Raw genomic sequence first — 54,550 nt, 5'->3', positions numbered from 1 at the left:
CGGGCGATCTGGTCCTGACCCGCGATCACGGTCCGCAGCCGCTGGTCTGGACCGGACGAACCGCCATCGATGCCGATCGGCTCGACCGTAACCCGAACCTGCGCCCGATCCGCATTGCTGCCGGCGCGCTTGGCGAGCGGCTGCCGCGGCGCGACCTCTGCGTCTCGCCCCAGCACCGCATTCTGGTCCACGATGCCGATGGGACCGAATATCTGGCGGCGGCACTGCACCTGTGGCGGGCGGGCCTGCCCGGCGTCACGCCGCTGACCGACGGCGTGCCCTTCGACCTCGTCCATATCGCCTGTGCCCGCCACGAGGTCATCCGGGCCGAAGGTGCCGCGACAGAAAGCTTCTTCACCGGCCCGATGGCGATCCGCGCGTTGAGCGCCGAGGACAGGTCCGACCTGACCCGCGCCTTCCCGTCCCTTGCAACGGGCGAGAACCCGATGACCCCTGCCCGCCCCTTCCTCAAGCGGAAAGAGGTTGCGGCCCTGGTGGAAGGGGCACAGGGCGTCACGGCCTGAGCCGCAAGGCCGTCACGCGGCGGGCGGCACACCCCAGGAGGCATCCTGCATCTCGCGCAGCCGGCTGGCGGTGCGTTCGAATTCGAAACTGCCCTCGCCCTCGTTATAAAGCTGTTCCGGCTCGTCGGCGGCGCTGGCGATCAGCCGGACCTTGGCCTCGTAGACCGTGTCGATCAGCGTGACGAAGCGCTTGGCCTCGTTGTAATTCGACAGGCCAAGCCGGGGAATGGCGTCGATCATCAGCACATCGACCGCGCGCACCAGTTCCAAATAATCCGCCGGCCCCAGCGGCTTGCCGCAAAGCTCCCAGAAGCCCGCGCGCCCCACGCCCTCTGCAAAGGCCGGCAGAACCAGCTTGCGGCCGCGCAGCTCGATCTCCAGCGGCGCGGGTGCGGCACCGCCGGTCAGCTCCGTCCAGATCGCGTCCATCGCCGCATGGGCCGCGGCGTCGGCGGGGACGAACCAGACCTGGCCACCAACCGTCCGCCCCTGCCGGTAATCGGTCGGGCTGACCAGTTCCACCACCTGCATCCGCTCGTGAATGAGCTTGATGAAGGGCAGGAACAACTGCCGGTTCAGCCCGTGCTTGTAGAGGTCATCGGGCGCGCGGTTCGAGGTGGTGACGATGACCACGCCCTCTTCGAACAGCGTCTGGAACAACCGGCCCACGATCATCGCATCGGCGATGTCGGTGATCTGCATCTCGTCGAAGCACAGCAGCCGCACGTCGCTGGCGATCTTGCGGGCGACGGGGCGCACCGTGTCCTGGTCGCCGCGCTTCCGCGCCGCCTCCAGCCCCGCCTGCACCTCCTGCATGAATTCGTGGAAATGCACCCGGCGCTTGGCAGTGATCGGCGCCGCCTCGATGCAGAGATCCAGCAGCATCGACTTGCCACGCCCGACCCCGCCCCAGAGATAGAGCCCGGCCTGCCCCGCCGGCGCCGACGCGCTGGCCTGCCCGCCCCCGAACAGCCGCCGCCAACCGCCGTTCGATTTCACCGGCGCAGCCTCCGCCAGACCCGCCACCAACTCGTCCAGCAGCGGCAGAACCCGCTGCTGCGCCGGATCGGCGGTCAGCTTTCCGCTGGAGACCCGCTGGTCATAGAGCTCGCTGACGCTGCTCATGCGGGAAGCGCTTTCACCATGACCACCCTGCCACCTCTCACCACCGTCCCTCGGCCCTGTTCCGCGCTGCCGGTTCCGGCAGGTTCAACACGGGACTAGCACAGGAGCCGCCGGATGGAACAGTCGCCGCGGTCGATCGGGATGCGGGGGGGTTGTGATCATCACCGCAGCACGCTCCGTCACCAGCCTTATGGCCTCGGTCTTGAACTCACGGCTGAACTTCCGTCTCGTCATATCCACTCTCCGGTTCCTTGGTCACGATCTTATCTTCGTGTCCACCAAACCGGCAGCAGCTCAGGGTCCTTGGGCTCATCTGTCAAGCGCTCTGTCCAGTATTGCTCGTTTCGCCACACACCCTTCTTTCAATGCTATTTTCCGAGGAAGAGTAAGGCGACGGAACGATCGTCGGCAGCTTAGCCACGGACTCGGGTAGCTGGCACCAAGTTCTCAGAGAACTGGCTGAGCCTGTTGGCCTAGGCGAACCAGTCTTGGCGACGTCGCCTTGATCTTCGGTACGGGCTCGCTTGATCCGGGTGCCGCGGCCTGCAGGCTAATGACGGGGCCTGCCCTATGGGGGTTCAAGCTTCTAGCCACATTTGGCGGTCGCACAGGAAGGTCCTGCCGCCCGGAGAGATACCGGACGACGATCTCTCGCGCTCCCGCTAGACGATAGGCCCGCCAGATCCGAAGCCCCGTCCCCTACAGCCTCCCTGAACGGGAAGCCGCAAGGCCAAGATGTCGCGATCCGGCCTATGGCGGCCCGAGCAGCAGGTTGGGCAGGCCGGTCACGAAGCCCGGCACCAGGATCAGCAGGATCAACACCGCGACCAGCGGGATCAGAAAGGGAATGGTCGCGCGGATCAGGGTCTCGAGGCGGATACCCGAGACACCGGAGACGACGAACAGACCGACCCCCATCGGTGGCGTCATCAGCCCGATCATCAGGTTGAAGATGAAGACCACGCCGAAATGGACCGGGTCGATCCCGGCAGAGATCAGCGTCGGCGCCAGCACGGGGACGATCAGGATCATGATCGCCAGACCCTCGATGAAGAAGCCCGCGACCAGAACCGCGATATTGATGATGATCAGCAGCATCAGCGGGTCGTCGGTCAGGGTCAGCAGCCAGCTTGCCAGCCGCATCGGTGCCTGATGCGCGGCAAGGATCCACGCGAAGATGCTGGCGGTCGCCACGATCAGGCAGACCATCGCGGACATGCGGATGGTGTCGAGGATCACCTTCCACAGGTCACGCAGGCTCATCTCGCGATAGATGCAGAAGGACAGGACCAGCGCGTAGAGCGAGGCGACGACGGCGGCTTCGGTCGGCGAGAACAGGCCGAAGGCGATGCCCGCGATGATGATGCCCGGCGTGGCAATGGGCAGGGCCGCGCGCAGGAAGGCGATGCGCACGTCGCCGAGACTTGGCACCGGGTCGCGCGGATAGTCGCGGCGGCGGGCGAACCAGGCGATCATGATCATCAGCGCGCCGGCCGTCAGCAGGCCCGGCACGACGCCGCCCAGAAACAGCCGCCCGATCGACACGTCGGCCAGCACGCCATAAAGCACCATCGGGATCGAGGGCGGGATCATCGGACCGATGATGCAGGAGGCGACGGTCACCGCCCCGGCGAAACCGGCATCATAGCCGGCCTTGCGCATGGCCCGGATCTCCATGTTGCCAAGTCCCCCGGCATCGGCCAGCGCCGATCCCGACATGCCCGAGAAGACCACCGAGGCGACGACATTCACATGGCCGAGGCCGCCGCGCATGTGGCCGACCATCACCCGGGCGAGGCCGAAGATGCGCTCGGTGATGCCGCCGGTATTCATCAGGTTGCCGGCGAAGATGAAGAAGGGCACCGCCAGCAGCGGAAAGGAATCCGAGATCGATTTTGTCATCCGCTGCGCGATCACCACCAGCGGCGTGCCGTCCATCCAGAGCTGGGCCAGCGACGATACGCCCAGGGTCAGGGCGACGCTCATCCCCAGGGCAAGCAGGACGAGCCAGAGTGTCAGCATGAAAGCCATCGTCTTCCTCTCAGATCATCGTTTCGACGCCGCGGCGCGGCAGTCCGTCGCGCCAGATGCTGCGGATGGCGGCAAGCGAGCGGACCAGCATCAGCGCCGAGGCGGCGGGCACGGCGGCGTATTCCCACGTCGAGGACACCCCCATGGCGATGGTCGGCAGGTTGGCGACCTTCATGGCGACGGTGGTGCCCGTCCAGGCCACGACCGCGAAGAACACGGCCCCGGACAGATGCATGGCGATGGCGATGGCGGCACGCGGCCGGTCGGGCAGCGCATCGACCAGCATGGTCACCGCGATCAGTCCCCCCGTGCGCATGGCATAGGCCGCGCCGAAGAACACGATCCAGGTAAATGTCAGCCGCGCCAGCTCCTCGGTCCAGGGAAACTGGACCGGAAGCAGATAGCGGCTGAGAAGCTGCGCCGTCAGCGCAGACAGCGCGAGCGTAAACAGCGCGATCAGGAACACCCCTTCAAGCCTGTTGAAGATCCGCATGGCAGTCACCCCTTGCCGAGAATTGCGATCTGGCCGACCGGTCGCGCAACACCTGCTTTCTCCGGTCGGCCTGCCCTGGTCGGCGCTATTCGACCTCGGCCAGCGCCTCGTAGGTGCCCGCCCCCCAGACATCCTCGAACTGGGCGTAGATCGGCTTGACCGCCTCGGCGAAAGCGGCGCGGTCGGGATGGGTGACCTTCATGCCGGACCCTTCCAGCTTGGCGATCAGCCCTTCCTCGAGTTCGGCGATCTGCTTGTTGTAGACATCGCCCGTCGCCTGCAGCACCTCCAGCACCACGGCACGATCCGCCTCGGAGGCCGCGTTCCAGGCGGTTTCCGACACCAGCGGCGATACGGTCTGGACCAGGTGACCGGTCAGCGCCAAATGGTCCTGCACCTCGTAGAACTTGCCGGCCTCGATGGTGGGCAGCGGGTTTTCCTGACCATCGACCACGCCGGTCTGCAGGCCCAGATACAGCTCGGGGAAGGCCATCGGAGTCGGACGGCCGCCAAGCGACTTGATGAATTCAAGGCTCAGCTCGATCTCGGGCACGCGGATCTTCAGATCCTTGACATCCGCCGGGGTTTCGATCGGCCGGACATTGTTGGTCATGTGCCGGGTGCCGTAATACCAGACATCCAGCATGCGGATGCCGTGGTCGGTGCGCAGCTTTTCAAGAAGCTCTTGCCCCTTCTCGCTGGCGTAGAGCCGTTCCAGATGGGCAAAGTCCTTGGCCAGATAGGGCGCCTCGAGCACGCCAAGCTCCTTGGTCCACTGGCTGAGGATGCCGGCGCCGTCGAAGGCCATCTGATGCGTGCCGAGCGTCATCCCGGTCAGGATCTCCTTGGCGCCGCCGACCTGGCCCGCCGGGAACACCTTGATGTCGATGCGGCCCTCGGTCCGCTTGGCGATTTCGGTCGCGGCCTGTTCCAGCGCGCGGTTGCCCGGATGATCCGGCGGCAGGATGTGACCCAGCCGCCATTCTTCGGCCATCGCCCCGGAGGCAGCCAAGCCGATTGCGATGGCGGCCAAGGCCGCCTTTTTCAAGTTGTTGATTTTCATGTGATCCTCTCCCTTTTCTCCCACGCGGACCGTCAGTCCGCGATCACGATCTGGCGCTGTGCGCCAAGTCCTCCGATGCCCAGTTCAACCACGTCGCCGGGTTTCAGGTAGCGCGGCGGTTTCTGCCCCAGCCCCACGCCCGGCGGCGTGCCGGTCGAGATCACGTCGCCCGGATGCAGCGACATGAACTGGCTGAGGTAATGGATCAGGAAGGCCACGCCATAGACCATGGTCGAGGTCGAGCCGTCCTGCATAGTCTCGCCATTCACCGTCAGCCACATGCCCAGCTGCTGCGGATCGGCGATCTCGTCGGGCGTGACCAGCCAGGGGCCGATCTGTCCGAAATTGTCGCAGCTCTTGCCCTTGGTCCATTGGCCCTGACGCTCGGTCTGGAAGGCGCGTTCGGACACGTCATTGGTGACGCAGAAGCCCGCGACATGATCCATCGCCTCGGCCTCGCTGACATATTTGGCGGTCTTGCCGATCACCACGGCCAACTCGACCTCCCAATCGGTCTTGGTCGAGCCGCGCGGGATGACGATGGGATCGTTCGGCCCGCAGATGGCGCTGGTGGCCTTCATGAAGATGACCGGCTCGGGCGGAACGGCAAGGCCGGATTCCGCCGCGTGGTCGGCATAGTTCAACCCGATGCAGATGAACTTGCCGGTGCCGGCGACCGGCGGTCCAAGCCGGGGCGATCCCCCGACCACCGGCAGCGCCTGCAAGTCCAGATCGTGCAGATCGCCCAGCTTGCCCAAGGCCTCGCCCTGCAGGTCGCCGGTCAGGACGCCGGTCAGGACGCCGGAGAGGTCGCGGATGGTGCCATCATCGTCCAGCAGCCCGGGCTTTTCCTGCCCCACTTCGCCATAACGCAGAAATTTCATCGAGATGTCCCTTGTTCAGATTGTCCAGCCGCCATCGACGGCGAGGCATTGTCCCGTGGTGAAGGCGCTTTCGTCGCTGGCCAGGTAGGTGGCCAGCGCGGCGATTTCCTCGGGCCTGCCGATCCGGCCCATGGCCTGCCGCGCCACGAAATCGCGCATCGCCTTGTCGTAATCCCCGGTCGCCCGCAGCCGGTCATGCAGCGAGGGGCTGTCGACCGTGCCGGGGCAGATGGCGTTGCAGCGGATGCCCCGGGTGACGAAATCGGCGGCGACCGCCTTGGTCAGCCCGATGACCGCCGCCTTGGAGGCGCAATAGGCAAAGCGGTTCGGCACGCCCTTCACCGACGAGGCCACCGAGGACATGTTGAGGATCGACCCGCCGCCGCGGCTCAACATGCCGGGCAGCACCGTCTGGATCATCCGGTATTGCGCCTTGGCGTTCAGGTCGAAGGCGAAGTCCCAATCCGCGTCGGTGCAGTCGAGGATCGATCCGGCATGGACCACCCCGGCGCAGTTGAACAGAACGTCCAGCCCGTCGATCTCGGCCACCAGCGCCTCGATCGCCGTCTTGTCGGTCACGTCCAGCCGGCGCGCGATGGCGCCCTCTATGCTGCCGACCGCATCCGCATTCAGATCGGTCGCCCAGACCGTCGCGCCCTCGCGCAGCCAGGCCTCGGCGGTTGCGCGGCCGATGCCCTGACCGGCGGCGGTCACAAGGCAGGTCTTTCCAGTCAGTCGTCCCATGGTCATTCCTCAAACAGGCAGGCAAGCCGGGCCGATGGGCTCGAAGCTTTTGTAGGTCAGGATGAATTCGGCATGGCCGAGCGATTCCGAGGCGGTCTGGCGACCGTTCGCGACCTCGAGGGTCAGATCGAAGATCTCGTCACCCACCTCGGCCAGCGGCGTGCCCGACAAGACCCGGCCTGCGTTCACGTCCATGTCCTCGGTCAGACGGGCATAGGTCTCGGGATTGGCGCAGATCTTGATTACCGGCGCCAAGGCCGAGCCGACGACCGAGCCGCGCGCGGTTACGAACAGCGTCAGATGCGCGCCCGAGGCCATCATCTCGACGATCTCGGCATTGTCGCTGATGTTCGGGAAGCCAAAGCGCACCTCGCCATCGGGCACCACGTCCATCAGGTAGAGCCCGCCCTTGGGCGGGATGTCGCCGGGCTTGATCAGACCGCTGATCGGCGACTTGCCGGACTTGGCATAGGCCCCCATCGACTTTTCCTCGATCGAGGACAGTCCGCCCTCGGCATTGCCGGCGGCAAAGCTGCCGTAACCGAGCGTGGCATAGTAGGCCGCCGCCTTCTCGACCGAGGCGGTCAGTTCGCGTCCCAGCTCGGGCGTGGCGGCGCGGGCGGACATGATGCCCTCGCAGCCGATCAACTCGCCGGTTTCCTCGAAAATGCAGGTCGCGCCCGCCTCGACCAGCCGGTCGAAGGCCAGACCCACCGCCGGGTTGCCGGTGATGCCGCTGGTCCCGTCCGAGCCGCCGCAGACCGTGCCCACGACCAGTTCCGACAGCGCCATCGGCACCCTGGGTGCCGCCGCCAGTTCCGGCAGCCGAGCTGCCACCCAGTCGCGGCCCGCCTCGATGGTCGCGCGCGTGCCCCCTGCCCGCTGGATGACCAGTGTCTCCACCGGGCGTCCGGTCGCGGCGATGGTCTTTTCCAGCTGGAAGCGGTTGAAACTTTCGCAGCCGAGGCTGATCAGCAGTACCGCACCGACATTCGGATGGGTGCAAAGCCGCTCCATCATGGTCTGGGCATAGGCATTGGGATAGCAGCCGGGAAAGCCGATGACCTGCGCGCCCGCGTCCCGATAGGGCTGGACGATCTCGCGCGCAACGTGATGGGCGCATTCGACCAGATAGGCGACGGCGAGGGTGTTGCGGATGCCCTTGCGCCCGTCGCTGCGCAGAATGCCCTCAAGCATCGCGGCCTCCTGTCGCGGTTTCATTGAGCACATGGGTAGGCGTGTAATCGCTTTGCATGTTGTGGACATGGACATGCTGGCCGGCAGCAATGTCCTCGGTCGCCGAGCCGATGGACACGCCGTATTTCAGGATCTTCTCGCCCTTGGCGATGGGCCGCGCGGCGACCTTGTGGCCAAGCGTCACCGCCTCGCGCAGATGCATCTCACCACCGCCATTGATCGCGGTGGCGCCCGGAACCAGCGGGCCGGTGGCCACCAGCACATTGTCCTCCACCGCAAGGCGCAGCAGCCCGGCGGTGATCGGTTGGTCTGTCATCGGTGGCATCACAGCGCCTCCATGGTCGCGTTCTCGATCAGGTCCCAGTCCAGTTCGGCGCCAAGCCCCGGCGCATCGGGCAAATGCGCGACCCCGTCACGGATCGGCAGTTCGCCCTTGAGGCCGAAGGCAAAGTCCCGGACCGGGGCCAGCAATTCCAGATAGCTGCAGTTGCGCACCGCGGCGCAGAGATGCAGGTTCATCATCTCGAGCGGATGGAAGATGGCGGTGTGGATCTCGCAATTCATGCCGAAGGCCTCGGCCAGGCGCGCCGATTTCAACACCCCGGTCACACCGCCAGTCCAGCTGACATCGGCGCGGATCACGTCGACCACTTGGCGCGCGACGATATCGGCAAGGCTGTAGGGATGGCCGGCCAGCGTCTCGGTGCCGACCACCGGAATGTCCAGCTGCCGCGTCAATTCGCGCAGCGCCGGGATGTTCTCGTCTGCCATCGGCTCCTCGAACCAGGCAAAGCCCAGATCCTCCAGCCCGCGGCCATAGCGCAGCGCATCGGGCAGGCTGAGATTGGCGACCGGGTCGCTCATCAGCGGGAAGCCCTCGCCCACCGCCTGCCGCACGGCGGCATGGATCTGCAGGTCCTCCTCGACCGAGCGGCCCGGCGGGTGCAGCTTGTAGGCGGCAAATCCCTCGGCCTGCGCCGACCGGGCCTCGGCCACGTAATCCTCGGCCTGCTCCAGAAACATCGAGCTGAGATAGACCGGAACGCTGTCACGCGCCGCGCCGATATAGCGGTACAACGGCAGGTCCGCCGCCTCGGCCGCCAGCAGCCAGAGGCAGCAATCGATCGGCCCCCAGACATAGATGGGGAAATGCCCCCACATGCGGTTGCGCAGGCGGAAATCATGCCACAGCGCCTCGCGGTCATGGACATTGCGGCCGGTCAGAAAGGCGTCCAGCGATTTCGCCAGCCGGGCCGAGCCACCGGCATCCGCACCGGCAAAGCCGAACATCGAGGCCGAGCGGCCGCATTCCGTCCGCAGCGTATAGACCAGAAAGTCCTGCCGCCTTCCGCCAGCCGCACCGCGCAGCATCTCGCTGTCGGGCGCGGCGCTGGCGCTGCAGGCGCGAATATCGAGCCCGGAGATGCGCATCAGAACTTGCCGTATTTGAGGTAGGCTTCCTGCGGGTCCGTCCCGGCAAGGATCGCATTGCGCACCTTGCTTTCGGTCTGCATCGCCTCGACCGATTTCTCGGTGACCTCCGCCACGATGGCGCGCGGCACCCGGACCATGCCGTCACGATCCCCCATCAGATAGTCGCCCTGGGCGATGGCCACACCGCCGATATGGATCACGCCCCCCGTCTGCGTCGGCAGCCAGCGACCGACGATGTCATTCGGGGTATGGCCGCGCCGCCAGGTCTGGAAGCCGATCTCGATCAGGAAATTCGTGTCGCGCGCCAGCCCGTCCAGCACGCAGCCGAGCACGCCCTTGTTCTTCAGCGTCTCGGCCGACAATTCCCCCATCTGCGCCAGATCATGGGTATGCGGCTGGCAGACCCAGACATGGCCCGAGGGCGCCTTGGACAGAAGCCCGGTCCAGGCCAGCAGCGTCTCATGCGCGTCGGCGGCGTCTGCCGGATGGCCCTCGATGGTGAAGGCCGGCCCGCAGAGCGTCATCTCGGGCATCAGGGGGGTGATATCGGAGGGCAGCGTAAAGTTGCGCAGACCCATCGCCCTGAGCGTGTCATGCACGACCCCGGAATAGCAGGTCGAGAGCCGCTTGGTCATCAGCGCGTCGTCAATCATGGTGGAACACCTCTTTCATCATGGCCCACCAGTCTTCCGGTGCGGCGGTCTTGAACGGGACCTGGCAGGGCGCGGTCAGCGCCCACCAGTCCCGCGTCTTCGGATTAGCCGCCATGCGGGCGGCATCGGTGGCGAAATCCTCGCCGTGATATTCCCAGTAGCCGAAGAGGATATCCTCGGGCTCTTTCAGGAAGATCGAGTAGTTCCGGATGTTGCAGGCGCTGATCCGCGCCAGCACCTCGGGCCAGACCTTGGCGTGAAGCCGCAGGTACTCGGCCTTTCTCCCGGGCTTCAGATGGATGACCATGGCCATGCGTTCCATGGCCTAGGCGCCCAGCCTGATCGGGGTGATGACGCCATGCCGGGCGATCGCGTCCCAGTCCCAGGTGATCCCCAGCCCCGGATCGTCCGAGGGCATGGCGCGTCCCTGTTCGATGCGCAGCCCCTCGGGCGCGATCAGGTCCAACTGGGGGATATATTCCAGCCAGGGCGCTTTCGGCACGGCGCAGACCAGGCTGGCGTGCAGCTCCATCAGGAAATGCGGGCAGATCGGGATGTTATGGGCCTCGGCCAGATGGGCGATCTTCAGCCAGGGGGTGATGCCGCCGACGCGGGCGACATCGGCCTGGACGATGCTGCAGCCGCCGGCCTGCAGGTAATCCTTGAACTGCGACAGCGAATACATGCTCTCGCCGACGGCGATGGGAACCGGCGTGGCATTGGCCAGCCGCACATGCGCACCGACATCATCGGCGGGCATCGGCTCCTCGAACCAGGCCACCCCGGCCTCTTCCAGCACGGCGGCACGACGGACCGCCTCGGGCAGGGTGAAGGACTGGTTGGCGTCGGTCATGATTTCGTAACCCGCGCCCACGGCCTCGCGCACGGCCATCAGCCGGGCCCGATCCTCGGAGAGATGCGGGCGGCCGATCTTGATCTTCGATCCGGCAAAGCCCTGCGCCTGCGCCGCCAGCGCGTCATCGACCAGCGCCTGCGTCTCGATATGCAGCCAGCCGCCTTCGGTGGTGTAGAGGGGAACCGAGGCTTTCGCCCCGCCCGCCATCCGCCACAGCGGCAGACCCGCGCGGCGGCAGCGCAGATCCCACAGCGCCGTGTCGATGGCCGCCAGCGCCAGCGAGGTGATGGCGCCGACCGCGGTGGCATGGGTCGCGAACAACAGATCGCGCCAGATGCCTTCGATCTCTTCGGCCTCGCGCCCGATCAGCCGCGGCGCCAGCGTGTGCTGCAAGAGGGCAATGACCGACGGACCGCCGGTGCCGATGGTATAGGAATAGCCGGTGCCGACCGCCCCATCGGCATCGGTGATCCGCAGGATCGGGGTTTCCTGCGACTCGAAGCTCTGGATGGCATCGGTGCGGCGGACCTTTGGTTTCAGGTCCACCATCAGGATCTCGACATGGGTGATGCGGGCCATTTCTACCTCAGGCTTTTGCCGGTGTCGGCGTCGAAAAGATGGCAGCGGTCCAGCGACAGCTGGAAGCTCAGCACCTCGCCCGGCAGGATCGGGCGCGGGTTCAGCATCTTGCCCTGCACCTCGACCCCGGCCAGTTCGGTCAGGATCAGGGATTCCGCCCCCAGCGGCTCGGCCAGCGTCACCGGCAGGTCAAGCAGCGCGACCGGCCCGGTTTCGGCCAGTCCGTGCCCGACCGGCATGAAATTGTCGGCGCGAAAGCCAAAGATCACGCGCGCGCCCTCGGGTGGAGTGTCGATGCCGGGCGGGACGGGCAGTTGCCCGCCGCCCGCCAGTTCCACCACGCCGCCGCGAAGCTCGCCCTTGACCAGGTTCATCGGCGGCGACCCGATGAAGCTGGCGACGAAGGTGTTGACCGGGCGCTCGAATACCTCGAGCGGGGTTCCGGTCTGGACGATATGCCCGTCCTTCATGATGACGATGCGGTCGGCCAGCGTCATCGCCTCGACCTGATCATGGGTGACATAGACGACCGTGGTGCCGACCTGCCGGTGCAGCTTCTTGATCTCGACCCGCATCTGGGTGCGCAGCTTGGCATCGAGGTTCGACAGCGGCTCGTCGAACAGGAACACATCGGGATGGCGGACGATGGCACGGCCCATGGCGACGCGCTGGCGCTGACCGCCGGACAGCTCGCCCGGCGTGCGGTCCATGTAGGGCTGAAGGCCAAGAATGCGCGCCGCCTCGTCGGCAGCCGCCTCGATCTCGGCCGGCGGCCTGCCGGCGATCTTCAGGCTGAAGCCCAAGTTCTCGCGCACCGTCATATGCGGGTAAAGCGCGTAATTCTGGAACACCATCGAGATATTGCGCTGGCGCGGCGCCAGCCGGTTGACCACCCGGTCGCCGATCGAGATCTCGCCCTCGGAAATCTCTTCCAGCCCCGCGATCATCCTGAGCGTGGTGGACTTGCCGCAGCCCGAGGGGCCAACCAGCACGACGAATTCGTTATGGGCGATGTCCAGATCGATGCCGTGGACGACCTTGTGACCGCCATAGCGTTTGACCACGTTGCGCAGCGAAACTTCTGCCATGTTCCTATCCCTTGACCCCGCCAAAAGTCAGCCCTGCGATCAGGTGCTTCTGCACCAGGAAGGTCAGGACCAGCGCGGGGATGATGATGATGACCGCCATTGCGCTCATCCCGGCCCAATCGATGGTGAACTGGGCGGTGAAATCCATCAGGCCCACCGGCAGCGTCTTGCTGTCGGTCGAGCGTGTCAGCTGGCTGGCCAGCGCGTATTCGTTCCACGATGTCAGGAAGGCGAAGATCGCGGCGCTGGCGATGCCTGATTTGGCGAGCGGAAACTCGACCTTCCAGAAGGCCTGCCAGGGGGTGCAGCCGTCGATCTGCGCGGCTTCTGACAGATCGCGCGGCACCTGCCGGAAAAAGCCCTCGGTCAGCCAGACGGTGAAGGGCACGTTGATCGCGGTATAGACGATGATGACGCCCAGCTTGGTGTCGATCAGGCCGGTCCAGCTCCACATGATGAACAGCGGCAGCGACAGCGCAATTCCCGGCACGCAGCGCGACAGCATCAGCCACAGGAAGGCCGCGCCCTTGCCCGGAAAGCGATAGCGGGCAAAGGCATAGCCGCCCGACATACCGATCACCACGGCGACCACGGTCGAGGTCACCGAGATGATCAGCGAGTTCAGGAAATAGGACCCGACCGGGATCGCCACGACCGCATCACCCAGCCCGAAGATGGCGCGGAAATTGTCCCAGGACAGATCGCGCGGAATCCAGACGGCGGGCTTGGTCAGGATCTCGCCATTCGGGCGAAAGGCCGACAGCACCACCCACAAACCCGGCATGCAGATCACCAGCATGACCAGGAAGGTGCCGATCCAGATCAGGATATCTTTCTGCCGGCGGCTCATCAGAACACCCCCAGATGTTTCCGCGCAGCCATCAGCTTGCGGAAGAAGTACCAGGTGAAGAAGATCGACAGCAGGATCGAGACATAGGCCATGGCATTGGCCTGCCCCATGCGGCTGTCGTCATAGGCGGTGCGGGCGATCAGCGTCCACAGAAGCTCGGTCCGCCCGGCCGGGCCGCCGCCGGTCATCACATCGACGATGTCATAGGCCCGTGCCACGTCCAGCGAGCGGATGGTCATGGCGATGTAGATGAAGGGCATGAGGAAAGGCAGCGTGATATGCCGGAAGACCTGCCAGTTGGTGCAGCCATCGACGCGGGCGGCCTCGACCGGGTCGCGCGGCATGGCAAACAGACCGGCAAGGATCAGGATGGCGAAGATCGAGGTCGACATCCAGATCTCGGCAATGGCGATCGAGGCGAAGGCCAGCCAGCGATCGACGAGGAACGGGATCGCGTGACTGGTCAGACCCAGCGATTGCAGGGCGTTGTTCACCACGCCGATGGTATCGTTGAACATGTACTTGAACTGGAAGCCCACGAGGATAGGCGAGAACATCATCGGGAACATCATGATGGTCCGCATGGTCCGCTGGCCGAAGGTCAGCCGGTTCACCATCAGTGCCAGCCCCAGCCCCAGCAGCATCTCGAGGTTCAGGACCAGCGTCAGGAACAGCACCGTGCGCCCCAGCGCCGCCCAGAAATCCCCGTCGCCCAGCACCCGGACATAGTTGCGGAACCAGACGACATCCCACAGCGACTCGGGCCGGATCAGGCGATAGTTGGAAAAGCTGGTATAGAGCGAAAAGAGCAGCGGCAGCAGGACCACCAGCAGGATTACCAGCACCGCCGGCGACAGCAATGCCAGCGGCACGGCGTTATCGCGCAGATATCGTCTCAGGCGGGACATGCTGACCTTTCGCGCACCGCGCCGTCGGACGCAGTCTGATTGCAAGGAAATTGGAATTGGCCCGCCGCGCGGTAGGACATGGGCGGCGGGCCAGAGGTGGCGCCTAGTTGTAGCCGGCGTCGGACATGATCAGGTTGACCTCCTCCGCCGCTTCGTTCAGCGCCTCTTCGGCCGTCTTATCCCCCAATATGGCGGCCTGAAGCTGGGGCCAGAGCGCGTTCGAGATCTCGCCCCATTCCGGGATCAGCGGCGGGGTGAAGGCGTGATCTCGCATGGACTCGCCAAAGACCTTGAACACCTCGACCATGAAGGTGTCGCCCTTCGCCTCGAACTCGGCCAGCACATCGTCCCAGACCTTGGTGCGCGTCGGCAGCAGCCCGCTGCGCGCCTCCATCATCTGGGCGTCATGGCTGGTCAGGAACATGATGAGGCTGGCGGCAGCTTCCTTGTTGTCGCAGGTCTGGGTGATCGAGAAGCTGTGCGAGCCGGACCAGCCGGTGCGCTTGCCGCCCGCGCCCTTTGGCGCCAGCGCCACCCCGACATCGCCGGCGATCTTCGAGTCCTTGCCGTTGAAGAAGGCCGCCCAGCCCGCCCAGTCCAGGTCATAGGCAACGGCGCCGGCCGCGAACCCGAGACCCAGATCGTCCCAGACATAGTTGGTCGTGCCCGCCGGCACCGCTTTTTCCTTGTAGAGATTGACGAACCAGTTCAGCGCCATCACCCCTTCGGGGCCGTTGAAGGCGGCGGTGAAGTCGTCGTTCAGCAGCTTGCCACCATCGGCGACCAGCATCTCGTAGAAGCGCCCGGTGATCGCCTCGTCCTTGCCGGCGAAATGGGTGCCGTAGCGATCGGGCGGATTGGCGAAGAAGATCGCCTGGTCGGTCGCCTGGTCCCAGGTCTCGGGCGGGGTCAAGTCATAGCCGAAGCGCTCCTTGAACTTGGCCTTGTTGTCCGCGTCCTCGTAGAGCGACTTGACGTAATACATGTTCGACACGTCGGAATGCCGGGGCAACGACATGAGTTGCCCGTCCACCGTCGCGTGCTGGATCACCAGCGGCGAGAACTCGGCCACCACTTCGGCCGGGATCAGGTCATTCAGTGGCTGGTTCATCGCATTATATTGCGGCGCGAAGTTGGTGTGGCTCGAGAAGACGCAGTAGCCGGTGTTCCCGGCCGCGATGTCCTGCTTCATCTCGCGGTCCAGCTCGAAATGGCTCTTGCGCGACAGGATCTCGACCTTGGCGCCGGTCGCCTTTTCCCATTCGGGGATCAGCGTGTAGAGCGGCTCGTACTGCGCGCCTCCGATCAGCTTTACCCGCAGCGTATAGCCATCGAACGTCCCGTAGTCCTGCGCCTGCAAGGGTGCCGCCAGCAGTGTGCTTGCGGCAAGCGCAGCCGCAAGGCTGGTTCTGGTCATTGCCATCAGTCTCCTCCCTGAGCCGTGAGTGGCTTTATTCGTATATGAGTTTCACATTCATAAATGAAGCGTTCTGCTTGTGTCAATCATCCACTTGTGAAAAGCTTGCTCAGATATGAAAACTTGAGCCATGACCTCTGACGAATCATCCGAAGCGACCCGCTATCGCGCGCCGGCCCTGGACAAGGGGCTGGACATCCTCGAATTGCTGGCCGCCTCGTCCATGGGCCTGACCCAGGCCGAGATCGCCAAGGGGCTCGGGCGCGGTGCGAACGAGATCTACCGGATGCTGGATACGCTGGTCCGGCGCGGCTATGTCACCCGCACCCTCGACGGCGACCGCTATACGCTGAGCCTGCGGCTGCTGGTGCTGGCCGACATCCACCCGCCGCGCCGCCGGCTGCTGGACGCGGCCGAGCCCCGGATGCGTGCCTTCAGCGCCCGGGCCGAGCAGTCGATCCACCTTGCGGTGATGGAGGCGAGCGAGGTGATCATCAGCGCCTCGTTCTCAGCACCGGGCAACTGGCGCATGTCGCTGCGCGTGGGCTCGGTGATCGGGCTATTCAACACCGGCTCGGGAATGGTGCTGGCGGCCTTCCAGCGCCCCGACATCCGCGCCCGGATCTTCCGCGACCACCGGCTGGTCCCGGGCGAGTCGGCGCTGAGCGAGGCCGATTATGAAGCCCGCACCGCCGCCATCCGCGCGGCGGGCAACATGTCGGGGGAAAGCCAGACGACGGTTGGCGTGCTGAACCTGTCTTGCCCGATTCTCGACCCGTTTGGCAACGCCATCGCCGCGCTGACCTGCCCCTACCTGCGCCGCATCGACAGCTATGCCACGCCCGGGCGCGACCAGACGCTGGCGCTGCTACGCGAGGCCGCCGACGAGATCGCGCGCGAGGTGATGGGCCCGCCACACGAGCCGGCGCAATCATGACTGCGCTGAAGCAGAACCGGCTTGGCCCGAACGGTCCCTTGGTGACCGAACTGGGGCTGGGCTGCGCCTCGCTGGCCGGCATCTTCCACCCCGTCTCCGAGGCACAGGCCCGCGCCACCGTCGACACCGCGCTGCAGGCCGGCATCGGCTATTTCGATACGGCGCCCTTTTACGGCCACGGCCTGTCCGAGCATCGGGTCGGGGCCGCTTTGCGCGGGCAGGACGCGGTGATCTCGACCAAGGTCGGGCGGATCTTGCGGCCGGGCGCCGCGCCCGATGCCGGTGCCTGGGTCGAGGCCCTGCCCTTCACCCCGGTCTATGACTACAGCCATGACGGCGTGATGCGCAGCATCGAGGATTCGCTGCAGCGCCTTGGCCGCGACCGGATCGACATTGCCTATATCCACGACATCGGCACCCTGACGCATGGGCCGGTGGACGGCCCCGAGCAGTTCGCCACCGCGATGGATGGCGGCTATCGCGCGCTGGACAACCTGCGCGCCGCGGGCGTGGTCGGTGCGATCGGGCTGGGCGTCAACGAAACGCAGGTCTGCCTCGATGCGCTGCGATACGGCCAATGGGACGCTTTCCTGCTGGCCGGACGCTATACCCTGCTGGAGCAGGCACCGCTGGACGACCTGTTCCCGGCCTGCGCAAGCGCGGGCACCGATCTGGTCATAGGCGGCCCGTTCAATTCAGGCGTTCTGGCGGGCGGCGACACCTTCGACTATGGCACGGTTCCGCCGCCGATCGCAGCACGCATCGGCGCGATCAGGGCGGTCTGCGATGCCTATTCCGTGGACCTGCCCGCCGCCGCGCTGGCCTTTTGCCGGGCGCATCCGCTGGTAAAAAGCACCATCCCCGGCCCGCGCAGCCCGGAGGAACTGGCAGAAATCATCAACTGGTGGAACGCGCCGATCCCGCCGGCTTTCTGGGCTACGCTGAAGGCCGAGGGCCTGCTGCGCGAGGATGCACCGACGCCCCGCAATTGACATCGGGGCCTTCGGCATCGTGGAAACGGGTACGTGGTGAGAATGGCCGGATGACCCCGCGTCACTCCGGCTCGGACAGTGCGCGCAGCCCGGCCAGATCGCAGATCAGCGCATCGCCCTTGCGTTGCACCACGCCCAAGGCCAGCAGGGCCTGCATCGCCTGGTTCACCTTGGGCCTGCTGGCACCGAGAAAGGCCGAAAGATCGGTCTGGTTGACCTTCAGATGCAGTTCCATGAAGGCGGGCGTGTCACCCCCCGACTGCTGTTCGAGGCTGAACAGCAGGAACCGGACCAACCGCGCCTGCAGGTCGTAAAGCGCAATGGATTCGATCTGGAAATTGGTGTCACGCAGCAGGCGACAGAAGTAGCGCGCCAAGACTTCGTAGAGTACGGGCATCCGCCGCGCGACCGACAGGAAATGCGCACGCGGCAGGATCAATCCGGCGGCATCGCTGACAGCCACGGCCTCGGCCGAGCGCGGGTCACCGTCGATGATGGCGATCTCTCCGAGGATATCGCCCGTCTCGAACTGGCGCAGGATCACCTGGCGCCCCTGTGGCGTGGTGAGTTGTACCCTGATCAGCCCCGAGGTGACGGCGATCAGATGGTCACCGGGATCGCCGCGCTGAAACAGGATCGTTCCGGCTGACCAGTGCCGGATATGCATCCGCTCGGCCAGCGCCGCCCGCGCGTCCTTGGGCAGGCCAGATAGCAGCGGAAAATCTGCCAGCAAATCCGCCGAGCTTTTGCCATCAGGCGCAGTCATGCCTGGCCCTGCCTTCCAGTTGAGCGTGCCCTCATGCTAGCGCAACGCAGTGTGGCGACAAAGCTCTACGCGCCCAACAGGTCTTTCTGATGGCACGTTCCCAAGGGAACAGCGGGAGGCGGCAATTTCCGCCACAGAGGATAGAGGACCGCTGCTTTCGCAATCGGCCGCCCTCGACCCTCAGCAAAGGACCCCGGACATGATCACGATCAGCACCGCGAGCTATCTCGTCGAAGCCTTGTCCGGACTGGCCGCGCCTGACGAACCGCAGGACGCCGCGCGCCAGCGGTCCGGGACGCGCCGCGCCGGCAACCTGCTTGCGGACATCGCGCGGCATCTCCGCCCGGGATGGCTGCGCCGGATGCGGGACTACCGTTTCCAGGAAACCGCGCTCCCCACCTCGCTCGAACGTTTGGGCGCTGTCTCGAGCCACCTGCTTGACGATCTCGGCTACCTGGCCGATGGCACGCCGATGGAAGAACGACCGAAGGCTATTCTTCCTGTTGCCCCGCCGACGCGGGCGCAGCCGTCGGAGGCGCCGCCACTGCCGCAAGACGCCGTCGAGACCGTTCCGGAGACGCATCGGCTGGCGGCCTGATAGCTCATCATCCAATGGAATAACGCTACCAGCGACCGCGGCAGCGCGCGCAGACATCCGCAGTCATGGCTAGGAGCAAGGGAAGGTGCCCGGCTGCGAACATGAAAAAACCGGCCCCTCCCGAGGCCGGTCCCTGTCTCACCAACCACACTTCCTCAGAAGTGGATCGCGCGCCCATAGGCATCCAGCACCGCCTCGTGCATCATCTCACTGAGCGTGGGGTGCGGGAAGACGGTTTCCATCAGTTCCGCCTCGGTGGTTTCCAGCGTGCGGCCGACGATGTAGCCTTGGATCAGCTCGGTCACCTCGGCGCCGACCATGTGGGCGCCCAGAAGCTCGCCGGTCTTGGCGTCGAAGACGGTCTTGATCAGGCCCTCGGGTTCACCGAGCGCAATGGCCTTGCCATTGCCGATGAAGGGGAAGCGGCCGACCTTGACCTCGTGGCCCAGTTCCTTGGCCTTGGCTTCCGTCAGGCCGACCGAGGCCACCTGCGGGTTGCAATAGGTGCAGCCGGCGATGCTGCCCGGCTTGATCGGGTGGGGATGGCCGCCGGCGATCAACTCGGCCACCATCACGCCTTCATGGCTGGCCTTGTGCGCCAGCCAGGGCGCGCCGGCCACGTCGCCGATGGCATAGAGGCCCGGGACGCCGGTGCGGCAATATTCGTCGGTGACGATATGGGTGCGGTCGACCTTCACGCCGACATCCTCGAGCCCGAGGTTCTCCACGTTGCCGACGATGCCGACGGCGGAAATGACCGTGTCGAACTCCATCTGCTCGGACTTGCCGCCCGATTCGATGGTGGCGATGACCTTGTCGGCCTTGCGGTCCAGCGACTTGACGGTCGCCTTCTCCATGATCTTCATGCCCTGCTTGACGAAGGCCTTCTTGGCGAAGGTCGAGATCTCGGCATCCTCGACCGGAAGCACGCGGTCCATCACCTCGACCACCGTGGTATCGGCGCCAAGGGTGTTGAAGAAGCTGGCGAATTCGATGCCGATGGCGCCCGAGCCGATGACCAGCAGTTTCTTGGGCATATGCGGCGGCAACAGCGCGGCCTTGTAGTTCCAGACGCGTTTGCCATCGGGCTCGAGCCCCGGCAGTTCGCGGGCGCGGGCGCCGGTGGCGATGATGATGTTCTTGGCGGTGATCTCTTCCACGCCCTTGTCGGTCTTGACGGTGATCTTGCCGGGGGCGACCAGCTTGGCCTCGCCCATGATCGGGGTAACCTTGTTCTTCTTGAACAAATGGCCGATGCCGCCCGACAGCTGCTTGGCGATGCCGCGCGAGCGGGCGACGACCTTCTCGAGGTCATAGCCGATCTTGTCGGCGGTCAGGCCGAAATCCTTGGCGCGCTCCATCAGGTGGAAGACCTCTGCACTGCGCAGCAGCGCCTTGGTGGGGATGCAGCCCCAGTTGAGGCAGATGCCGCCCAGATGCTCGCGCTCCACGCAGGCGACCTTGAGGCCCAGCTGCGCCGCACGGATCGCCGCGACATAACCGCCGGGGCCTGCCCCAATCACCACCACATCAAAGTTCTGCGCCATGATCTCTTCCCCGTCTGACGGTCATCCAAAAAGTAGTTCAGCGTTAAACAATTTACCCAAGGTCAGCAAGCGACAGCTTTCCACTGCTCAGCGCACCATATCCGCCGGCATTCATGACCTTTTCCTCTTCTTCCGTATGGTCGCGCCCCAGCGCATCATTCCGCCATGGAAAGCGCCCGAAGGTTGCAATTGTGTCGCGGTGCAGGTTGGCATGCATCAGGCTCTCACCGGGCATGCGCTCGCGGAACAGCTCGATGCAGCGTTCCTGATCGTGCAGCGCCTCGGAATGTTCGAAGGGCATGTAGAAGAACTGCCGCTGCGGCTCGGGCGTGGCGAGGTCGAAGCCGCGGGCGATGGCGGCGTCGGCGATCTGGCGGGCCAGCGCATCGGTGGCAAAGCTGCGGGCATCGCCTCGGAACATATTGCGCGGGAACTGGTCGGTCAGGACCAGCATGGCCAGCGCGCCCTCGGGCGTGTCGCACCAGTCCGGGGCCAGTTCCTCGGCGCGCTCCCAGGTGGGCAGGAAGCGGTCGCGGATGGTCTGGTCGAGCGCGTCATCCTGAAGGTACCAGCCATCAGGCCCGACCTCATCCAGCCAGAAACGGTTGATCTCGTCGGGACTGGACATGCGGCCTCCTCGCGATCTGGTTGTCTGGCGATGATTGCAGAACCTGTTAGCGCACACAAGCGGGGTCAGAGAGCGTCGGCCTTGCGCCGCTAGCCGCGATCAGTCCCGCAGATCCCTGACTTTCTGGGCGCTCTCGTCGAACAAGGCATCGCCGTCCTTCGCCCCAGCCCCCGCCTCGTCGCCCGAGGATTGCGCCTCGTCCAGCGCCGCTTCGACCGCAAGGCCCGTGGCGTTCGGGGCGATGACGGCGAAATTGCCCTGCTCGGCCGGCTTCAGCGCACGGCGGCGGGTCATCCGCCAGCCGCCATAGATCGCCAGCAGTGCCAGCAGGACGCCCATGTAGATCCAGTAGCCATCCGGCCCGACCAGCCCCATCATCCAGCCGGTGATGACCGGGCCGCCCATCGAGCCAATGCCATAGATGAACAACAGGCCCGCCGAAGCGGCGGCCATATCGGCCTGGTCCAGGTAGTCGTTGGTATAGGCCAGAAGCAGCGCATAGATCGGGTTGGCGAGCCCGCCCATGATCGCGCCCACCACCATCAGCCCGACGAAGCTGGGTTGCACCAGCACCGTCACCAACGTCACCAGCGCGCCGATGGCCGACATGATGAGGACCAGCTTGCGGCGGTCGGTGCGGTCCGAAATCCAGCCGATCGGGTATTGCAGCGCCAGCCCGCCAACATAGATCGCCGCCACGAAGGAGGCGATCTCGGCCACGGACAGCCCCTTGGCGCTGCCCCAGACCGAGGCCATGCCCGACAGCGCCGAGAAGACCCCGCCCATCAGGAAGATACCGACGCAGCCCAATGGCGAGGCGCGGTAGAGCCGGGCGAAGGACATGCGCTGGATGGTTTCGAATTTCGGTGCCGGCTGCGTCGACAAAAGGATCGGCATGAAGGCCAGCGACACGAGAATCGAGGGCAGCGCGAAGAGGAGGAACCCGGACGGATCGCCGAAGTTCAGCAGGCCCTGCGCGATCACGATGCCCAGCATCTGCATGATCATGTAAGCCGACAGCGCCCGGCCGCGGTTCTCGTTTGTCGAGCCCGCGTTCAGCCAGCTTTCGGCGGTGACGTAGACACCGCAGAAGCAGAAGCCGATGGCAAAGCGCAGCACCGACCAGACCATCCATTGCGGCGCGAGTGCATAAAGCACGAGGATCGCCGAAATGGTGGACCCCAGCGCGGCAAAGACCCGGACATGGCCCACATTCTTGATCATGTCGGGCACCATCAGGCTGCCCAGCAGGAAGCCGACATAATAGGCGGCGATGACCACCGACATCTCGAAGGTCGGAATGCCCTCGATGCCGCCGCGAATACCCAGAAGCGTGCCCTGCATGCCGTTTCCGACCATAAGCAGAAGCATCCCCAGAAGCAGGGGCCAGGTAGAGCGCATCACCGATGCCATGTCGCGATTCCGTCAGTCGATCATCAAGGGGGCTATGCGCCTGCCCTAGCCCCGCCGGCAGGCCGTTGCCAGCCCGAAAGCGACCCTAGGGAATCAGCAGCGACGCATCGCCATAGCTGAAGAACCTATACCGCTCATTGACCGCATGGGCATAGATTTCCTTGATCTTTTCCGCCCCCATCAGGGCCGAGACCAGCATCAGCAGGGTCGATTTGGGCAGATGGAAATTGGTCATCAGCCCGTCGGTCACCCGGAAGTGATGGCCGGGATAGATGAAGATGTCGGTGGTCTGCCGGAACGGCTCGACCCGGCCATCGGCCACGGCGGCGGATTCGATCAGCCGCAGTGCAGTGGTGCCGACCGGGATCACCCGCCGGCCCTCGGCCTTGGCGGCGGTAATGGCGGCGGCGGCTTCGGGGCTGACCTCGCCCCATTCGGCATGCATCCGATGGGTGGTCACGTCCTCGACCTTCACCGGCAGGAAGGTGCCGGCGCCGACATGCAGGGTCACATGGGTAAAGCCGACGCCGCGCGCTGCCAGCGCCTTGAGCAGATCCTCATCGAAATGCAGGCTGGCGGTGGGGGCGGCCACGGCGCCCTGCCGCGCGGCCCAGACCGTCTGGTAATCCTGATGATCCTGCGCATCGGGCGCGCGCTGCGCCGCGATATAGGGCGGCAGCGGCATCGCGCCGACCTGCCCAAGCGCCGCGTCGAAGGCGTCGCCCGTGGCATCGAATCGCAGCCGCAATTCCGCCTCGCCGATCTCGGCCACCTCGGCCGACAGCGCCTCGCCAAAGCGGATCACCTCGCCCGCGCGCAGCTTGCGCAGGGGTTTCGCCAGCGCGCGCCAGCCATCGGCGGCGGGCTCCAGCAACGTTACCTCGATCTTCGCCGTGACCTCGCCCTGCCCGGTCTGGCGGGTGCGGCTACCGGTCAGGCGAGCGGGAATGACCTTGGTATCGTTGAGCACCAAGAGATCGCCGGGCCGCAGGATGCTTGGCAGATCAAAGACATGGCGGTCGGCCATTGCCCCACCTTCGGCCAGCAGCAGCCGCGCGGACGAGCGCGGGCGGGCGGGTCTGGTGGCGATCAGGCCTTCGGGCAGATCGAAATCGAAATCGCTGAGTTTCATGGCACGCGCTTCTGCGCCGCCCGCCCTGCACCGTCAAGCCTGACGCGCGGGGTCTCGTTTAATACCTACAGAATGGGTTGGTCTTTACTTTCCCGACAAATACGCTAAGTCTCACAGCAACAGGAGCCCGCCATGATCGTCTGTCACTGCACCGGAATCACCGACAACGACATCCGCAACGCGGTCGACTGGATGCGTGCCTCGGACCCCGACACCATCATCACCCCGGGCAAGATCTACCACGCCCTTGGAAAACGTGCCGATTGTGGCGGTTGCATGCCACTCTTGCTGGACACCATGCGTCATTGCGATAGCTTTGGCGTAGCCCCGCCGATCCTGCGGGGACGTGCTATCACCAGCGGAGGGACGCCAGATGAAGGGCGACGCAAAGGTTATCGACTATCTCAACGCCGCGCTACGGTCTGAACTGACCGCCGTCAGCCAGTACTGGCTGCATTACCGGCTGCAGGAAGACTGGGGTTACGGGCGTATCGCCGACAAGTCCCGCGCCGAATCGATCGAGGAAATGAACCACGCCGATCGGCTGATCCAGCGGATCATCTTCCTTGAAGGCCACCCCAACCTGCAGAAACTCGACCCGCTGCGCATCGGCCAGAACCTCAAGGAAACGCTCGAGGCCGATCTGGCCGGCGAGCATGATGCCCGCACCCTCTATATCGAGGCGCGCGATCATTGCGAGAAGGTCGGCGACTATGTCAGCAAGGCGCTGTTCGAAGATCTGATCTCGGATGAGGAAGGCCATATCGACTTCCTCGAGACCCAGATCCAGCTGCATGACACCATCGGCGCCGAGCGCTATGGCCTCCTGAACGCCAAGCCCGCGAACGAGGCCGAATAAGGCGGAGGTTGCCGCCCCGTCCGGCCCTTCGGGGCCGGACTCCCCGCGTATATTTAAGCGAAAGAGAAGCCGGCTTCTGCTTCAGGCAAATATCCCGGGGGTGAGGCGCGGAGGCGCCGAGGGGGCAGTGCCCCTTTTTTCTTAGCCAAGCCAGCCCTGCGCCAGCGCCGGCAGGTCGTCGAAATGGTGCAGCAGCGCATCCGGGCGCAGCCGGTCGATGCCCGGACCCTCGGGGCCAAAGCTGACCAGGGCCACCCGCACCCCTGCGGCTGCCGCCGTCTTGCGGTCGGTCTCGGTATCACCCAGCAAGAACGAGGCCGCGACCTCGCCCCCCGCCGCCTCGACTGCGGCGCGATAAGGGCGCGGATCGGGTTTCCTCACCGGTAGCGTATCAGCGCCGATCAGGCTGGCGAAGGTCTCGCGCACGCCCAGTTCGCGGAGCAGCGCCTCGGCCAGTCCCTGCGGCTTGTTGGTGCAGACGGCGAGCAGATGACCCTGCTCTTTCAGCGCCTCCAGCGCCGGCTCGACGCCGGGATAAAGCCGGGTGTGGCGGGCGATGTTCGCGGCGTAATGGTCAAGCAGCAGCGGATAATCCTGTTCCTCCGCGCCCGGCGGCAGCAGCCGGTCGGCGGGAATGCGCGCATAGCCCGCCCGCAGCATCGCCCGTCCGCCATGAAATGCGATCAGCTGATCGGCGACCGGGTCCAAGAGATCGCCCAGGCCCCGCGCCTGAAAGCAGGCATTGGCGGCGGCGATGAGATCGGCCGAGGTATCGGCCAGCGTGCCATCCAGATCAAAGACAACCGTTCCTGCCATGGGCTGTAACCTTCCGCAAAGATGTTTGAACGGGCGGGGACTTTCGCCTGTTGCGGGGCTTGGTTAGAACGCGACGCAAGGAAAGACAAACGCACAGGCCCCCCATGACGCAAAAACCCGTCGCGCTGATCGTTCTGGCTGCCGGACAGGGCAGCCGGATGCAATCGGATCTGCCCAAGGTCATGCACCGTCTTGGCGGCGTGCCGCTGGTTGGACATGCACTGGCCTCAGGCAGCAGCCTCGAGCCCGAGCGTGTGGTGGTTGTTGCGGGACATGGCGCGGACCTGGTGAAGAAGGCGGTGGCCAAGCTGGAGCCTGAGGCGGTCATCGCGCTGCAGGCCGAACAGCTGGGCACCGGCCATGCGGTGCAGCAGGCCATGCCGGCGCTGGAGGGGTTCGAGGGCAAGGTGATCGTGCTTTACGGCGACACCCCCTTCATCAGCGCCGAGACGCTGGAAAAGCTGGCCGAGCATCCCTCGGGCGTGGTGGTGTTGGGTTTCGAGGCCGCCGATCCGGGCCGCTATGGCCGGCTGGTGGTCAATGATCAGGGCTTGCAGCGGATCGTCGAGTTCAAGGATGCCGATGCCGCCACCCGCGCCATTGCGCTGGTCAATTCCGGGGTCATGGCGCTGGATGCCGGGCTGCTGCGCCAGCTGATCGGCAAGCTGGGCCGGGACAACGCCGCGGGCGAGTATTACCTGACCGACCTGGTCGAACTGGCCCGCGCCGCCGGCCATCGCGCCGATGTGGTCACCTGCGACGAATCCGAGACGCTTGGCATCAACACCCGGGCGGAACTGGCCGCTGCCGAGGCCGCCTTTCAGGCCCGCGCCCGCGCCGAGGCGCTGGAGAACGGCGTCACCCTCAGCGATCCGGCGACCGTCTGGTTCGCACTGGACACCGCCATCGGTCGCGATGCGATCATCGGCCAGAACGTGGTCTTCGGCCCCGGCGTGACCATCGAGAGCGGGGCGGAAATCCTGCCCTTCTGCCATCTGGAAGGCTGCCATATCGCCACCGGCGCGACCGTCGGCCCCTTCGCCCGGCTGCGCCCGGGGGCGGAACTGGGCGGCGATGTGCATGTCGGTAATTTCGTCGAGATCAAGAACTCGGTTCTGGATGAGGGCGTGAAGGTCGGCCACCTGACCTATCTGGGCGACGCCCATGTCGGCGAATTCGCCAATATTGGGGCGGGCACCGTCACCTGCAATTACGACGGCGTGCTGAAGCACCGGACCGAGATCGGCGCCAATGCCTTCATCGGCAGCGACACCATGCTGGTGGCGCCGGTGCGCGTCGGCGCGCGGGCGATGACCGGCTCGGGCAGCGTCATCACCCAGGACGTGCCGGACGAGGCGCTGGCCATCGGCCGGGCGCCGCAATCGAACAAGCCGGGCCTTGCCACGCGGTTGATGGCTGCGCTTCGGAAAAAGAAGGAGGCACGCTGACATGTGCGGCATCATCGGGATCCTGGGCAGCCACGAGGTCGGCCCGCAGCTGGTCGAGGCGCTGAAGCGGCTGGAATATCGCGGTTACGACAGCGCCGGCATCGCCACCATCGACGCCTCGGGCCGGCTGGACCGCCGCCGCGCCGTGGGCAAGCTGATCAACCTGAGCGACCGGCTGGTCCATGCCCCCCTGCCCGGCCATTCCGGCATCGGCCATACAAGGTGGGCCACCCATGGCGCCGCGACCGAAGCCAACGCCCATCCGCACAAATACGGCCCCGTCGCCGTGGTCCATAACGGCATCATCGAGAATTTCCGCGAGCTGCGCGAGGAACTGATCGCCGCCGGCATCCGCCCGGAATCCGAGACCGATACCGAGACCGTGGCGCTGCTGACCGGGCTTCACATGACCCGTGGCATGTCGCCGGTCGAGGCGGCGCGGGCCACGCTGGCGCGGCTCAACGGTGCCTTCGCGCTGGCCTTTATCTTCGAGGGCGAGGGTGACCTGATGGTCGCCGCGCGCAAGGGCAGCCCGCTGGCCATCGGCCATGGCGAGGGCGAGATGTTCGTGGGCTCCGATGCCGTGGCGCTGTCGCCCTTTACCGACAAGATCACCTATCTCGAGGATGGCGATCATGCGGTACTGAACCGCGGCGGGGTCGAGATCTTCGACGCCGAGGGCCGCCGGGCCAATCGCGACATGTCCCGCATCGATGTCGGCGCCACCGCCATCGACAAGGGCGGCTATCGCCATTTCATGGCCAAGGAGATCGCCGAACAGCCCGCCGTGCTGGGTGACGTGCTGAACCATTACATCAAGAACGGCCGGATTGTGCTGCCCGAGGCGCTGGATTTCCGCGGCGTCGACCGGCTGACGCTTGTTGGCTGCGGCACCGCCTTCCTCGCGGGCTACGTGGCGAAATACTGGTTCGAGCGTCTGGCCGGCCTGCCCTGCGACCTGGATGTGGCCTCGGAATTCCGCTATCGCGAGCCGCCCCTGTCCGAGAAAAGCTGGGGCATCTTCATCAGCCAGTCGGGCGAGACCGCCGACACGCTGGCGGCGCTGCATTATGCACAAGACAAGGTCGCCAAGACCGTCGGCGTGGTGAACGTGGGCACCTCGGCCATCGCGCGCGAGACCGACATTGCCCTGCCGACGCTGGCCGGGATCGAGGTCTGCGTCGCCTCGTCCAAGGCCTTCACCTGCCAATTGGCGGTGCTGGCCGTGCTGGCGATCAAGGCCGCACAGGACCGCGGACGGCTGAGCGAGGCGGAGGCCGCGCGCCATATCGAGGATCTGCGCGCCATCCCCGGCCTGCTCAATCAGGCACTGGCCGTCAGCGACGACTGCCGGGCCTTGGCCGACTGGTTGGCCGAGGCGCAGGACGTGCTCTATCTCGGCCGAGGTGCGCTTTATCCCGTGGCGCTGGAGGGCGCGCTGAAGCTGAAGGAGCTGAGCTATATCCACGCCGAGGGCTATGCCTCGGGCGAGCTGAAGCACGGCCCCATTGCCCTGATCGACCGCAATGTCCCGGTGGTCGTCGTGGCGCCGCGCGATGCGCTGTTCGAAAAGACCATCTCGAACATGCAGGAGGTCATGGCCCGCCACGGACAGGTGCTGCTGATCTCGGATGCAGAGGGCATCGCCGAGGCCGGTGACGGCATCCGCGCCGGGCTGACCATGCCGACGGGCGGCGGGCTGTTCGAGGCGATCCTCTATGCCGTGCCGATGCAATATCTGGCCTATCACACGGCAGTCGCCAAGGGCACGGATGTCGACCAACCGCGCAACCTGGCAAAATCGGTGACGGTGGAGTAAGGCGCGAGGCGCCTATCCCTGCCGTCGAAACGTCACGTAATGCGGCACCCGGCCCTCGCGCAGGGCCTTCTGTTCATAGCGGGTGCTGATCCAGTCGTCCCACGCGACAGGCGTCTCACTGACCAGATCAAAGCCCGCACCCGGCACCTCCTCCAGCGTCTGGCGGACGTAATCGGGGATGTCGGTCGCCACGCGGAAGATGCCACCGGGGCGCATGACGCGGGCTAATGGGATCAGGTGCTCGGGCGTCACGAAGCGGCGGCGGTGGTGGCGGGCCTTGGGCCAGGGGTCGGGATACATCAGGAAGGCGCGCTCGATGCTGGCATCGGGTAGCACGTCCATGAGGTCGCGCGCATCGCCGGGATGGACGCTGACATTCTCCACACCTGCGGCACGGATCTTGCCCAACAGCATGGCAACGCCATTGATGAAGGGCTCGCAGCCGATGATGCCGATGTCCGGATAGGTCGCGGCCATGTGGACCATGTGCTCGCCGCCGCCAAAGCCGACCTCCAGCCACAGCGGCCGGTCATCGCCGAAGATCGCGGCGGGATCGATGCGGTTGCGCTCGGGATTGTCCTGAACGGTGATGCCGCGCGGGCGCAGCTCGCCCAGATCCTCGCTGAGATAGCCCTTCTGGCTCTGCCGCAGGGTCTTGCCATGACGACGGCCATAGAAGTTGCGCCGGGGAGGGTTCGGATCAAAGCCGGATTTGGGTTCATCGCTCATGGGGCAGCGCTTTGCCCCGATGGCGAGCCGGGGTCAAGGGGCTGGGATCAGCGTCGGCGCAGGCGCAGGATGATCAGCAGGCCCGCGCCCAGATAGGCCAGTATCCCCCATATCGCCATCGGCGGCCAAAGCTGCGGATCTGCCCATGTGGTCAGGCCGATCGGCAGGGCGGCCATCGGCAAAAGGGTGGTAAAGGTCAGCGTTGCGGTCTGGTCATCCGGCAGCGCCAGTCTGCGGCCGAGCAGAAGCGCAATCGTGACCAGCGCGATGGCGAGGAAAAGACAGGCCTGCATCACCGCCCAGATGCCCGGTCCCCAGCCCTTGATCAATGCGATGAGATAGATCACGCCGATGGCGGCCGAGGAAATGATCGGAAGCCAGCGCCCGCCGTTGAAGCCGAGCGACCGCAGCCCCAACCCGGCCGCAAAAGGGATCACGGCATAGATCAGCCACGGCCAAAACAGCATACCAAGATCGGCGGGTGTAAAGGTCAGCCAGAGGACTAGGGGCAACAGGATCAGACCGACCGCAGAGCCGATGGCTGTCAGAAACACGGCCTGAGGCAGCGCCGCGCCGCCCACCGCCACCAAGGGCAAAACCGCGACCGAAGGCACCGCGAACGCCGCCAGCGTTAATCCGGTTGCGTGATGACCGTTCAGATCCAGCCCAAAGATGAAGCCGGCGACAAGCGCGAGGATCGGCGTCAACACATAGCGCAGCGCCAGTGATAGCCACAAAAGCCCCCGATCGTGAGGCGGCACGGACAGATCGGCAGGCCGCAGCGTCAGGCCTTGGGCCAGCATCACCACGAACAGACAGGCAGAAAGGATAAATGTCATGGCAACATTCTTGCGCGGCTGGCGGGGATCAACCACCGCCTGCCGCGCAGGGTTCCCAAATCAGTCGGCCATCAGCCGGCTGATGATCACCGTGACCTCGGGCTTCTTGCCGATCTCTTCCATGGCGACCTGACGGGTGATCTTGCGGATCGCCTCGTCCATCTTGCCATCGTCGCGGACGGTGCGGTCATCGGCGCCCTCGAGGAACTCGGCCAGTTCACCCTCGATATGGCTCGACAGATCCTCGCCATTGCGGGTGCGCTCGGAGAGGCCCATCAGCTCGACCCAGGCATCGGGCAGGACATTGTCCTCTTCGTCGACGATCACGCTGACCAGCGCATGACCGTTCAGCGCCATGCGGATGCGGTCGCGGACAACGCCATCCATCGCGCCGATCAGCTGGGTGCCATCCAGATAGACGCGGCCGGTCTCGATCTGGTCGACAATCTTCGGCCGGTCGCCGGTCAGGTCCAGCATGGTGCCATCGGTGGCGATGATCGAGGCCGAGCCCTTGCTTTGCGCGATCATCATATGCTCGCGCAGATGCATGTGCTCGCCATGCATCGGCACCACGATCTGCGGCTTCAACAGGTCATGCACCGCCTCGATGTCCGGGCGGTTGGCATGGCCCGAGACGTGATAGGTGCCGTCACTGTCGTCATAGACATCGACGCCCAGCTCGCTCAGCTGGTTCATGATGCGGATGACGCTGCGATTGTTGCCCGGAATGGTCTTCGAGCTGAACAGGAAGCTGTCGCCATCGGACAGCGACAGGCCCAGATAGCGGCCCCGCGACAGCTGCGCCGAGGCGGCGCGGCGTTCGCCCTGGCTGCCGGTGACGATCAGCATCACCTTGTTGCGCGGCAGGTTGGTCGCCTCTTCCGGGCCGATCGTGTCGGGGAAATCGGTCAGGATGCCGGTCTCCATGCCGACCGAGACCATGCGGCGCATGGCACGACCCAGCAGACAGACCTTGCGGCCGGCGGCGGTGCCGGCCTCGGCCAGCGTCTTCAGCCGGGCGATGTTGCTGGCGAAGGTGGTGGCAACGACCATGCCCTTCTGCGCCATCACCCAGTCGAGGATCGGGTTGGCCAGCAGGGCTTCCGAGCGGCCGGGATGGGGCGAGAAGATATTGGTCGAGTCGCAGGTCAGCACCTTGACCCCCTGCCCCTCGTTGGCGATCTGGTGCCACAGCACCGGGTCGAAGGCATCGCCCACGACCGGGGTGCCATCCAGCTTGAAATCGCCGGTATGCACGATCCGCCCCGCCGGGGTGTCGATGATCAGCGCGGCGCTTTCCGGGATCGAATGGCTGATTGGCACGAATTGCACGGTGAAGGGGCCGACCTGCGTCACCTCGGGCCGGGCGCCGGTGATGCGCACGGTATCGGCGGGCTGCCCGGCCTCCTCGAGCTTCAGCCGGCACAGCGTTCCGGTGAACTGGCGGGCATAGATGGGCACGCCAAGGCGCTCCCACAGGTAACCCACGGCGCCGATATGGTCCTCGTGCCCGTGGGTGATGAAGATGGCTTCCAGCCGGTGCTTGTTCTCGACCAGCCAGCGCATGTCCGGCATGATCAGGTCGATGCCGGGCGAGGTGTCCATGTCGCCGAAGGTCACGCCGAGGTCGACGAGGATCAGCCGTTCCTTGCCGGGCGCGCCATAGCCATAGACATAGGCGTTCATGCCGATTTCGCCCGCGCCGCCGAGCGGCAGATAAATCAGGCGATCAGACATTTCCCGCCTCCTTGTTATAATCATAGATGAGCCGCAGCCCGTGAACCGTCAGATCCTCTTCGATGGCATCGAAGAGGTCAAAGCCCTGATCGAACAGCGGCGCCAATCCGCCTGTGCCGATGACCTTCATCGCCATGTCGCGTTCGGCCCGGATGCGTTTGATCAGGCCCTCGATCAGGCCGATATAGCCCCAGTAGATGCCCGACTGGATGCAGGCAACCGTATTCGTGCCAATGACCTTCTCGGGCATGGTGACATCGACATGCGGCAGCGCCGCCGCCGCCATGTGCAGCGCCTCGAGCGACAGGTTCACCCCCGGCGCGATGACGCCGCCGACATAGGCGCCATCCACATCCACCACGTCGAAATTGGTGGCGGTGCCGAAATCGACCACCACCGAATTGCCGCCATGCCGATCAAAGGCCGCGACGACATTAGCCAGACGGTCGGGGCCGACCTTGGTGCCCGGATCGACGCGCGGGGCGACCGGCAGCAGGCATTCGGGGCGGCCGACGACCAGAGGGCGGGTGTTGAAATAGCGGTTGCAGAGGACGCGCAGGTTGAACAGCACGCGCGGCGCGGTGGTCGAGATGATGCAGGCGTCGATGTCGAGGTCGAAATGCCTGAGCGAGATCATCGTCTGCAGCCAGACGAAATATTCATCCGCCGTGCGCCGGTGATCGGTCGAGATGCGCCAATGCGACAGGAACTCCTTGCCGTCCCAGATCGAGAACACGCTGTTGGTGTTGCCGGTGTCGATGCAGAGCAGCATGGTCCCTCAGCCTCCCTCGAAAAAGACGTCGGCGGCAGGGATGATCTTCTGCCCCTCGGCGGTCTGCAGGATCAGCGCCCCGGTCTCGTCGATGCCGTCAAAGCGCCCGGTCCAACTGTCGCGGCCGGTGCGGGCGGTGATGGTCTCGCCCAGCTTCGCCGCGCGGGCGAGCCATGCGGTGCGGATCGGATCGAAGCCATAGGTCTGCATCTGCCGCAGCCAGTGGTCGAAGGACGGGGCCAAGAGATCGAGGAAATCATCCTGCGTGACCGCATGGCCGGTCTCGGCCAGAACCGAGACCGGGGCCATCGCCCCCGGCTCGACGCTGTCTGGATGCGGGGCCTCGGCCAGGTTGACGCCGATGCCAATGGCCAGTGCGTCGACGCCCTGCCCGCTGCCGATGCTTTCCAGAAGGATGCCAGCGACCTTGCCGCCGTTCAGCAGCACGTCATTCGGCCATTTGATGGCGATCCGGGCGAAGGGTCCGCAGACGGCGGTCAGCGCCTCGTCCAGCGCCAGCGCCGCGACGAAGGAGAGCTTGGCCACCTGCGCCGGTCCGCCTTGCGGGCGCAGCAGCAGCGAGGCGGCGAAATTGCCCGCGCCGGTCGACCAGTCGCGACCGCGCCGTCCGCGCCCGGCGGTCTGCTGCCGGGCCATGATCCAGGTCGGGCCAGAGAGTTGCCCGGCCAAGCGCTGTGCCTCGGCATTGGTGCTGTCGACGCGGCCCAGAACATGCCGCGCCACGCCCTCGGGCCAGGCTGCGCCCGCGCGCTCAGTCAACGGCGGCGGGCTCGGCGGCGGCTTGCGCGGCCTCCGGCTCGATCAATCCGCGCGCCGCCTGCGCGGCGGCCTCGTCCACGCCGAACATGTTGGCCGCACCGACCAGCACGATCCCGGCCGAGATGACCAGCGCCGCATTCTGGACGAGGCTCATCCGGCTTTCGATGCCGTCGGTCTCGGCGCCGAAATACATGTAGTAGACGATGCGCAGGTAATAGAAGGCACCGATCACCGAGGCGATGACACCCGCCACCGCCAGCCAGCCCATGCCCGCCTGCACGGCGGCATTCAGCACGCCGAACTTGGCAAAGAAGCCCAGCAGCGGCGGCACGCCGGCAAGGCTGAACATCAGGATCAGCATGGCGAAGGCCTTCAGCGGCTCGGCGCTGGCAAAGCGGTTCAGGCTCTGCAGATCGGTGACCGGGCGGCCATCGCGCTCCATCGAAAGGATGAAGGCGAAGGCGCCGACGTTCATCACCGCATAGATCGCCATGTATTGCAGCATGGCGCTGACGCCCAGATCGGTGCCGGCGGCGAGGCCAACGAGGGCAAAGCCCATATGCGCGATCGAGGAATAGGCCATCAGGCGCTTGATGTTGGTCTGGCCGATGCCGGCGATCGACCCGAGGAACATCGACAGGATCGCCAGCGCCGCAAGGATCTGGCCCCAGTCATCGGGCACGGTACCGAAGGCGCCGAACAGCAGCCGCGCGATCAGCGCCATGGCCGCAACCTTGGGCGCGGTGGCGAAGAAGGCGGTGACCGGCGTGGGCGAGCCCTCGTAAACATCGGGTGTCCACATGTGGAAGGGCACGGCGCTGACCTTAAAGGCCAGACCGACCAGCAGGAACACCAGACCGAACAAGAGGCCGATGCTCAGCTCGCCCGCATGGACGGTGGTGATGATGCCCTCGAAGCTGGTGGTGCCGGCAAAGCCATAGACCAGCGAGGCGCCGTAAAGCAGCAGGCCCGAGGACAGCGCGCCGAGGACGAAATACTTCAGCCCGGCTTCCGAGGATTTCGCGCTTTCGCGGCGCATGGCGGCCACGACGTAGAGCGACAGCGACTGCAGTTCGAGTCCCATGTAGAGCGACAGCAAGTCGCCGGCCGAGACCATGATGCACATGCCGACGGCAGCGAGCACGATCAGGATCGGGAATTCGAAGCGCATCAGCCCGTGCCGGGTCAGGTAATCCGCGCTCATCGCCAGCACGATGGCGGCCGAGAGAAGCACGGTCACCTTGGCGAAGCGGGCAAAGCCATCATCGATGAACATGGCGTGGAAGGCGCTTTGGTCCGGGCGGTCGGCAAAGCCGATGTAAAGCCCGGTCAGAAGCAGCGCCGCCACGGTGATCCACAGGATCGGGCGGGCAATCGCGTCCTTGCCGAAATAGGCCCCGGCCAGCAGCGCCAGCATGGCATAGGTCGCCAGCAGGAACTCGGGCAGGATGGTCGAGAAATCGAGCGCGGTCATCTGGCTCTCCTCAGTGGCCGGCTTCCGCGGCGCCGGCATCGGCGACCACGTTGCGCGGGGCAAGGTCGTTCTTTTCGGGGACGGACTGGTGCACGTCCTGCAGCAAGGCTGCGACGGAGGGTCCGGTGATATCGGTCACCAGCCGCGGATAGACGCCCAAGAGCAGGGTCATCGCGATCAGCGGCGCAAAGATCCACTTCTCGCGCGGGGTCATGTCGGTGATCGTCTTGAGGCTTTCCTTGATCAGCGCCCCCAGCGTCACCCGGCGATAGAGCCAGAGCGCATAGCCGGCCGACAGGATCACCCCGGTCGCGGCGACGAAGGCCACGACGGTATTGGCCTTGAAGGTGCCCAGGAGCGTCAGGAATTCACCGACGAAGCCCGAGGTGCCCGGCAGGCCGACATTGGCGAGGGTGAAGAACATGAAGACCAGCGCATAGACCGGCATCCGGTTCACCAGGCCGCCATAGGCGTCAATCTCGCGCGTGTGCATCCGGTCATAGATGACGCCAACGCAAAGGAAGAGGGCGCCCGAGATGAAGCCGTGCGACAGCATCTGGAAGATGGCGCCGTCGATGCCCGGCTGGTTCGCCGCAAAGACGCCCATGGTCACATAGCCCATATGGGCGACCGAGCTATAGGCGATCAGCTTCTTCATGTCGGTCTGCGCCAGCGCCACCAGCGAGGTATAGACGATGGCGATGGCCGACATCCAGAAGACCACCGGCTGGAAGATGTCCGATGCGACCGGGAACATCGGCAGCGAGAAGCGCAGGAAGCCATAGCCGCCCATCTTGAGCAGCACCGCGGCCAGCACGACCGAGCCCGCCGTGGGCGCCTGAACGTGGGCGTCCGGCAACCAGGTGTGGACCGGCCACATCGGCATCTTCACCGCGAAGCTGGCGAAGAAGGCGAGGAACAGCAGGGTCTGGGTACCGCCGATGATGGTCCAGCCAAGGAAGTGCAGCGGGTCCGAGGAGAAGTCGAACTGCAGCAGTTGCTCGATATCGGTGGTTCCGGCGGCGCGATACATCACGATCATCGCAACGAGCATCAGCACCGAGCCGAGGAAGGTATAGAGGAAGAACTTGAAGGCCGCATAGATGCGGTTGGCCCCGCCCCAGATGCCGATGATCAGGAACATCGGGATCAGCCCGGCCTCGAAGAAGAGGTAGAACAGGATCAGGTCCAGCGCGGTGAAGACGCCGATCATCAGCCCTTCCAGCACCAGGAAGGCGATCATGTATTCCTTGACCCGGGTCTTCACGTCCCAGGTCGACAGGATGGTCAGCGGCATCAGGAAGGTGGTCAAGAGCACGAACAGGATCGAGATCCCGTCCACGCCCATCTTGTAGCGCAGCCCCATGATCCAGGGGTGATCCTCGACGAACTGGAAGCCGGTATCGGCCGGGTCGAAGCCCGCCAGCACGAAAAGCGAGATCAGGAAGGTCGCCGTGGTCGCGATCAGCGCCAGCCACTTGGCATTGGTCTGCGCCGCCGCGTCGTCGCCGCGCAGAAACATCGCCATGATGGCGGCGGCCACGATCGGCAGGAAGGTGATGATGGAAAGAAGGTTCGTCATATCAGTGCGCGCCCCGCATCATCACCCAGATCAGAAGCCCAACGATGCCCAGAACCATCGCGAAGGCATAGTGGAACAGATAGCCGGATTGCAGCCGGCCGGCGAAACGGGTCAGCCGCGGGATCAGACCCATCGCCACCCCGTTGATCGCGCCGTCGATAACCCGCCCGTCGCCGCCCGTCCACAGCTGCTGGCCCAGCCATTTCGCCGGACGCACGAAGATCACCTCGTAAATCTCGTCGAAATACCACTTGTTCAGCAGGAACTGGTACAGCGCCGGTTGCGCTGCGGCCAGACGTCCCGGCGTTTCCGGGCTGCGGATGTAGAAGATCCAGGCCAGCAGAAGACCGCCCAGCATGGCGATGAAGGGCGAGACCTTCACCCATTTGGGCGAATGGTGGGCCTCGTCCATGACGTGGTTATAGGGCGCCATGTAGATCGCCCCGCCCATGGCAGCCGGGGTTTCATCGGCAGCAACGGTCACCACGCCGCCATGATCGCCCTCGCCCTCTGCCGCAGCGGCAGGCTCAGCGGCATGTTCGCCCTCGGCGGGCGCGGCGGTATCGGCGGCGGCATGGGCCTCGCCCTCACCCTCGGCAGGTGCGGCGGCCTCGGTGTGGCCAGCGTCAGCAGGCGCAGCCTCGCCATGTCCGGCCTCGGCACCGGCTTCGACGGCCACCTCGGCATGGTGGATGCCGAAGAACTGGTTCACCCGGTCATGGCTGCCGAAGAAGGGCTGATACCAGATCATCCCGGCAAAAATCGCGCCGGCGGCCAGGACGCCAAGCGGAATGGTCATCACCGGGGGCGATTCATGGGCGTGGTCATGCGCATGGTGATCGCCGCGCGGCTTGCCCCAGAAGGTCATGAACATCAGCCGCCAGCTGTAGAAGCTGGTCATCGCCGCCGCCGCGACCAACAGCCAGAAGGCATAGCTGTTGCCGGCAAAGGCGCTTTCGATCACCGCGTCCTTGGACAGGAAGCCGGCAAAGCCGATGGTGGTCAGCGGGATGCCGACGCCGGTGATGGCCAGCGTGCCGATCAGCATGGCGTAGAAGGTCAGCGGGATCTTCTTCCGCAAGCCGCCATAGTTCCGCATGTCCTGCTCGTGATGCATCGCATGGATGACCGAGCCGGCGCCGAGGAACAGCATGGCCTTGAAGAAGGCGTGCGTGAACAGGTGGAACATCGCCACTGAATAGACGCCGACGCCGGCGGCCACGAACATGTAGCCCAGCTGCGAACAGGTCGAATAGGCGATGACGCGCTTGATGTCGTTCTGCACCAGGCCCACGGTCGCGGCGAAGAAGGCGGTGGTGGCACCCACGACGGCCACGAACATCTTGGCCTCGGGCGCGAACTCGAACAGCGGCGACATGCGGCAGACGAGGAACACCCCCGCCGTCACCATGGTCGCGGCGTGGATCAGCGCGGAAACAGGCGTCGGGCCTTCCATCGCGTCCGGCAGCCAGGTGTGCAGGAACAGCTGCGCCGATTTACCCATCGCGCCGATGAACAGCAGGACGGCCAGCAGGTTCGCGGCATTCCAGTCGCGCCAGAGGAAATGCATGTCCATCTGCGCCAGCTCCGGGACGGCAGCGAAGATCGCGTCGAACTGGATCGAGCCGGTCAGCCAGTAGATGCCGAAGATGCCCAGCAGGAAGCCGAAGTCACCGACGCGGTTGACGATGAAGGCCTTCATGGCGGCGGCATTGGCCGAGGGCTTGCGATAATAGAAGCCGATCAGCAGGTAGGAGGCGACACCCACGCCTTCCCAGCCAAAGAACATCTGGAGGAGGTTGTCGGCCGTCACCAGCATCAGCATGGCGAAGGTGAAGAACGACAGATAGGCGAAGAAGCGCGCCTTGTAATGCTCGTGATGGGTCCAGTTGTCGTCATGGGCCATGTAGCCGATCGAATACATGTGCACGAGCGCCGAGACGGTGGTGACGACGATCAGCATGATCGCGGTCAGCCGGTCGACGCGGATGGCCCATTGGCTGACGAAATCGCCCGAGACAACCCAGTCCATCACCGGCACCATGTAGGTGGTGCCGTCGAAGCTCAGGAAGACGATCCAGCTGAGCAGACAGGCGAGGAACAAGACGCCCGTGGTCAGGTATTGCGCGGCGGTCTCGCCGATGATGCGCCAGCCAAAGCCGGCGATGATCGCGGCCAGAAGCGGGGCAAAGAGGATGATACTCGTCATGATCTCAGCCCTTCATCACGTTGACGTCTTCGACCTCGATGGTGCCGCGGTTGCGGAAGAACACCACCAGGATCGCGAGGCCGATGGCGGCCTCAGCCGCGGCCACGGTCAGGATGAACATGGTGAAGACCTGCCCCGCCAGATCGCCCAGATGCGAGGAGAACGCGACAAAGTTCACGTTCACCGCCAGAAGCATCAACTCGATCGACATCAGGATGACGATGACGTTCTTTCGGTTCACGAAGATACCGAACACGCCGGTGACGAACAGGATCGCCCCCACGACAAGGTAATGTGTCAAGCTTATCATCGTCTCATGTCCCTCCGGGCTATTGCCGGTAAGTCTTGTCTTTTCGAACGGGCGGGCTGTGCTTACAGCCCCTGCCCCGGTTTCACGTCACGCAGTTCCAGCGTCTTGGCCGGGTCGCGCCACATCTGTTCCAGCACGTCCTGGCGCTTGATGTCGCGGCGGTGGCGCAGGGTCAGCACGATGGCGCCGATCATGGCGACCAGCAGGATCAGCCCGGCCAGCTGGAACGGCAGCAGGTAGCGGTCGTAAAGGATGGCGCCGATGGCATGGGTGTTCAGCGTCTCGGCCAAGATCGGGGCGGTGCGCAGCGCCTCGGCCTGATCGGCCGATTGCCAGGCGCCGAAGCCGATGGCCAGCTGCGCCAGAAGGATCAGCGCGATCAGGCCGCCAAGCGGCAGGTAGCGGGCAAACTCGCCGCGGAGTTCCGCGAAATCCACGTCCAGCATCATGACGACGAAGAGGAACAGCACCGCCACCGCGCCGACATAGACGATGATCAGCAGCATGGCGACGAATTCCGCGCCCTGAAGCACGAAGAGGCCCGAGGCCGAGAGGAAGGCGAGGATCAGCCACAGCACCGAATGCACCGGGTTGCGGGCGGTCACGACCATCAGGCCGGCAATGCAGGCGCTGACCGCGAACAGGTAGAATGCGAATGTCATCATAGCTTGTCGTCCTCTGCGCCCTTGTCCGTTTCCGCGAACACGCTTTGCGCCACGTCCAGGGCCTTCTGCATCGCCGGGATGCCGCCGAACATGCCCATCTGATAGATCACCTCGGCGATCTCGCGCCGGGTTGCGCCGGCCTCGAGCGCATGACGGATGGTCATGCGCAACTGCGGCTCGGCATGGGCGCCCTGCACGGTCATCGCCGCCACCGTCACCAGCAGCCGCGTCCGCGCGTCAAGCCCGTCGCGGTTGAAGGTCTTGCCGAACCACATTTCCAGCATGTCCGAGGACATGGTCGGGATCAGCTTCTCGAAGGCCTTGGTATCGACCTTCTCCAGCGCCGGATTGAAGGCGCGCGCCATCTCCTGCCCGGATTCGAGCATCTGCTGGAACAGTTTCTGGAAGCCGTCGTTCATGCGTGGCCCTCGTGATATGCGGCGCGTCCGGTCATCGATAGGGCGCGTCGATGGCAAGGTTACGGGCAATCTCGGCTTCCCAACGGGCGCCGTTGTCCAGCAGCTTGGCCTTGTCGTAGAACAGTTCCTCGCGCGTCTCGGTGGCGAATTCGAAATTCGGACCCTCGACGATGGCATCGACCGGGCAGGCTTCCTGGCAGAAGCCGCAATAGATGCACTTGGTCATGTCGATGTCATAGCGCGTGGTCCGGCGCGAGCCATCCTCGCGCGGCTCGGCATCGATGGTGATGGCCTGGGCCGGGCAGATCGCCTCGCAAAGCTTGCAGGCAATGCAGCGTTCCTCGCCATTGGGATAGCGGCGCAGCGCGTGTTCACCCCGGAAGCGCGGCGACAGCGGACCCTTCTCGTGGGGATAGTTCAGCGTTGCCTTGGGGGCGAAGAAGTATTTCATCCCGAGGCCAAAGCCTTTGATGAAATCCCACATGAGGAAATATTTCGTAGCGCGGGCGACGTCGAAGGCCATCAGAAATGCTCCCTGCCCTTGGGCGCCGCGAAGCGGTCGAAGGCCGCGACGATCTGGCGCACGAAGGCGCTGTCATGGGCATGCTCGCCCTGATCGATGTTGTTGGCGAGGAAATGCGCCAGCTCGGCCTTGTCTGTCTCGGAGGCGAGAGCCAGCATTTCAGCGATCTTGTTGGAATAAGCCATCGGATTACACCCCCGCCCAACGGGCCCAGGCCCCGCCCAGCACTTCGAATTTTGCAAGGAACGCCACGATCACCACCCAGGCGAGTGACAGCGGCAGGAACACCTTCCAGCCGATCCGCATCAGCTGGTCGTAACGATAGCGCGGCACGATCGCCTTCACCATGGCGAACATGAAGAAGAAGAACCACATCTTCAGCACCATCCACATGGCCCCGTCGGGGATGCCCGGGATGGGCGACAGCCAGCCGCCGAAGAAAAGGATGCTGGTCAGCGCGCACATCAGGAACATGGCGATGTATTCACCGGCCATGAACAGCAGGTACGGGGTCGAGGAATATTCGACCATGAAGCCGGCGACCAGTTCGGATTCCGCTTCCGGCAGGTCGAAGGGCGGGCGGTTGGTCTCGGCCAGGGCCGAGACGAAGAACAGCACCACCATCGGCAGGTGCGGCAGCCAGTACCAGTTCAACAGGCCCCAGTCACCGCGCTGCGCCTCGACGATGGCCGACATGTTCATCGAGCCGGTCGAGATGATGACGCCGATGATAATCAGACCCATGCTGACCTCGTAGCTGATCATCTGCGCGGCAGAGCGCAGCGAGCCGAGGAACGGGTATTTCGAGTTCGAGGCCCAGCCACCCATGATGACGCCGTAGACCTCGAGCGAGGAGACGGCGAAGATGAACAGGATGCCCACGTTCAGGTTCGACACCACCCAGCCATCGGCAAAGGGGATCGCCACAAAGGCGGTCAGCGCCAGCGTCATCGACAGGAAGGGCGCGAGGAAATAGACGAACTTGTCGGCACCGGCCGGCACGACGATTTCCTTCAGCACGTATTTCAGCGCATCGGCAAAGGTCTGCAGCAGGCCCCAGGGCCCGACCACGTTCGGGCCGCGGCGCATCTGCACGGCGGCCCAGATCTTGCGGTCGCCATAGACCATGAAGATCAGCGACAGCATGACAAAGGCGATCACCGCCAGCCCCTGCGCCAGCATGATCAGTGAAAATCCAAGGGCGGATGCCCAGAACCCTGCCATGACCCTCTGTCCCTTCCTTTATGCCGCGGGGATGCCGCGGTTCCTGCATTCGCGCAGGGTGTCATTCGTTTCCATCACGCGCAGCCCCATCGGTCGATCTTTCGACAGCATGTAGGCGGCGCCGATCAGCAGCTTGCCGTTGCGCTGGTCCTGCAGCGTACGGATGTGGCGCGCATAGGGCGTGCCCTGTTCCTTGGCCCAACGGGCAAGCGCGCAGGTCGCATACGAAAAGGCGATATCGGCGTCCACCCCTTCCCGCAGATTGGCCGAAACTTCAACCAGATCGCTGGAGCGGTCGGGCGAGATCGTGGTGATCTTCACGCCAATGAAATCCGCCGGGTCGATGGGCGCCGCGCCCTTTTTCACCTCGGGCAGCGCCGGGCCGGTCTGGGCGGCGAATTCCTGCAGCGCAACCTCCTGCGCCGTCGGCCCCTTGCGCGTCACGCCCTTGGCCACCACGCCGTCCCAGATCGGATCGTTGCCATTGCGCAACGCCACCATCTGCGCCTCGGTCACGCGAAACACGTCGCGCCCCTGGGGCGAGTCGAGCTGCATGGTGCTGACCTTGCCATCGGGTTCGAGAATCAGGATCTCGCCCGATTTGGTCGAGACATGGGCCTGCGTCATCGGCGCCTCGCCCTTGCCGCGGTCCGAGGCTGCTACCGCCACCGAAACCCGATCCGGCTTGGCCGGGGGGCGGCCCGCCGTCCCGTCGCCCGCGCTGCCACAACCCGCGAGCAGCGCGATCAGCGCGGCGGGAAGGGACAGATGCTGGCGAAGGGCTGGCATCATCGGCTTACTCGGCAGCCATGGGTTGCGCCCGCCGGGCGGCGGCCATCGCCGCCAGCTCGCCCATCAGGGTCGAGGCCCGCGCGATCGGGTTGGTCAGGTAGAAGCTGTGGATCGCCGGGGCGAACTCGCCCTTGCCCATCGCCTTGACCGGCAGCGCCTGCCAGACGTTCTCGGGCACCTGGTCGAGACCGGCCAGATGCGGCACCGCCTCGACCAGCGCGCGGCGCAGCGCCGCAAGGCTGTCCCAGGGCAGCTTGGCATCCAGTTCGGCGGACAGCGCGCGCAGGATCGCCCAGTTCTCCTTGGCCTCGCCCGGCGCGAAGTTCGCGCGCAGCGCCAGTTGCGGCCGGCCTTCGGTATTCACGAACAGCCCGGTTTCCTCGGTATAGCAGGCGCCCGGCAGGATCACGTCGGCCCGATGCGCACCGCGATCGCCATGGCTGCCCTGATAGATCACGAAGGCACCCGACGCGATGTCGACCTCGTCGGCACCAAGGTTATAGACCACCTCGGCCCCCTCGAGCGCCGCTTCCATGCCGCCATGGGTCGCGGCGCCCACATCCATCGCACCGACGCGGCTGGCGGCGGTGTGCAGGATCAGCAGTTTCGAATTGCTGTTCTCGGCCAGCGCCATCGCATGGGCCAGAACCGCCTCGCCATCGGCGCCGATGATGGCGCCCTGCCCGACGATCACGATCGACGGCTTGTCCTTGGTCTCCTGCGAAATCTCGCGGCTCGACAGGCTTTCCAGTGCGGCGCGGTCAGTGCCGACATGGGCGTAATCATAGGTCAGATCGGCAGCCTCGCCGACCAGCCCGACCTGAGCGCCCCGCGCCCAGGCCGCCCGGATACGGGCGTTCAGCACCGGCGCTTCCTCGCGCGGATTGGTGCCAATGAGCTGGATCATCTTGGCGTCGTCGATATCGGCGATGCGCGCCGTGCCGACATAGGCCGAACGGTTGCCGATGGGCAGCTTGGCGCCATCGGTGCGGCATTCGACCCGGCCTTCCAGCCCGTCGACGATCAGCGATTTCAGGCTGAAGGCCGCTTCGGCCGAGGCCAGATCACCGATCAGGCCGGCAACGCGCTTGCCCTTCATCGCCGATGCCGCAGCCCCCAGCGCCTCGGGCCAAGTGGCCGGGCGCAGCTTGCCGTTCTCGCGGATATAGGGCTTGTCCAGCCTCTGGCGACGCAAGCCGTCCCAGACAAAGCGGGTCTTGTCGGAAATCCATTCTTCGTTCACGCCGTCATTGTTGCGCGGCAGGATGCGCATGACTTCGCGGCCCTTGGTATCGACGCGGATATTGCTGCCAAGCGCGTCCATCACGTCGATCGTCTCGGTCTTGCTGAGCTCCCACGGGCGGGCGGTGAAGGCATAGGGCTTGGAAACCAGCGCCCCGACCGGGCAGAGATCGATGATATTGCCCTGCAGGTTCGAGTTCAGCGTCTCGTTCAGATAGCTGGTGATCTCGGCATCTTCGCCCCGGCCAGTCTGGCCCATCTGGGTGATGCCGGCGACCTCGCTGGTGAAACGGACGCAGCGGGTGCAGGAGATGCAGCGGGTCATGTGGGTCTCGACCAGCGGGCCCAGGTCCAGATCGTCGCTGGCGCGCTTCGGCTCGCGATAGCGCGAGAAGTCGATGCCATAGGCCATGGCCTGATCCTGCAGGTCGCATTCGCCGCCCTGATCGCAGATCGGGCAATCCAGCGGATGGTTGATCAGCAGGAATTCCATGACCCCTTCACGGGCCTTCTTGACCATGGGCGAGTTGGTCTTGATCTCGGACGGCGCGCCCTCGGGTCCGGGGCGCAGGTCCTTGACCTGCATGGCGCAGGAGGCGGCGGGCTTGGGCGGGCCACCCACCACCTCGACCAGACACATGCGGCAGTTGCCGGCAATCGACAGCCGCTCGTGATAGCAGAAGCGCGGAACCTCGATGCCCGCCTGTTCGCAGGCCTGAATCAGGGTCAGGTTGGGATCAACCTCGATTTCCTTGCCATCAATGATGATTTTGCGCAGATCCGCCATCACTTCACCTTCATTTTGCAGCCAGCAGCGATCCGCTGACGGTCTTTTTTGCTATTTCGTCCCGCCCGACACGGCAGAAGCTCTCGGCATCGCCGCGCGTTGCGCCCTGCTGTGCCAGATAAGCGTCGGCGATGCCATAGATGCGATCCTTGACGGGGCGGCTGTCCAGATATTCGTCGATCGCCGCATCGCTGTTGCCCTGCTCGCGGGCATAGCGCTGCAGCGCGCGGGCCTGCGACCATGCGGCCACGACGCGCAGATCGATCGAGGGGCATTCCCGGCGGATGCGATCGGCCACGCGGGCCGCGACCAGCCGGTCGTTGAGGTACTTGTCTTGCGCCATGTTTCCCTGCGCAAAGGCCGGTACGGCAGTGGCCAGGGTCGCGGCGATCAGGGCGGTGCCCAGAAGGGTGCTCGGTTTCATTCGGGTCTGCTCCGTTCCGTTATGGGCATTGCCCATAACACGGAAGCGCCCGGCCTGCCCGACACGCTGGGGTGAGGCGTCTGTGAAGTCCGCCGTGAGATGATATGCCGCAGCCCGCTTGCTCATGCGCCACAGGCCCCGAATTTCCACGCTGAACGGCCGCCGAACTGCGAGAAATAGCCCTCGCCGCCCAGTCCCGGCCCGCCCTTGTCTTGGCAATAGGCCGCATAGACGGCGCGTGCAGCAGCCTCGTCCTTCGTCGTCGTGGGCTTGCTGTCGGCGCGGGTGACCAGAAGCAGCGTCAGCGGCCCGCCGGCAATGCCCTCGACCGTCTCGCCGGTGCTGACCCGCATCTTGGCTTCGCCCGCCTCGATGACGGTGCCGCCGGTCACGCCGCTGCCGGTCGTGGTCGGCTCGCAACCTGCCAGCGCGATGACGGCAAAAGCCGCCGCGGCATATGCGCGCCCGGCGATCAATTCACCGCATCCGAAAGGTCAAGCGAACACCACGAGGGGAAAACCCACTCGTTGCTGTCGCCCGGACGATCAATGGCAACGAAGCGCGGGTTGCCCCGTGCCGAGGCCGAGATCAGGCTGCTCAGCCTGCTGCAATCGGCAATCGCAACCCGCTCGGCCTCGGCCCGGTCGGCTTGCGTGAAGGGCGTCGCCTGCCTGCTGACGGCGATGTCATGGGCTTCGTCCCAGATCGCCGGCTCAACGTCGATCACGTCATCCGGCAGATCGGCCGGACGCGGCACGCGAGGCGCCTGCACCTGACGGAACTCGACCAGATAGGTCGCGCCGTCGAGGGTGATGCGATGCGGCGCAATCATCCTCTCATAGGCTGCACGGCGAACCTCATAGGGTTGCCCGATCTCGCCGCCCGGCACCGGCACAACCGGCGCCGCAGCGTCCTGCGCTGCGTCGCATCCGGGCAGAAGCAGGGCCAATCCGATCAGAAGGGAACCGCGCATCATGCCACCGCCTCGCTGCATCCGCGCGTGCGGTAAAGCCGCGCCTGTTCCAGCCAGGACCAGCCGAAGGCGTGATCGCTGTCGCCATGTGTCCGCAGATGCTCCAGCCGCTCCAGCGCCTCGTCCAACGTCGGCTGATGCCCGGCGGGCACCCACCACATGACGAAATGCATCTGGCCCAGCAATTCAAACCACTCGGCCCGGCGTTCGTAGAACTGCCGGTGCACCGTCTGCCAGACGAATTTCTCGAGGCTTTCGACATCCTCCCAGACCGTCAGGTTCGAGACATATTGCGGATCGCCACCGATCTTGGCCTCGGTATTGCCGGTCCCCGGCTCGCCCGAACCCTCCATCATCCAGACGAAACCCGGCATCCGCTTGCCCATGCCGTTGATCCGGTCCAGCGCGTTCATGAAGTCCGCCACGCGCGGATCGTCGGTGGGGGCGACAAGGCGGCCCACGTTCAGCTCGGCAAGGTGCAGGGCCTCGGTCATGCCGCCTCTCCGCATTGCCGGATTTTCCACAGGTCCGCATTGCGCAGGCCGGACCAGCCGAAGGCCTCGGCGCTATCGCCCTGAGCCGCGAACTGGCGCAGGCGCTGCATCGCCTCGGCAATGGTCGGGCGGTGTCCGACCGGCACCCACCACATCACCAGACGCGGGGTGTCGACGGCGTCATACCACTCGGCCTTGCGGTCATAGAACTGCTTGTGAACCGTGTTCCAGACGAACTGTTCAAGGCTGGCGCCATCCTGCCAGACCGACAAGGTCGAGGCGGTCCGGGGATTGCCGCCAAGGGCGCCCTCCGGATCGCGCTGCGCCGCGTCCATCTCGTCCTCGCCCAGCATCCAGACAAAGCCGGGGCTGCGTCGGGCGATGGCGTTCACCCGGTCGAGGCCATCGACGAAATCCTTGACCCGGGGATCGGCCCAATCATGCTTGAGCACCCCAAGGTTGAATTCCGCCAGATGATGCCCGACCGGCTGCATCTGCCTACTCCGCCGCCATGGCGCCCATGCGCCCGGTTTTCTTCGCCTTCAGCCGGTCCTCGATCTCGCCGCGGAAGTTGCGGATCAGGCCCTGGATCGGCCAGGCAGCCGCATCGCCAAGGGCGCAGATGGTGTGGCCCTCGACCTGCTTGGTCACATCCAGAAGCATGTCGATTTCCTCGACCTCGGCCTCGCCCCTGACCAGACGGTCCATGACCCGCATCATCCAGCCGGTGCCTTCGCGGCAGGGCGTGCACTGGCCGCAGCTTTCATGCTTGAAGAAGGCCGAGAGCCGCCAGATTGCCTTGATGATGTCGGTCTGCTGATCCATCACGATCATGCAGGCGGTGCCGAAGCTGGATTTCAGCTCGCGCATCCCGTCATAATCCATGATGGCGTTTTCGCACTGCTCTGCCGTCAGGACCGGGCAGGAAGCGCCGCCGGGGATCACCGCCTTGAGGTTCTTCCAGCCGCCGCGCACACCGCCGCCATGCTTCTCGATCAATTCCTTCATCGGGATCGACATGGCCTCTTCGACCACGCAGGGCGCGTTGATATGGCCGGTGAGACCGAAAAGCTTGACGCCCGCATTGTTCGGGCGGCCGAAGCTTGCGAACCATTCCGGGCCACGGCGCAGGATGGTCGGCACCACGGCGATCGACTCGACGTTGTTCACCGTGGTCGGGCAGCCATAGAGACCCGCCCCCGCCGGGAAGGGCGGCTTCATCCGCGGCATCCCCTTGCGGCCCTCGAGGCTTTCCAGGAGCGCGGTTTCCTCGCCACAGATATAGGCGCCGGCGCCGTGATGCAGGTAGAGATCGAAATCCCAGCCCGAGCCGGCGGCGTTGCGGCCTAGCAGGCCCGCGTCATAACATTCGTCGATGGCCGCCTGCAGCGCCTCTTTCTCGCGGATGAACTCGCCGCGGATGTAGATATAGCAGGCATGCGCGCCCATGGCGAAAGACGCGATCAGCGCGCCCTCGATCAGCGTATGCGGATCGTGGCGCATGATCTCGCGGTCCTTGCAGGTCGCGGGTTCCGATTCGTCGGCATTGATGACCAGATAGGACGGGCGGCCGTCGCTGCTTTCCTTCGGCATGAAGGACCATTTGAGCCCGGTCGGGAAACCCGCCCCCCCGCGCCCGCGCAGGCCCGAGGCCTTGACCTCTTCGACGATCTTGTCGCGGCCCCGGCCGATGATATCGGCCGTGCCATCCCAGCAGCCGCGCTTCTTCGCGCCGGCAAGGCTGCGGTCACCCATCCCGTAGAGGTTGGTAAAGATACGGTCCTGGTCTTTCAGCATTCTCGTCCGTTCCTTGTCTTGGCGCCTTCAGCCATTCCTGCGGCGCCAGATACGCCAGGTTACCAGCAGCGACCAGACGAAAGCGCCGATTGCCGCAAGGTCGACCAGAAACACCCAGCGGGGTTCCCAGCCATATTGTTTCGCCGCCCATTGCAGGACGATCCATCCGACCATGGCGAGCGCGATCACCACGGCGGCCAGTCGCAGCTGGGCTGCGTCCCGAGGATCGTGGCGCCCGGCCATCAATACACGTCGCCCTTCTTCACGCGCGACGCGAACTCGGTCGAGCCGCCCTCGGCCAGGGTCCTGGCCTGAGCGATCCAGTCATCGCTGCGGATCCGCCCGCCCATGCTGCCGATCTTCTCGGCAAATTCGTCGATCTCGGCCTCGCCCCAAGCAGCGATCTGCGAGAACTGGGTGATGCCGTTCTCGTGCAGCAATTGCTCAAGCTTCGGCCCGACGCCCTTGATCTGCTTGAGATCATCGGGCTTGGCCTTGGCGGCCTTCGCGGGCTTCGCCGCCGGCTTGCTGTCCTTCTTCGCCGCCGGTTTCGCGGCGGCTTTCGGTTCGGCCTTCTTCTCGGCCTTCGGCTCCGCCGGCTTTTCGGCGGCCGGTTTCGGGGCCGGCTTGGCGGCAGGTGCCGGCGCAGGCTCGGCCTTGGTCTCGGTCACCGCCGCCGGGGCGGAGGCGGCCGGAGCCGCCGGTGCGGGTTTCGGCGCAGGGGCCGGAGCCGGTTCCGCAGCTGTCGCGACAGGCGCGGCGCCTTGCAGCGGCACGATGGTCGAGCTGGGATTGGCGCGGGTCAGGCCGTGATGCCGGTCATCCTCGGCAGAGCCGCTGCCGCGGCACAAGGCCCAGACCAGGAACAGGCCCATCAGGACGGTGGCGATGAGGCCAAGGAACAGGCCGCCGAAGGCCGGGGTGGAACCGATGAAAGAGGCGAAAATCCACACCAGCAGGCCAACCACGCCCGCGGCGATCCAGCAGTTTCGCGTGCACTCGTTCTGTTGCATGTCGTCCTTCCCTGTCCTGTCGGCCTTCGGGCCGTTCCGCGTTTATCCTTAGTCGTAGATACCATCCTTTTCGGCACGGCGCGAAAATTCCGTCTCGCCGCCTTTGGCCAGCAGATCGGCCTGCTTGACCCATTCATCGCGGCTGGCGCGACCGTGGAAGCCCTCGAGGTTGCTGTCCACCCAGGCCAGCTCGTCGGCGGTCCATGCTGCGATCTGGTCGAAATGCCAGAAGCCGAGGCTGTTCAGCAGCGCCTCGAGCTTGGGACCGACGCCCTTGATCAGCTTCAGGTCATCCGCCTTGCCGTCGCGCGCGCCCTCGAGACCCGCCGGACGGGTGCCTTCGGATGCGACGGGCGCCGGCGCCGCAGCAGTAGGTGCCGCAGCCTCAGCCGGCTTCTCGGCGGGCTTTTCCTCCAGTTTCGCCGCGTCGGGCGCGGTCGTCTGGTTCGCGCCCTGCTTCCACTTGGTCAGGATCGGCACTTCCGTGCCGTCGATGCGCTTGATGGTGTCGCCCACGCGCAGCGCCTCGGCGACCGAGGCATTGCGCTCGGACCCGCCCTTGGTCTCGACAAGGCTGGTCAGCCCGGTCACCGGCTCGGACGAGAAGCGGCCGGTTTGCGAGCCGGGCACCGGCACCGAGCCGTCAGCCAGACCGTCGATCAGCGCCGACAGCTTCTCGGCGGTCAGGTCCTCATAGAAATCCTTGCCGATCTGGATCATCGGCGCATTGGCGCAGGCGCCAAGGCACTCGACCTCTTCCCATGAGAAACGGCCATCAGCCGAAATGCCATGCGCCTCGGGCGAGATCTTCTCGCGGCAGACGCGGATCAGGTCCTCGGCCCCGCAGATCATGCAGGTCGTGGTGCCGCAAATCTGGATATGCGCAACTTTGCCAATCGGTTGCAGCTGGAACATGAAGTAGAATGTCGCCACCTCGAGCACCCGGATATAGGGCATGCCCAGCAGGTTGCCGACATATTCGATGGCCGGACGGCTGAGCCAGCCTTCCTGTTCCTGCGCCCGCCACAGGATCGGGATGACCGCCGAGGCCTGACGGCCCTCGGGATACTTGGTCATCTGCGCCCGGGCCCAGTCAAGGTTGGCCGGGGTGAATTCGAAGCTGGCGGGTTGTTCTTTTGAAAGGCGGCGAAGCATGAGATCCTCAGTTCATCGCAATGAGCGACAGGAACGCGCAGAACAGGGCCGCGCCTCCAACGATCAGGTGAAGCCAGAACGGATGATCCGCCCGGCGGTAAATGAAAGCGTCACCGAAGCCGATGACCGAGACGGCCAGCAACACGCCGAACAGCACGCGCGGCGCGCCGATCCAGGCGGTGATCAGCGCCAGAACGGTCATCCCGGCATAGCGCACCAGCATGGCCTGCGGCAGCATCTCGGGCCGGTGCTGGATCAGCGCCAGCCCGGTCTGCTTGTTCAGCGCCAGCAGCACGGTGATCCCGGCCAGGATGATGACCAGACCCCAGGCGATGTAGTTCAGGAAGGCATCGATCATCGGCGCCCCCTATTTCCGCGATGCCGGCGTCTTGCGACCCGCCGGCTTGCGGACGGGTTCGCTGCCGATGGCGGCGATGGCCGCCGTGACGGCCAGCGTCGCGGTGGCCAGCAGCATCAGCACCGCGCCCTTCATCACCGGTCGACCTCGCCGAACACGATATCCATCGTCCCGATCAGGGCGCAGACATCGGCCAGCATATGGCCCTTGGCCATGTAATCCATCGCCTGCAGATGCAGGAAGCCGGGGGCGCGGATCTTGCTGCGATAGGGCTTGTTGGTGCCGTCGCTGACCAGGTAGACGCCGAATTCGCCCTTGGGGGCCTCGACCGCCGCATAGACCTCGCCCGCCGGAACCTTGAAACCCTCGGTATAGAGTTTGAAATGGTGGATCAGGCTTTCCATGTTGGTCTTCATCTCGGCGCGCTTGGGCGGCGTCAGCTTCCCACGCGCCAGCACATCGCCCTGCCCCGCCGGCTCGCGCAGCTTGGCCACGGCCTGCTTCATGATGCTGACCGACTGGCGCATCTCTTCCATGCGGATCAGGTAGCGGTCATAGCAGTCGCCGCTTTTGCCGACCGGCACCTGGAAGGCGAACTCGTCATAGCATTCATAGGGCTGGCTGCGCCGCAGGTCCCAGGCAAGGCCCGACCCGCGCGCCATCACGCCCGAGAAGCCCCAGTCCAGCACGTCCTGCTCGCTGATGATGCCGATATCGACCATGCGCTGCTTGAAAATCCGGTTCTCGGTCAGCAGCACGTCCAGATCGTCCACAACCTTCAGGAACGGGTCACACCAGGCCTCGATATCGTCGATCAGCTCGGGCGGCAGGTCCTGGTGGACGCCGCCGGGCCGGAAGTAGGCCGAGTGCAGACGCGCCCCGCAGGCGCGTTCATAGAACACCATCAGCTTCTCGCGCTCTTCAAAGGCCCAGAGCGGCGGGGTCAGCGCGCCCACGTCCAGCGCGCCGGTGGTGATGTTCAGAAGGTGGTTCAGAATCCGGCCGATTTCCGAATACAGAACCCGGATCAGGCTGGCGCGACGCGGAACCGTGGTGCCGGTCAGCCGCTCGATCGCCAGGCACCAGGCGTGCTCCTGGTTCATCGGCGCCACATAGTCGAGCCGGTCGAAATAGGGCAGGTTCTGCAGATAGGTGCGGCTTTCCATCAGCTTCTCGGTGCCGCGATGCAAGAGCCCGATATGCGGATCGGCGCGTTCGACGATCTCGCCGTCCAGCTCCAGCACCATGCGCAGCACGCCGTGGGCGGCGGGGTGCTGGGGCCCGAAGTTGATGTTGAAGTTGCGGATGCGCTGTTCGCCGGTCAGCATGTCCTGGCTGCCGTCGTCATACTGGTTGATGCGGATATCGCCGTCCATCATTTCGCGGCCCCCTTCTCATCGCCGGGCAACACGTATTTCGCGCCCTCCCAGGGCGAGAGGAAATCATACTGGCGGTATTCCTGAACCAGCTTCACCGGCTCATACACCACGCGCTTCTCGACCTCATCATAGCGGACCTCGACATAGCCAGTTGTCGGGAAGTCCTTGCGCAGCGGATGGCCGCGGAAGCCGTAATCGGTCAGGATGCGGCGCAGGTCGGGATGGCCCGAGAACATGATGCCGAACATGTCGAAGACTTCGCGCTCGAACCAGTTCGCCGCCGGGAAGATGCCGATCAGCGAGGGCACCAGCTCGTCCTCGCGGACATTGGCCTTCAGCCGGATGCGCTGGTTGCGGTACATGGACAGCAGGTGCCAGACCATGTCGAAGCGCTGGCCGCGCGCCGGGTGATCGACGGCGGTGATGTCGACCAGCGTCGAGAAGCGGCAATTGGTGTCAGTGCGCAGGAACTCGACCAGATCGACGATGCCGGCGACGGTGGTGGTCACCGTCAACTCGCCATAGGCAACCTCGGTTTCGACGACCGCATTGGGGCGGCGCATCGTGATGTGCTCGGCCAGTTCGGCGAGTGCGTCCAGATCGGGATAGGCCATCGTTACCTCACCAGCGTGCCGGTGCGCCGGATGCGGCGCTGAAGTTGCAGGATGCCATAGAGCAGCGCCTCGGCGGTCGGCGGGCAGCCCGGGACATAGATGTCGACCGGCACCACGCGATCGCAGCCGCGCACCACGGAATAGCTGTAATGGTAATAGCCGCCGCCATTGGCGCAGCTGCCCATGCTGATGACATAGCGCGGCTCGGGCATCTGGTCATAGACCTTGCGCAGGGCCGGGGCCATCTTGTTGGTCAGGGTGCCGGCGACGATCATCAGGTCGGACTGGCGCGGGCTGGCGCGCGGCGCGGTGCCGAAGCGTTCCACGTCATAGCGCGGCATCGACATCTGGATCATCTCGACGGCGCAACAGGCCAGGCCGAAGGTCATCCAGTGCAAGCTGCCGTTGCGGGCCCAGTTGATGATGTCCTCGGTCGAGGTCAGCAGGAAACCCTTGTCCTGAAGCTCGCGGTTCAGTTCCGCCGTGGCAACGTCGCGGTCGGGGCCGGCCGTATTGGTTCCGATCATCACGCCCATTCCAGCGCCCCTTTCTTCCATTCATAGGCAAAGCCAACCGTCAGCACGCCGAGGAAGACCATCATCGACCAGAAGGCCACTGTCGACAGCCCGCCGAAAGCCACCGCCCAGGGGAAGAGGAAAGCCACTTCGAGGTCGAAGATGATGAACAGGATCGACACCAGATAGAAGCGCACGTCGAATTTCATCCGCGCGTCGTCGAAGGCATTGAAGCCGCATTCATACGCGCTGACCTTCTCGGGGTCGGGATTGCGGACGGCGATCAGCGCGGCGGCGAGGATCAGGATGATCGCCAAAGCGCTGGCCATGCCGGCAAAGACGAGAATCGGCAGATATTCCTGCAGCAGATATTCCACGGGATTTGTCCCCTGTTTTGCCGCGGGGACTGTGGCTGCCCGCGACGGGTTGGCTTAGCCCGGTTTAGACCCGGTGAAAGGCGGGGTCAACGGGCGGTGGCGCGGCGTTTTCGTCCTGTCCGGCGCGGCTGATAGCGCCAAAACAGCCTCGGCGGAAGCCCGTTTGGACCTCCGGCAAGCGGCAGGGCCACCTCCGCTATTCCACCGTGATTTCGGTCCGCTCGCCCGCGGTGACCGTGGCCTGCGCCTCTTTCGGCGGCAGATCGCCGGCATAGGTGACGCGGATCAGGTAGTCGCCCGGATGCAGCGTGTCCTGGTAGGCCTCGCCATAGCCGCCGCCGAAGCCGTCGCGATCGCCGTTGATCTTGGCCTTGGCCGCCAGAAGATCGATCCGGTCCGCCCCCGGTGCGGCGATGGCCAGCACCCCGGCATTCAAGAGGATCGGCGCCTCGACCGTCTGGCCCGCCGCCACCGTCACCGGCTGCGAGGCGGCGCTAGCCTGACCGAGACTGACCTCGACGATCAGCTCGCCCGCCGGCACATCAACCGTCACCTGACCATAGCCG

At 65.2% G+C, this 54,550-nt stretch carries 62 protein-coding genes (2 of these 62 only partly in view); 8 read left to right on the top strand and 54 right to left on the bottom strand.

Features of this window, described 5'->3' with window-relative positions; genetic code table 11:
• Positions 1-524 carry the 3' portion of a Hint domain-containing protein gene (locus CX676_RS00565; protein WP_101750884.1) on the top strand. The gene continues 418 nt to the left of window position 1, outside the view, so 524 of the gene's 942 nt are visible here — the last part of the coding sequence; its start codon lies off the left edge, out of view; it ends in the stop codon at positions 522-524.
• Between the two features lie 12 nt (positions 525-536).
• On the opposite strand, the gene zapE is transcribed toward CX676_RS00565, so the two are convergent.
• From zapE to CX676_RS00485, 16 genes are all read right to left on the bottom strand, one after another.
• Complete coding sequence (zapE, locus tag CX676_RS00560) at positions 537-1,649, bottom strand: cell division protein ZapE (RefSeq protein WP_101750883.1); 1,113 nt, start codon at positions 1,647-1,649, stop codon at positions 537-539.
• A 750-nt stretch (positions 1,650-2,399) separates the two neighbouring features.
• Positions 2,400-3,680, bottom strand: coding sequence for a TRAP transporter large permease (locus CX676_RS00555; RefSeq protein ID WP_101750882.1), 1,281 nt, complete (start codon positions 3,678-3,680; stop codon positions 2,400-2,402).
• Positions 3,681-3,690: 10 nt separating this feature from the next.
• A complete protein-coding gene (locus CX676_RS00550; RefSeq protein ID WP_157935808.1) occupies positions 3,691-4,173 on the bottom strand; it encodes a TRAP transporter small permease in 483 nt (160 codons plus the stop codon).
• Between the two features lie 85 nt (positions 4,174-4,258).
• A complete protein-coding gene (locus CX676_RS00545; RefSeq protein ID WP_101750880.1) occupies positions 4,259-5,236 on the bottom strand; it encodes a sialic acid TRAP transporter substrate-binding protein SiaP in 978 nt (325 codons plus the stop codon).
• A gap of 32 nt (positions 5,237-5,268) precedes the next feature.
• A complete protein-coding gene (locus tag CX676_RS00540) occupies positions 5,269-6,120 on the bottom strand; it encodes a fumarylacetoacetate hydrolase family protein (protein WP_101750879.1) in 852 nt (283 codons plus the stop codon).
• A 15-nt stretch (positions 6,121-6,135) separates the two neighbouring features.
• Positions 6,136-6,864: an SDR family oxidoreductase gene (locus CX676_RS00535; RefSeq protein WP_198590248.1), complete on the bottom strand. Its 729-nt coding sequence runs from the start codon at positions 6,862-6,864 to the stop codon at positions 6,136-6,138.
• A gap of 9 nt (positions 6,865-6,873) precedes the next feature.
• Positions 6,874-8,061: a UxaA family hydrolase gene (locus CX676_RS00530; RefSeq protein ID WP_101750877.1), complete on the bottom strand. Its 1,188-nt coding sequence runs from the start codon at positions 8,059-8,061 to the stop codon at positions 6,874-6,876.
• Positions 8,054-8,386 carry a UxaA family hydrolase gene (locus tag CX676_RS00525; RefSeq protein WP_157935807.1) on the bottom strand — a complete coding sequence of 111 codons (333 nt, stop codon included), beginning with the start codon at positions 8,384-8,386 and terminating at the stop codon, positions 8,054-8,056. The genes CX676_RS00530 and CX676_RS00525 overlap by 8 nt, the downstream gene beginning before the upstream one ends.
• Positions 8,386-9,492, bottom strand: coding sequence for an enolase C-terminal domain-like protein (locus CX676_RS00520; protein ID WP_101750875.1), 1,107 nt, complete (start codon positions 9,490-9,492; stop codon positions 8,386-8,388). Before CX676_RS00520 ends, CX676_RS00525 begins: the two co-directional genes overlap by 1 nt.
• Complete coding sequence (locus CX676_RS00515) at positions 9,492-10,148, bottom strand: RraA family protein (protein ID WP_101750874.1); 657 nt, start codon at positions 10,146-10,148, stop codon at positions 9,492-9,494. Before CX676_RS00515 ends, CX676_RS00520 begins: the two co-directional genes overlap by 1 nt.
• Positions 10,141-10,461 carry an L-rhamnose mutarotase gene (locus tag CX676_RS00510; RefSeq protein WP_232816540.1) on the bottom strand — a complete coding sequence of 107 codons (321 nt, stop codon included), beginning with the start codon at positions 10,459-10,461 and terminating at the stop codon, positions 10,141-10,143. The genes CX676_RS00515 and CX676_RS00510 overlap by 8 nt, the downstream gene beginning before the upstream one ends.
• A 12-nt stretch (positions 10,462-10,473) precedes the next feature.
• The gene (locus CX676_RS00505) at positions 10,474-11,583 is read right to left on the bottom strand and encodes a mandelate racemase/muconate lactonizing enzyme family protein (protein ID WP_101750872.1); all 1,110 of its coding nucleotides are present in this window, start codon (positions 11,581-11,583) and stop codon (positions 10,474-10,476) included.
• A 2-nt stretch (positions 11,584-11,585) separates the two neighbouring features.
• A complete protein-coding gene (locus CX676_RS00500) occupies positions 11,586-12,671 on the bottom strand; it encodes an ABC transporter ATP-binding protein (RefSeq protein WP_101750871.1) in 1,086 nt (361 codons plus the stop codon).
• A 4-nt stretch (positions 12,672-12,675) separates the two neighbouring features.
• A complete protein-coding gene (locus tag CX676_RS00495; protein ID WP_101750870.1) occupies positions 12,676-13,521 on the bottom strand; it encodes a carbohydrate ABC transporter permease in 846 nt (281 codons plus the stop codon).
• Positions 13,521-14,429 carry a carbohydrate ABC transporter permease gene (locus CX676_RS00490; protein WP_101750869.1) on the bottom strand — a complete coding sequence of 303 codons (909 nt, stop codon included), beginning with the start codon at positions 14,427-14,429 and terminating at the stop codon, positions 13,521-13,523. The genes CX676_RS00495 and CX676_RS00490 overlap by 1 nt, the downstream gene beginning before the upstream one ends.
• Before the next feature lie 103 nt (positions 14,430-14,532).
• Positions 14,533-15,852, bottom strand: coding sequence for an extracellular solute-binding protein (locus CX676_RS00485; RefSeq protein WP_101750868.1), 1,320 nt, complete (start codon positions 15,850-15,852; stop codon positions 14,533-14,535).
• Positions 15,853-15,976: 124 nt separating this feature from the next.
• Here CX676_RS00485 and CX676_RS00480 point away from each other — a divergent pair, with 124 nt between their 5' ends.
• Complete coding sequence (locus CX676_RS00480; RefSeq protein ID WP_101750867.1) at positions 15,977-16,783, top strand: IclR family transcriptional regulator; 807 nt, start codon at positions 15,977-15,979, stop codon at positions 16,781-16,783.
• Positions 16,780-17,775, top strand: coding sequence for an aldo/keto reductase (locus CX676_RS00475; protein ID WP_101750866.1), 996 nt, complete (start codon positions 16,780-16,782; stop codon positions 17,773-17,775). The genes CX676_RS00480 and CX676_RS00475 overlap by 4 nt, the downstream gene beginning before the upstream one ends.
• Positions 17,776-17,836: 61 nt before the next feature.
• Here the strand turns inward: CX676_RS00475 and CX676_RS00470 are convergent, their stop codons facing one another.
• Positions 17,837-18,541 (bottom strand): Crp/Fnr family transcriptional regulator, encoded by a 705-nt coding sequence (locus tag CX676_RS00470; protein WP_101750865.1) that lies wholly within the window; start codon positions 18,539-18,541, stop codon positions 17,837-17,839.
• 199 nt (positions 18,542-18,740) lie between these two features.
• Here CX676_RS00470 and CX676_RS00465 point away from each other — a divergent pair, with 199 nt between their 5' ends.
• On the top strand, positions 18,741-19,139 hold the full coding sequence (locus tag CX676_RS00465) for a hypothetical protein (protein ID WP_101750864.1): 399 nt from the start codon (positions 18,741-18,743) through the stop codon (positions 19,137-19,139).
• A gap of 155 nt (positions 19,140-19,294) precedes the next feature.
• On the opposite strand, the gene lpdA is transcribed toward CX676_RS00465, so the two are convergent.
• The 4 genes from lpdA to queA form a co-directional block, all read right to left on the bottom strand.
• Positions 19,295-20,689, bottom strand: coding sequence for a dihydrolipoyl dehydrogenase (lpdA, locus tag CX676_RS00460; protein WP_101750863.1), 1,395 nt, complete (start codon positions 20,687-20,689; stop codon positions 19,295-19,297).
• 49 nt (positions 20,690-20,738) lie between these two features.
• Positions 20,739-21,314, bottom strand: a complete 576-nt coding sequence (locus tag CX676_RS00455) for a DUF924 family protein (RefSeq protein WP_101750862.1) — start codon at positions 21,312-21,314, stop codon at positions 20,739-20,741.
• Between the two features lie 99 nt (positions 21,315-21,413).
• Complete coding sequence (locus tag CX676_RS00450; RefSeq protein WP_101750861.1) at positions 21,414-22,727, bottom strand: MFS transporter; 1,314 nt, start codon at positions 22,725-22,727, stop codon at positions 21,414-21,416.
• Between the two features lie 85 nt (positions 22,728-22,812).
• Positions 22,813-23,859 carry a tRNA preQ1(34) S-adenosylmethionine ribosyltransferase-isomerase QueA gene (gene queA, locus CX676_RS00445; protein ID WP_101750860.1) on the bottom strand — a complete coding sequence of 349 codons (1,047 nt, stop codon included), beginning with the start codon at positions 23,857-23,859 and terminating at the stop codon, positions 22,813-22,815.
• 132 nt (positions 23,860-23,991) lie between these two features.
• On the opposite strand from queA, the gene CX676_RS00440 reads away from it, so the two are divergent.
• Together CX676_RS00440 and bfr are read left to right on the top strand one after the other, a co-directional pair.
• The gene (locus tag CX676_RS00440) at positions 23,992-24,285 is read left to right on the top strand and encodes a (2Fe-2S)-binding protein (protein WP_101750859.1); all 294 of its coding nucleotides are present in this window, start codon (positions 23,992-23,994) and stop codon (positions 24,283-24,285) included.
• Positions 24,233-24,718: a bacterioferritin gene (gene bfr, locus CX676_RS00435; protein ID WP_101750858.1), complete on the top strand. Its 486-nt coding sequence runs from the start codon at positions 24,233-24,235 to the stop codon at positions 24,716-24,718. Before CX676_RS00440 ends, bfr begins: the two co-directional genes overlap by 53 nt.
• Before the next feature lie 141 nt (positions 24,719-24,859).
• Here the strand turns inward: bfr and CX676_RS00430 are convergent, their stop codons facing one another.
• Complete coding sequence (locus CX676_RS00430; RefSeq protein WP_101750857.1) at positions 24,860-25,534, bottom strand: HAD hydrolase-like protein; 675 nt, start codon at positions 25,532-25,534, stop codon at positions 24,860-24,862.
• 104 nt (positions 25,535-25,638) lie between these two features.
• Here CX676_RS00430 and glmU point away from each other — a divergent pair, with 104 nt between their 5' ends.
• Positions 25,639-26,982 (top strand): bifunctional UDP-N-acetylglucosamine diphosphorylase/glucosamine-1-phosphate N-acetyltransferase GlmU, encoded by a 1,344-nt coding sequence (gene glmU, locus CX676_RS00425; RefSeq protein WP_101750856.1) that lies wholly within the window; start codon positions 25,639-25,641, stop codon positions 26,980-26,982.
• Position 26,983: 1 nt separating this feature from the next.
• Positions 26,984-28,801, top strand: coding sequence for a glutamine--fructose-6-phosphate transaminase (isomerizing) (glmS, locus tag CX676_RS00420; RefSeq protein WP_101750855.1), 1,818 nt, complete (start codon positions 26,984-26,986; stop codon positions 28,799-28,801).
• Between the two features lie 12 nt (positions 28,802-28,813).
• On the opposite strand, the gene trmB is transcribed toward glmS, so the two are convergent.
• The 32 genes from trmB to CX676_RS00265 form a co-directional block, all read right to left on the bottom strand.
• Positions 28,814-29,530 carry a tRNA (guanosine(46)-N7)-methyltransferase TrmB gene (gene trmB / locus CX676_RS00415; RefSeq protein WP_101750854.1) on the bottom strand — a complete coding sequence of 239 codons (717 nt, stop codon included), beginning with the start codon at positions 29,528-29,530 and terminating at the stop codon, positions 28,814-28,816.
• Positions 29,531-29,577: 47 nt separating this feature from the next.
• Positions 29,578-30,405, bottom strand: coding sequence for a hypothetical protein (locus CX676_RS00410; RefSeq protein WP_157935806.1), 828 nt, complete (start codon positions 30,403-30,405; stop codon positions 29,578-29,580).
• A 24-nt stretch (positions 30,406-30,429) separates the two neighbouring features.
• Positions 30,430-32,106: a ribonuclease J gene (locus tag CX676_RS00405; RefSeq protein ID WP_101750852.1), complete on the bottom strand. Its 1,677-nt coding sequence runs from the start codon at positions 32,104-32,106 to the stop codon at positions 30,430-30,432.
• Positions 32,099-32,878 (bottom strand): type III pantothenate kinase, encoded by a 780-nt coding sequence (locus CX676_RS00400; protein WP_101750851.1) that lies wholly within the window; start codon positions 32,876-32,878, stop codon positions 32,099-32,101. The genes CX676_RS00405 and CX676_RS00400 overlap by 8 nt, the downstream gene beginning before the upstream one ends.
• A gap of 6 nt (positions 32,879-32,884) precedes the next feature.
• A complete protein-coding gene (locus tag CX676_RS00395) occupies positions 32,885-33,658 on the bottom strand; it encodes a biotin--[acetyl-CoA-carboxylase] ligase (protein WP_232816539.1) in 774 nt (257 codons plus the stop codon).
• Positions 33,651-35,132, bottom strand: coding sequence for an NADH-quinone oxidoreductase subunit NuoN (gene nuoN, locus CX676_RS00390; RefSeq protein WP_101754041.1), 1,482 nt, complete (start codon positions 35,130-35,132; stop codon positions 33,651-33,653). The genes CX676_RS00395 and nuoN overlap by 8 nt, the downstream gene beginning before the upstream one ends.
• A 10-nt stretch (positions 35,133-35,142) precedes the next feature.
• Positions 35,143-36,714 carry an NADH-quinone oxidoreductase subunit M gene (locus CX676_RS00385; protein WP_101750849.1) on the bottom strand — a complete coding sequence of 524 codons (1,572 nt, stop codon included), beginning with the start codon at positions 36,712-36,714 and terminating at the stop codon, positions 35,143-35,145.
• Position 36,715: 1 nt separating this feature from the next.
• Positions 36,716-38,923, bottom strand: a complete 2,208-nt coding sequence (nuoL, locus tag CX676_RS00380) for an NADH-quinone oxidoreductase subunit L (protein WP_101750848.1) — start codon at positions 38,921-38,923, stop codon at positions 36,716-36,718.
• Positions 38,924-38,927: 4 nt separating this feature from the next.
• Positions 38,928-39,233 (bottom strand): NADH-quinone oxidoreductase subunit NuoK, encoded by a 306-nt coding sequence (gene nuoK / locus CX676_RS00375; RefSeq protein WP_101750847.1) that lies wholly within the window; start codon positions 39,231-39,233, stop codon positions 38,928-38,930.
• A 62-nt stretch (positions 39,234-39,295) separates the two neighbouring features.
• Positions 39,296-39,898 carry an NADH-quinone oxidoreductase subunit J gene (locus tag CX676_RS00370; RefSeq protein WP_101750846.1) on the bottom strand — a complete coding sequence of 201 codons (603 nt, stop codon included), beginning with the start codon at positions 39,896-39,898 and terminating at the stop codon, positions 39,296-39,298.
• The gene (locus CX676_RS00365) at positions 39,895-40,317 is read right to left on the bottom strand and encodes a carboxymuconolactone decarboxylase family protein (protein WP_101750845.1); all 423 of its coding nucleotides are present in this window, start codon (positions 40,315-40,317) and stop codon (positions 39,895-39,897) included. Before CX676_RS00365 ends, CX676_RS00370 begins: the two co-directional genes overlap by 4 nt.
• A 31-nt stretch (positions 40,318-40,348) precedes the next feature.
• Positions 40,349-40,840 (bottom strand): NADH-quinone oxidoreductase subunit NuoI, encoded by a 492-nt coding sequence (gene nuoI / locus CX676_RS00360; protein WP_101750844.1) that lies wholly within the window; start codon positions 40,838-40,840, stop codon positions 40,349-40,351.
• Entirely contained in the window at positions 40,840-41,025 is a 186-nt protein-coding gene (locus tag CX676_RS00355) for a hypothetical protein (protein ID WP_101750843.1), read from the bottom strand. Before CX676_RS00355 ends, nuoI begins: the two co-directional genes overlap by 1 nt.
• A 4-nt stretch (positions 41,026-41,029) precedes the next feature.
• Positions 41,030-42,064, bottom strand: a complete 1,035-nt coding sequence (gene nuoH / locus CX676_RS00350; protein ID WP_101750842.1) for an NADH-quinone oxidoreductase subunit NuoH — start codon at positions 42,062-42,064, stop codon at positions 41,030-41,032.
• An 18-nt stretch (positions 42,065-42,082) separates the two neighbouring features.
• On the bottom strand, positions 42,083-42,856 hold the full coding sequence (locus CX676_RS00345; RefSeq protein ID WP_232816538.1) for a hypothetical protein: 774 nt from the start codon (positions 42,854-42,856) through the stop codon (positions 42,083-42,085).
• 4 nt (positions 42,857-42,860) lie between these two features.
• A complete protein-coding gene (gene nuoG, locus CX676_RS00340) occupies positions 42,861-44,885 on the bottom strand; it encodes an NADH-quinone oxidoreductase subunit NuoG (protein ID WP_101750841.1) in 2,025 nt (674 codons plus the stop codon).
• Positions 44,886-44,895: 10 nt separating this feature from the next.
• Positions 44,896-45,309, bottom strand: a complete 414-nt coding sequence (locus CX676_RS00335; RefSeq protein WP_101750840.1) for a DUF5333 domain-containing protein — start codon at positions 45,307-45,309, stop codon at positions 44,896-44,898.
• Positions 45,310-45,431: 122 nt separating this feature from the next.
• A complete protein-coding gene (locus CX676_RS00330) occupies positions 45,432-45,785 on the bottom strand; it encodes a hypothetical protein (RefSeq protein ID WP_101750839.1) in 354 nt (117 codons plus the stop codon).
• Positions 45,782-46,285, bottom strand: coding sequence for a hypothetical protein (locus CX676_RS00325; RefSeq protein ID WP_101750838.1), 504 nt, complete (start codon positions 46,283-46,285; stop codon positions 45,782-45,784). Before CX676_RS00325 ends, CX676_RS00330 begins: the two co-directional genes overlap by 4 nt.
• Positions 46,282-46,776 (bottom strand): DUF3291 domain-containing protein, encoded by a 495-nt coding sequence (locus CX676_RS00320; protein ID WP_101750837.1) that lies wholly within the window; start codon positions 46,774-46,776, stop codon positions 46,282-46,284. Before CX676_RS00320 ends, CX676_RS00325 begins: the two co-directional genes overlap by 4 nt.
• A complete protein-coding gene (locus tag CX676_RS00315) occupies positions 46,773-47,270 on the bottom strand; it encodes a DUF3291 domain-containing protein (RefSeq protein WP_101750836.1) in 498 nt (165 codons plus the stop codon). The genes CX676_RS00320 and CX676_RS00315 overlap by 4 nt, the downstream gene beginning before the upstream one ends.
• A 4-nt stretch (positions 47,271-47,274) precedes the next feature.
• Entirely contained in the window at positions 47,275-48,573 is a 1,299-nt protein-coding gene (gene nuoF / locus CX676_RS00310) for an NADH-quinone oxidoreductase subunit NuoF (protein WP_101750835.1), read from the bottom strand.
• 27 nt (positions 48,574-48,600) lie between these two features.
• Complete coding sequence (locus tag CX676_RS00305; RefSeq protein ID WP_101750834.1) at positions 48,601-48,816, bottom strand: DUF5337 domain-containing protein; 216 nt, start codon at positions 48,814-48,816, stop codon at positions 48,601-48,603.
• Complete coding sequence (locus CX676_RS00300; RefSeq protein WP_101750833.1) at positions 48,816-49,586, bottom strand: NADH:quinone oxidoreductase; 771 nt, start codon at positions 49,584-49,586, stop codon at positions 48,816-48,818. The genes CX676_RS00305 and CX676_RS00300 overlap by 1 nt, the downstream gene beginning before the upstream one ends.
• A 48-nt stretch (positions 49,587-49,634) precedes the next feature.
• A complete protein-coding gene (nuoE, locus tag CX676_RS00295) occupies positions 49,635-50,741 on the bottom strand; it encodes an NADH-quinone oxidoreductase subunit NuoE (protein ID WP_101750832.1) in 1,107 nt (368 codons plus the stop codon).
• Between the two features lie 7 nt (positions 50,742-50,748).
• Positions 50,749-51,099, bottom strand: coding sequence for a hypothetical protein (locus tag CX676_RS00290; protein ID WP_101750831.1), 351 nt, complete (start codon positions 51,097-51,099; stop codon positions 50,749-50,751).
• A gap of 9 nt (positions 51,100-51,108) precedes the next feature.
• Positions 51,109-51,234, bottom strand: a complete 126-nt coding sequence (locus CX676_RS23180) for a hypothetical protein (protein ID WP_269801962.1) — start codon at positions 51,232-51,234, stop codon at positions 51,109-51,111.
• On the bottom strand, positions 51,234-52,478 hold the full coding sequence (locus CX676_RS00285) for an NADH-quinone oxidoreductase subunit D (protein ID WP_101750830.1): 1,245 nt from the start codon (positions 52,476-52,478) through the stop codon (positions 51,234-51,236). The genes CX676_RS23180 and CX676_RS00285 overlap by 1 nt, the downstream gene beginning before the upstream one ends.
• The gene (locus tag CX676_RS00280) at positions 52,475-53,092 is read right to left on the bottom strand and encodes an NADH-quinone oxidoreductase subunit C (protein WP_101750829.1); all 618 of its coding nucleotides are present in this window, start codon (positions 53,090-53,092) and stop codon (positions 52,475-52,477) included. Before CX676_RS00280 ends, CX676_RS00285 begins: the two co-directional genes overlap by 4 nt.
• A gap of 2 nt (positions 53,093-53,094) precedes the next feature.
• On the bottom strand, positions 53,095-53,628 hold the full coding sequence (locus CX676_RS00275) for a NuoB/complex I 20 kDa subunit family protein (RefSeq protein WP_198590247.1): 534 nt from the start codon (positions 53,626-53,628) through the stop codon (positions 53,095-53,097).
• Positions 53,619-53,984: an NADH-quinone oxidoreductase subunit A gene (locus CX676_RS00270; protein WP_101750828.1), complete on the bottom strand. Its 366-nt coding sequence runs from the start codon at positions 53,982-53,984 to the stop codon at positions 53,619-53,621. Before CX676_RS00270 ends, CX676_RS00275 begins: the two co-directional genes overlap by 10 nt.
• 196 nt (positions 53,985-54,180) lie before the next feature.
• Positions 54,181-54,550: the final stretch of a vWA domain-containing protein gene (locus CX676_RS00265; RefSeq protein WP_101750827.1), read on the bottom strand. Its footprint extends 1,280 nt past the window's final position; only the last 370 of its 1,650 coding nucleotides appear in the window; its start codon lies off the right edge, out of view — the gene reads right to left on this strand; it ends in the stop codon at positions 54,181-54,183.

The sequence above is a fragment of the Paracoccus zhejiangensis genome, assembly GCF_002847445.1.
Lineage (GTDB): Bacteria > Pseudomonadota > Alphaproteobacteria > Rhodobacterales > Rhodobacteraceae > Paracoccus > Paracoccus zhejiangensis.
The sequence above is the reverse complement of the archived record's forward strand: the minus strand, read 5'-3'. Positions and strand labels throughout refer to the sequence as shown.

Coding starts and splice junctions, on each gene's coding strand:
- nuoE (WP_101750832.1), bottom strand. CDS start 50,741: ATGCTTCGCCGCCTTTCAAAAGAACAACCCGCCAGCTTCGAATTCACC.
- CX676_RS00530 (WP_101750877.1), bottom strand. CDS start 8,061: ATGCTTGAGGGCATTCTGCGCAGCGACGGGCGCAAGGGCATCCGCAAC.
- CX676_RS00525 (WP_157935807.1), bottom strand. CDS start 8,386: ATGCCACCGATGACAGACCAACCGATCACCGCCGGGCTGCTGCGCCTT.
- CX676_RS00290 (WP_101750831.1), bottom strand. CDS start 51,099: ATGATCGATGCCTTCCTGAACTACATCGCCTGGGGTCTGGTCATCATC.
- CX676_RS00440 (WP_101750859.1), top strand. CDS start 23,992: ATGATCGTCTGTCACTGCACCGGAATCACCGACAACGACATCCGCAAC.
- CX676_RS00300 (WP_101750833.1), bottom strand. CDS start 49,586: ATGCAACAGAACGAGTGCACGCGAAACTGCTGGATCGCCGCGGGCGTG.
- CX676_RS00540 (WP_101750879.1), bottom strand. CDS start 6,120: ATGAAATTTCTGCGTTATGGCGAAGTGGGGCAGGAAAAGCCCGGGCTG.
- CX676_RS00490 (WP_101750869.1), bottom strand. CDS start 14,429: ATGTCCCGCCTGAGACGATATCTGCGCGATAACGCCGTGCCGCTGGCA.
- nuoL (WP_101750848.1), bottom strand. CDS start 38,923: ATGACGAGTATCATCCTCTTTGCCCCGCTTCTGGCCGCGATCATCGCC.
- CX676_RS00480 (WP_101750867.1), top strand. CDS start 15,977: ATGACCTCTGACGAATCATCCGAAGCGACCCGCTATCGCGCGCCGGCC.
- CX676_RS00545 (WP_101750880.1), bottom strand. CDS start 5,236: ATGAAAATCAACAACTTGAAAAAGGCGGCCTTGGCCGCCATCGCAATC.
- CX676_RS00325 (WP_101750838.1), bottom strand. CDS start 46,285: ATGATGCGCGGTTCCCTTCTGATCGGATTGGCCCTGCTTCTGCCCGGA.
- CX676_RS00470 (WP_101750865.1), bottom strand. CDS start 18,541: ATGACTGCGCCTGATGGCAAAAGCTCGGCGGATTTGCTGGCAGATTTT.
- CX676_RS00450 (WP_101750861.1), bottom strand. CDS start 22,727: ATGGCATCGGTGATGCGCTCTACCTGGCCCCTGCTTCTGGGGATGCTT.
- CX676_RS00475 (WP_101750866.1), top strand. CDS start 16,780: ATGACTGCGCTGAAGCAGAACCGGCTTGGCCCGAACGGTCCCTTGGTG.
- CX676_RS00455 (WP_101750862.1), bottom strand. CDS start 21,314: ATGTCCAGTCCCGACGAGATCAACCGTTTCTGGCTGGATGAGGTCGGG.
- CX676_RS00285 (WP_101750830.1), bottom strand. CDS start 52,478: ATGATGGACGGCGATATCCGCATCAACCAGTATGACGACGGCAGCCAG.
- CX676_RS00305 (WP_101750834.1), bottom strand. CDS start 48,816: ATGGCCGGGCGCCACGATCCTCGGGACGCAGCCCAGCTGCGACTGGCC.
- nuoN (WP_101754041.1), bottom strand. CDS start 35,132: ATGACCGCGCTCGATTTCTCGACCATCCTGCCCGAGTTCCTGCTGGCG.
- CX676_RS00345 (WP_232816538.1), bottom strand. CDS start 42,856: ATGATGCCAGCCCTTCGCCAGCATCTGTCCCTTCCCGCCGCGCTGATC.
- CX676_RS00280 (WP_101750829.1), bottom strand. CDS start 53,092: ATGGCCTATCCCGATCTGGACGCACTCGCCGAACTGGCCGAGCACATC.
- CX676_RS00320 (WP_101750837.1), bottom strand. CDS start 46,776: ATGACCGAGGCCCTGCACCTTGCCGAGCTGAACGTGGGCCGCCTTGTC.
- nuoK (WP_101750847.1), bottom strand. CDS start 39,233: ATGATAAGCTTGACACATTACCTTGTCGTGGGGGCGATCCTGTTCGTC.
- CX676_RS23180 (WP_269801962.1), bottom strand. CDS start 51,234: ATGAAGGGCGCGGTGCTGATGCTGCTGGCCACCGCGACGCTGGCCGTC.
- glmU (WP_101750856.1), top strand. CDS start 25,639: ATGACGCAAAAACCCGTCGCGCTGATCGTTCTGGCTGCCGGACAGGGC.
- CX676_RS00370 (WP_101750846.1), bottom strand. CDS start 39,898: ATGATGACATTCGCATTCTACCTGTTCGCGGTCAGCGCCTGCATTGCC.
- CX676_RS00515 (WP_101750874.1), bottom strand. CDS start 10,148: ATGATTGACGACGCGCTGATGACCAAGCGGCTCTCGACCTGCTATTCC.
- CX676_RS00405 (WP_101750852.1), bottom strand. CDS start 32,106: ATGTCTGATCGCCTGATTTATCTGCCGCTCGGCGGCGCGGGCGAAATC.
- CX676_RS00385 (WP_101750849.1), bottom strand. CDS start 36,714: ATGACGAACCTTCTTTCCATCATCACCTTCCTGCCGATCGTGGCCGCC.
- CX676_RS00315 (WP_101750836.1), bottom strand. CDS start 47,270: ATGCAGCCGGTCGGGCATCATCTGGCGGAATTCAACCTTGGGGTGCTC.
- bfr (WP_101750858.1), top strand. CDS start 24,233: ATGAAGGGCGACGCAAAGGTTATCGACTATCTCAACGCCGCGCTACGG.
- queA (WP_101750860.1), bottom strand. CDS start 23,859: ATGAAACTCAGCGATTTCGATTTCGATCTGCCCGAAGGCCTGATCGCC.
- CX676_RS00550 (WP_157935808.1), bottom strand. CDS start 4,173: ATGCGGATCTTCAACAGGCTTGAAGGGGTGTTCCTGATCGCGCTGTTT.
- CX676_RS00400 (WP_101750851.1), bottom strand. CDS start 32,878: ATGCTGCTCTGCATCGACACCGGCAACACCAACAGCGTGTTCTCGATC.
- nuoI (WP_101750844.1), bottom strand. CDS start 40,840: ATGGCCTTCGACGTCGCCCGCGCTACGAAATATTTCCTCATGTGGGAT.
- nuoH (WP_101750842.1), bottom strand. CDS start 42,064: ATGGCAGGGTTCTGGGCATCCGCCCTTGGATTTTCACTGATCATGCTG.
- CX676_RS00510 (WP_232816540.1), bottom strand. CDS start 10,461: ATGGCCATGGTCATCCATCTGAAGCCCGGGAGAAAGGCCGAGTACCTG.
- nuoF (WP_101750835.1), bottom strand. CDS start 48,573: ATGCTGAAAGACCAGGACCGTATCTTTACCAACCTCTACGGGATGGGT.
- CX676_RS00485 (WP_101750868.1), bottom strand. CDS start 15,852: ATGGCAATGACCAGAACCAGCCTTGCGGCTGCGCTTGCCGCAAGCACA.
- CX676_RS00555 (WP_101750882.1), bottom strand. CDS start 3,680: ATGGCTTTCATGCTGACACTCTGGCTCGTCCTGCTTGCCCTGGGGATG.
- CX676_RS00275 (WP_198590247.1), bottom strand. CDS start 53,628: ATGGGCGTGATGATCGGAACCAATACGGCCGGCCCCGACCGCGACGTT.
- nuoG (WP_101750841.1), bottom strand. CDS start 44,885: ATGGCGGATCTGCGCAAAATCATCATTGATGGCAAGGAAATCGAGGTT.
- glmS (WP_101750855.1), top strand. CDS start 26,984: ATGTGCGGCATCATCGGGATCCTGGGCAGCCACGAGGTCGGCCCGCAG.
- CX676_RS00465 (WP_101750864.1), top strand. CDS start 18,741: ATGATCACGATCAGCACCGCGAGCTATCTCGTCGAAGCCTTGTCCGGA.
- CX676_RS00535 (WP_198590248.1), bottom strand. CDS start 6,864: ATGGGACGACTGACTGGAAAGACCTGCCTTGTGACCGCCGCCGGTCAG.
- CX676_RS00355 (WP_101750843.1), bottom strand. CDS start 41,025: ATGGCTTATTCCAACAAGATCGCTGAAATGCTGGCTCTCGCCTCCGAG.
- CX676_RS00430 (WP_101750857.1), bottom strand. CDS start 25,534: ATGGCAGGAACGGTTGTCTTTGATCTGGATGGCACGCTGGCCGATACC.
- CX676_RS00335 (WP_101750840.1), bottom strand. CDS start 45,309: ATGAAACCGAGCACCCTTCTGGGCACCGCCCTGATCGCCGCGACCCTG.
- CX676_RS00365 (WP_101750845.1), bottom strand. CDS start 40,317: ATGAACGACGGCTTCCAGAAACTGTTCCAGCAGATGCTCGAATCCGGG.
- CX676_RS00500 (WP_101750871.1), bottom strand. CDS start 12,671: ATGGCAGAAGTTTCGCTGCGCAACGTGGTCAAACGCTATGGCGGTCAC.
- CX676_RS00495 (WP_101750870.1), bottom strand. CDS start 13,521: ATGAGCCGCCGGCAGAAAGATATCCTGATCTGGATCGGCACCTTCCTG.
- CX676_RS00520 (WP_101750875.1), bottom strand. CDS start 9,492: ATGCGCATCTCCGGGCTCGATATTCGCGCCTGCAGCGCCAGCGCCGCG.
- zapE (WP_101750883.1), bottom strand. CDS start 1,649: ATGAGCAGCGTCAGCGAGCTCTATGACCAGCGGGTCTCCAGCGGAAAG.
- trmB (WP_101750854.1), bottom strand. CDS start 29,530: ATGAGCGATGAACCCAAATCCGGCTTTGATCCGAACCCTCCCCGGCGC.
- CX676_RS00505 (WP_101750872.1), bottom strand. CDS start 11,583: ATGGCCCGCATCACCCATGTCGAGATCCTGATGGTGGACCTGAAACCA.